Origin of the sequence: Dubosiella muris (assembly GCF_004793885.1) — a bacterium.
In the GTDB taxonomy this organism is placed as follows: Bacteria; Bacillota_I; Bacilli_A; order Erysipelotrichales; family Erysipelotrichaceae; genus Dubosiella; species Dubosiella muris.
Genome location: NZ_SRYG01000003.1, coordinates 57,672 through 115,342 on the forward strand (window position 1 = coordinate 57,672; position 57,671 = coordinate 115,342).

Here is a 57,671-nt window from a genome sequence, read left to right on the forward strand (position 1 = left end):
TCGATCCATTTCCTCTTGCGTGATTTGAATCGGTTCATGAACGAAGATCAGCCGGTTATCGGTTCGATGGCATTTTTCAATTTCAAGCGCGAGCTCTTCGAACATTTTTTCGCCAGGCCGCAGCCCGACTTCCTTGATTTCGATTTCCTCGTATGGCTTGTAGCCGGCCAGATGAATCATCTTTTCCGCCAGTTCCAGGATTTTCACCGGCTTGCCCATATCCAGTACAAAGATCTCGCTTTGATTGGCGTAGTAACCCGCTTGCAGAACAAGCTGCGCCGCCTCGGGAATCGTCATAAAATAGCGCTGAATGTTGTAGTCCGTCACCGTGACCGGACCTCCCTGCCGAATTTGCTCTTTAAAAATCGGAATCACGGAGCCGCTGGAGCCAAGCACGTTTCCAAAGCGAACCGCCGCCATTTTAATTGGCGAATCTTTGACATTTCTGGACTGCATGACGAGCTCTGTCATCCGTTTGGTCGCGCCCATCACATTGGTTGGGTTGACCGCCTTATCTGTGGAAATCATGATAAAGCGCTTGACATCGTAGGCGATGCAGGCGTCAATCACGTTTTTCGTGCCAAACACGTTGTTGCGAATCGCTTCCATTGGCCGGTCTTCCATTAGCGGCACGTGTTTATGGGCAGCGGCATGATAAACGACATCCGGTTTGTAATCCCGCATAAACTTAAACATCTCTTCCCGTTCCCGTATGGAAATAATGAGGGAAACGAGTTCCACATTTTGGGATATCTCGCCAGCTCTCGCTTTCCGCATGAATTCCTGTTTCAGCATATAAAGCGTGTTTTCATTGATATCAATCATAATCAGCCGTTTGGGCGCGAAGCGGATGATCTGGCGGCAAAGCTCCGATCCAATCGACCCGCCCGCTCCGGTGACACAAACGACTTGGTCGTTTAAATAGGCGCCAATTTCCTCCGTTTTCAAATCCACGGTATGCCGGTTGAGCAGATCCTCAATTTGGATCTCGTCGACATGAATTCCCTCGTGTTCGTTTTCGAGAGAAAAGCGCATGATTTTCGTGATACAAGAAGTATTGGCGCAAAGCTCGATGATCCGCTGTTTGTTTTGCTCATCGATTCGACTGATCGCGATAAACAGGCGGGTCACGCCGTTTTCCTTGGCGATGCGGTCGACTTCGTCAATCGTTCCCAGCACTTTTTTACCGCCGACCAGCGTCCCTTTGGGCTTGTAGTCATCCAAATATCCCACCACATTGTAAGGATATTGCGTACCGCGATAAATCTCGTTCACCATCATATAGCCGCCGTTTCCGGCGCCAATCACGAGCGCTTTTTCCGAGCGGTCCACATTCATCATATATTGGTGGAACTCCCGATAAAGCAGTCGAATCGCCAACTGGATAATGTACGCTAAAATCTCGGAAATAATAATCAGGGATGGATGGAACAAGTGCATAGTTTGGGTGAAAATAAGCATGATCACCATACAGACAAGCGAACTCAATCCAATTCGAATCACGTCTTGCGGCCCTGTATACGTCCAAAGCGTCTTCGGGGTGGAAAAAAGCATCCCAACGCCAAGATGGAGAACGAGCACGAAAATCATGCCGTAAATAATGAGATGCGTAATATGCAGCAGTCTTCCGTCCAGAAAGAAATTGTTGTCCATGAAGAACGTGAACACATAACTGCTAAAAACAATGACTAAATCCAGCAACATAATGATCGCGTTGCGGTATTTTTGGTAAAGTTTCGTTTGATAAATCGTATCCATACCTTTCATTATACACATTCAAAGCCGTTTTAAAAATCAAATTATAAGAAACGGCGGCTTATTGTCCTTCCTCGCCCGCCTCTCCGGCTTTGAACGCTTCTAAAAACTTTTGGGCCGCTTTGGAAAACGCCTGGTATTTTTTCCATACGAGAAACAAGGGGGCTTCCAGCTTTGGCTCAAAAGGAATAAAAACGAGGTCTTCGTGAGATTGCTGGAGTCCATCAATCGATAGCGCGTATCCCAGTTTTTGTTCTACCATAAAACCGGCATTGTAAAATAAATTGTACGTAGCCACGATATTCAAATCTTTTTTCTCTTTGCCCAGCCAGTCATGCAAAATTTGTTCCCGCATTCCTTGTCGGGAAGTGATAAGCGGCAATTCACAAACTTGTTCTTTGGTGATATACGGCAAAGAAGCCAACGGATCGTCTTTCCGGCAAATCAATCCCCAAATATTTTTATAGCGCAGCGGATACGTTTCCATTTTCGAAAAATCCAGCTTCCCGACAAACAAACCAAAATCGTACAACCCTTTCTCCACCGATTCCCGAATATCAAGTCCGTTCCCTGAATGAATATGAAAATGAATATCGGGATATTCGTCGTGTACCTTTTTCATTGTCGCAATTAATTCTTTCATCCCTGTCGTTTCTCCGCATCCAATGTGGATATCCCCTTTTAAATCATAATCTTGAACTTCTAAATCAACGAGCATTTTATCCGTCAAGTCCACGATTTCCTGGGCGCGTTTTCGAAAATACATTCCATCTTCGGTCAGCGTAATTTTGCGGTTTCCACGAATAAACAGCGTTTTTCCCAATTCCATTTCCAGCTCTTTCATTTGTTTGGATAAAGAAGGCTGGGAAATATGGATCAAATTGGCCGCTTTCGTTAAATTTTCCTCTTGCGCGATGGCTAAAAAATAGCGCATAACCCGAATGTCCATTCTTCTCTTTCTCCTTCTATTCTTTTTAGCTATATTCCATCATAAACAACAAGTATTCGCAATCCTGAAGTAACTTCCATATACTTGTTCATGGAGGGGTTGCAATATGCGGGAGCAATATATCAAGGATTGTCTAAAAGACGGTGGCTGTAGCGAGGAGGAGATCAATGCGTGTCTGTGCGACCGCAACAGGCAGCGCCGCATCGCTTCGATGCGGGCCAAACAGCTTGAAATCGTCCATCAGGAGCAGGCGAAACTGGCTTGTATTGATCATTTATGCCACGAACTGCGAAAGGAGAAACAACATGGAAATTATAAAAAATAAAAACTTTGACGAGGAGCGTTCGCTCTATCATATCATGAACGCGAAAATTGAAAACTGTACCTTTGCCGGGCCAGCCGACGGCGAGTCCGTTTTAAAAGAAGCAAGAAATATCGAAGTGGTCGACAGCCGCTTTTCTCTCCGTTATCCTTTATGGCATGTGGATGGCTTTGTATTGAGTCATTCCACACTGGATGAGAAGACCCGCGCGCCGATTTGGTACGCGAAAAACGGAAGTATCGTGGACTCTTCCATTCACAGCATCAAAGGGGTTCGGGAATGCGACCACATCACGATTCGAAACTGTGACATTGCGTCCAATGAATTTGGGTGGAAAAGCCATCATATCGAGATGAAAGATTCAACGATCGCAAGTGAGTATATCTTTTTGGACAGTACTGACGTTTCTTTGGAAAACGTGCAAATGAAAGGAAAATACTCTTTTCAATATATGGAAAACCTCACGATTGAAAACTGTATTCTGGATACGAAAGACGCCTTCTGGCATTCAAAAAACGTCACGGTGCGCAACAGCGTTGTGAAAGGCGAGTATTTGGCCTGGTTCTCCGATGGTCTGACGCTTGACCACTGCAAGATCATGGGAACCCAGCCTTTGTGCTATTGTAAAAATCTGACACTCATCGACTGTGAAATGATCGACACGGATCTTGCGTTTGAATATTCAGACGTTTTGGCGACTGTTGTTTCTTCTATTGATTCAATAAAGAACCCTCGTTCGGGAAAAATCGTCGCGAAATCAATCGGAGAGATCATTCGCGAAGGATCCATTATGAAAGATACGTGCGAAATCGTAACAGAGTGATTGTTCTCTAAAAAAAGCATCGCCGGCGCGAAAGCCAAAGCGATGCTTTTATTCTTTATAAGTCCGATTTGAAATAATATACCTTGGCCTATGTTTTGTTTCAAGATAGGTTTTTCCTACATATTCCCCGATCACACCCAAAGATATTAGTTGAATTCCTCCAAGCAAGCACGTCACAATGATAGAGCTTGTCCAGCCGGACACCACCGTACCGTGAATCAAAGAAATCAGCGCGTAAACAATCAATAAAAAGCTGATGATTGAAAATGCGATGCCTATTCCGGTAACAATTCGAATCGGCTTAATGCTTAAACTTGTGATTCCATCAAAGGCAAGCGCGAGCATCTTTTTTAAAGGATAATGACTTTCCCCCTTCAATCTCTCGTGCCTTTCATAATAAACGCTTGTACTGTTAAATCCAACCAACGGAAACATCCCTCTTAAAAAAAGATTCACTTCGTTAAAATTCGAAAATTCTTCCAGAACTTTTGCGGACACCAAGCGATAATCCGCATGATTGTACACCACTTCTCCTCCGAGTTTATTCATTAGCTTATAAAAACCTTCCGCTGTTGTTCGTTTAAAAAAAGTATCTGTGTCTCTTTTTGAACGCACCCCGTATACGATATCGGCTCCTTTGTGATAGGCTTCCACCATCTCGTCCATGGCGTTTAAATCGTCTTGCCCGTCACAATCAATCGAAATGGTGATATCGCATAAATCTTTTGCTTCCATCAGTCCGGCCAGCAACGCATTTTGATGGCCCCGATTCCGGCTTAATGAAATCCCCTCAATCTTTTCTTCCTGATTCGCAAATTCTTGAATCAAATTCCATGTTGAGTCCCGGCTTCCATCATTGACAAACAAAATACGGCTTTGTTCGCTTACCTTCCTCCTTGCGATCAGGTGATTTAATTTGTTTAAAAACATAGGCTTTGTGACAGGTAGCACTTCTTGTTCGTTATAACATGGAATCACGATGTATAAAACTGGCTTATCCATTTTCTTCTCCTTTATTAAAAACCCTCGTCTGGAGCGGAAGATCCTTTTTCCCATATAAATTGTAGTGAAGAACCCCTTCTCCACGATTATAATTTTGCGAAGCAATCAAACGATACTTTTCAAATGGAAGATCGGAGTCATACGAAATAAAAAAATCCACTTCTCCATTTTCTAAAATCTGCTTTTGTTCTTCAATCATTTCCGGAAGAGGAACATTGAATTTGCAATAAAACCGATTGGTCGGCGAAATATCCGCGTATAAATTGAAACCGCTATCCAGCATTTTATAATTCAACAAAGTTGGATTTTCAATTTGGTTCATAATTTTGGCAAATTGATATTGTGGATATTCCTCTGCTGGTTGATTGATATACGCCGTGTTGCGGCTTGTCAAAAACATAAATCCCACGCATCCACACAAAGTCAGACCTGTCAAAATAAACGGGTTCAAAGGCTCCGTCCATTTTCGAACGATAGAGTACCCATAAACAAGACCCGGAAACATAAACAGCCCTAAACAAGAATAATAATACGGATAATACCGTCCGCCGATGTAAGTAGAGAAAATTAATCCTAGAAAACAACACAAATATCCTAGAAATTCTCTGAGAGAAGTTTGAAAATACATCCAGACAAAGCTGAAAAATATAAGAAGGCTCAGCCAAAAATTTTGAGTCACATTCATTTTCAAAGCGCGGAGGACAGTCATGAAAAACATTTGATCCGCTGCTTTTGTCGTATATAGAAAAATATTGTCATAGAAATAAACTTCCCATAAATAGCGCAGGGCGTGGTTCCATACAAAGTAGACGAGCACCGGCAAAGAAATCATAAAAACGCCGAAAGCAATCCAGCCAATGGATCGCAAAATTTCCTTCCATTTCTTTCGTTTCACCATAAGCACGAATGGAACGATGTACCACCCTAAATAAAAGCCAAGCATTGTGTATTTTACCCATAAAATAAAACCAGATGTCATTCCAATCGCGAAATATTCTTGTTTCGAAGGCAGGCTGTTTTCTTTTAAACAATTTAGAAGAATGTACATGCCGTAAATCAAAAAAGGCGAGCACAATTCTTCCGCGTTGTCACCGTACCAAAAGCAATAGGAAGCGACATAAATCGCAAAGCCGATCGGGATTCCAATCAAGGATATCCAGTCATTTTTAACATACAATCGAATGATTTTCCTTCCAATCATGAGAAAAATCCAGTTTACGACAACTTCAATCCAAAATACCCCTACCATAGAGGTGGAAGAAATTAAAGAAGCGATCCCATGAAGAAGGAAGATATAGGGTCCTTTTTGCTCGAAAATGTCTTTGTATAAAACATTTCCCTGCATGACGCTTTTTCCCACGCTAAAAAAGATATTGGGATCGGAAGAATCGTTGATTGTGTACAGCCAGGAGCTTCTAGAACACAAAGCGGTAAACAGAAACGCAACCACCAATAAAAAAACAGAGAGAAATCCCTTTCGAAATGTAAAGACGCGGATATTTATTTTTTTTGCGCATTCGCTGATACAGACAAAAATGCTAAAAGAACTCAGCAGCAAAACGAAAAAAGCGAAATGATGGATCGAAGTCATTTTCTGGCCATAAAAAACTTCATAAAGGACTATTAAAACGCTTCCTGTCCATAGCGAATTCACAATCAGTTCTCTAGGATGCAAAGAAAGCCGGATTTTCCATCGCCTTCTGTAAACCGTATAGTAAATAAAGTAAAGAGCCATAAGAAAGTCCAAGAAAATCACGACCGGTTTGAATGGAAGAATCCATAGTAATAGACAAAACAGACTAAATGAGAAGATAAAATTGTATTTATAATCTATCTTATTTGACAGCATCAAAAAAACTCCCTTCCAACATATCGTCTTTATCATTAAAAATATTATATTCAAAAGAAAGGCATCGTTCAATTTTTGAAGCGATGCCTTGGGTTTATTCCACTGTTTCTTCCGGAACTGTCATATCCTCTTCTGGCGTTGACTCTGTCATATCATTTTCTGACGAGTCCTCTGTAAACGAGTCATAGGTTTCCGTTTGCTGATACGGGTCATAATACAAAGATGGATCCACATACTCGTCCGAATATCCGCTCTCGTATCCACTATCCGCTCCATTGCTTGTTCCACTTGTAAAATCGGATACCGGCGTTTCAATCGAGTCCGCCGATTCGCCTTTGAGTACCGCTTCGATTTTATCGTGCGCCAAAGTGACAGAATATGGATCCACGATGGTTACATACGCGGTTTGTCCAAGCTCTGGTGAAAGCAGCTGCGCGCCCTCGCCCGTCAGCTGATAGCTTTCAAATTTCCATTGCGGATTTTCCTGAATTTGATATTTGATCAACGTTGTGATTTCATCTTTTGACAACGTCGTATCGAACGCTCCCTGGAAAGCATCCAGCAAGCTGGAATAGTTGACAATGATTTCCGGCGAAGTGGCTTTCGCGAAAATCGCTTTCAACACGGTTTGCTGGTTGCGCACCCGCTGGTTGTCTCCATCCACATACGCGTAGCGCTCTCTGGCAAACGCCAGCGCTCTCTCGCCTTGCAAATGGTTCATCCCTTCATGAACGCCTTCTAGCGTATGGTTGGCGTAGAACGTTTCCACAGCCATTCCTTCGGGAATTTCCACATCAATCCCGCCAATCGCGTCGACGATTTCCATGACACTCGAGAAATTGGCGCGGAACGTATAGTTGATCGTAATTCCCAGCAAATTCTCCACTGTCTTTTTCGTCGTGTTGATTCCGTGCAATCCGGTATGCGTGATTTTGTCATTCGCTCCCGCGATGCAGGCATCTTGTTCGTCGCAAACAAATTCAACATAAGAATCCCGCGGAATACTCGTCAACAAGACGGTTTTCGTTTCCGGGTTGACCGAAACAACCATATTCACGTCTGAGCGCGAGAGTTCGCCTACATCGCCGTACGTATCGTTTCCAGAAATCAAAATATTAAACGAGTTTTTCGTAATTTCCGGTACCGCCATCGCCTCGTTGTCCACTTTTGTGTAATAAACAACCTCGTCGATGCTCCTTACTTCGTTGTTGAAGTTGGCATAAGGCTCGTATTCCAAAACATTGGTTCGATAGCTGTCATTCAAAATAATGGCTTGTACTTCCCCGTTGTAAAGAGCTTCTACCTCTTTTTCCACGCTGTCATAGTTCAAAATTTCAAAAGGAAGAAGCGACTCGGTGTCTACTCCAAATTGATCTTCCTGTAAATGAGTAATCATTTTTGTGGTTCCTAGCGAATCTATTGATGTTAATTTCCCGACCTTTTTTTGGTTCAGGTCTTGAACATTTTGAATTTCACTTTCATTTTTTACCAATAAAGCCACTGTGTTTTTTACTTCTTTTGGCTGCGTTGTTACAACAGCCAAAGTATTGTGGGTTTTATAAAGATAAAAATTACCAACCGAAAAAACAATTAGCATTGCGATATTTAAAACAGAAAGGACGATTCGTGCCCAATTTAAATGCTGATAGTAATTCCACAAAGCAAGCAAAATCAAGACAATCAATCCGATCACGACACAAATTGGAATCAACAAGTTGTTTGGAAGCACTTGAAGATTTTGAATTTGGTAAATAAAAAAACCAACAAGTCCAAGTACCATGATTGAAAAAATAATCACAAAAGCTCTATAATTCTTTAAACTTTTTTTTGATTTTATATCCATATAAAATTCCTTTCCTAGGATTAAAGATTCTTATAATTCCTCCTCATTTTTCTTTTTTTCCGCTTCAATCTCTTCCAATGATTTAAGAGTATAACTTTCCTTTATCAGAGATAAATTCGGATTATAAAATGGATCCCCGGCTTTAATAATATCTTTCCAACGATCTAACATAGTCATTACTTCTCCATTGAATCTTTTTATTTTTTCAGGGGTATCTTCCATCCCTCTTGATTTTGATTCATAATGATAAAACACAGCATGAGGATCGTATACGATTAAATAACCAGCCTTGCGTATTTTTAAGCAAAGATCAACATCATTAAATGCTACTTTTAACCCTTCATATAATCCGCCTACTTCCTCAAATACAGATTTTTTTATCATCATACACGCTGCAGTAACTGCACTTACATCCTGCATTGCGAAAATACGATTAAAATAACCTCCTTCTTCTTTTGGAACATTTAAAAAAGAATGACCTGCAATTCCTCCTAATCCGATAATGACTCCGGCATGCTGAATTGTATTGTCTTCATAATATAATCTTGCTCCTACCGCACCCACTTCCGGTCGCTGACAAACCCCAAGCATATCTTTAATGCTGTTAGGAGCAATCATTTCTGTGTCGTTATTCAGTAATAAAATATATTCGCCTTTTGCAAAAGTTACCCCAAAATTGTTGATTGCTGAATAATTAAATTCTTCTTTCCAAAAAATAACTTTTATATTTTCGTATTTTTTTTGAATCTCTTTATAATATTCAAAAGTTTGTGCTTCTATACTATTGTTTTCCACAATAATAAACTCTACATTACAATAAGTAGAATTTAATTGAATCGATTCAATTGCACGAGATAAATCTTCAATATGATCTTTATTAGGAATGATAATAGATATCAAAGGATTTCCTTGTACTTGATAATATACATCATACATTCCTAAATTTTTACTCATTTTTACTTCTGCATCAATGCTCAATCTTTTTAAATGATTTTCAATTGCTCTTTTTCCTGCTTCAAATGCATATAATTTACTTTCTGGGTTTGCCGCAGTTGATGCAGAATGCATTCTCCAATGATAAAGTATCATTGGAATGTGAGCGATTTGATCTGCATTTAATTGTTCTACAATACGCAATACAAAATCATAGTCCTGCGCTCCATCAAATTCTTTATTAAAATTGCCAATTTTATCAATTAATGATTTTTTTACTACCAAAAAATGGCAAATGTAGTTTACCGATCGAAGAAGATCTAGACTAAAATACGGTTTAAAATGTGGTTGAATTAAATTTCCAGATTCTGTTTCTAGCTTATCCTCATCTGAATATACCATTTCAATTTTTCTATTCTGCAAAGTTTTTACAATTTCATATAGTGCATTAGGAGTGAGTAAATCATCATGGTCAAAGAATCCAACATAATCTCCAGTTACCAACTCTAATGCTGAATTCATATTATTCGCAATTCCATAATTTTTATCAAGTTTTCTAAATTTAATTCGATTATCGTTATTGTTTTTTTCAAGCCATTCTTTTACTTCTCTTGTAGTACTCCCATCCGCAATACATAATTCCCAATTTGAATATGTCTGAGACAATACCGACTCAATCATTTCCTTTAAATATTTTTTTGGAGTATTGAATGTAGCAACAATTAAACTTATTTTTGGTAAATATTCAAATGATTGTTTTTTCTGACTTTCAAGTACCCTTTGATTAGGAGACATAAATTTAAACCAATCATCATATGTAAATATAGATTGATTTTGTGGTCCAATCTTTACTCGATGAATAAATTTACGAACTCCATTTTTATGCAAATACCGTAGAGCATTTTTCATTCTTTCTGGATTTACAGATTTCAAATAAGCTTTTGTCAATTTTTCAAAAGATAGAGTTGGTTCTGCAGGGATAATAAGTTCATTATCTTTTAAAATAAATCTTAAATAATACGGGTACTCCTCAGCCGATGAGAAAGTCAAACGAAATCCAATTTTTTCATTTTCTAAATTTAACCTATATATTTTAACTACATCTTTACGTATAATAAATTCAATTTTTGACTCAATTAGGTTTTTATTATAGTCTAACACTTCTATTTTTATATTTTCATTTTCTTTTTCCGAAAACACATAACCTGTAACAAAACAATAGTTATCTTTTTTCTCGAATTTATCTATTGAATAATGAAAAACTGTATTTTCTTCATGTTTTTTTAATTGAGAAGATTTTAAAGTAAGAATAGAATCTTTCTCCTGCCCATGTTGCGCAATCAAATCGAAGCTTCTTAAATCTAAATCTTTAGGGAGCTGGATTTTTATAAAAAAGCCATATTCATTTCTTTCAGAATCTAAGCCAAATTGCACACTTACATCAGGTCGGTCAACTTTCAAAATTTCGGCTGCCACTACTTTATCATTACACTTTCCATAAAGTGATACTTCTTCTCCTCCATTAAAATAGCACCATCCTGAGACATGAATACATTTTTCTATTGAATTATTATAAAATTTAAATGAATCTATATACCAATTAAAATTCTTTTTCTTCATGAAAACTCCTTTTACAACTGCTCTGCAAATCCTTTTTCCAGTCTTCTAAATATCCAGTATCCTAGAACAAGAAGTCCTAACGAAAGAACAAACACCAAGCCTAAATTTTCCCAATTTATTCCTCTATGATACATAAACACATCCCGATACGCATTAATAATAACTGTCATGGGATTCCATTCAATTAGTTTATACAATACCCCAGCAGAATTAAACTGTTTCAACTGATAAATAATTGGTGTTCCATACATTAACATATTCAAAATAAATTGAACAATATTTTCCACATCCTGTACATAGACATTGATGGCGCTAAGTATAAAGACAATTCCTAGTGCTAAAGTAGCTTCTACAATCGCAATAACAGGAACTAACACGATATGATAAGAAATTCCGACTCCTGAACCTAACAGAAAGACTAAAATAATTAGACAGGAAATAAAAAAATTGACTAATCCACTCGTAACCATGGAAATAGGCAATATCTCCCGTGGAAAATAAACTTTTTTAATAATTCCCGCATTTGTCTTAATACAAGTTGTCCCCTGGGAAACAACTGTCATAAAGAATGTCCAAGGGATTAATCCTGTTATTAGATAGATAAGATAATTTTCGCCATTCATCGCTCCTCTTCCCATCAAATATGGAAAGACAATCCAATACACCACCACTTGTAAAAGCGGATTAATAAAAGACCAAAGAATCCCTAAAAAAGACCCTTTATATTTACCACGAATATCTTTCTTAATATTTGTTTTTAGCAATTCGCGATAAGCATATAACTGTTTAAATAATTTCAACCTGATCCCCTCCTACTCAATAGTAAATTCGATTTCCTTTTCGTCTATGATTTTCTCATTTTTATCAGCTAATCGAATCTGAAGATGATGTACTCCATCCTGAATATCTTCAAAAGGAATCGTAAACTCCCATCCAATTTGATCTTTTTCCAAAAAACCGGCATATTCTTCCGCATAAGCATTATAAACATCTGGCCTAGGAGTCCGCCTTACATTTTTGACATGCTGCGCATCCAAATATATTTCGAGTTCTATATCATAGCCGTTGCTAATACTCCACCCCCGAAAAGCGAGTTCTCCACCCGTTCGATAAATAGTCGCAAAGCCTTTAGGAGTATCAATAAATATTACACCTTTTACTTTATGCGTTCCTTCTTTAATAGCTCTTAAAACCTTATCGTGATGATCCTTCTCCACCTGCTTCAAATACTCGTCAATCACATACGTCGGATCGCCATCCAGCTTAAACTCGCCCTTGTAAATCCAAATCGCGCGGTCGCACAATTTTTTCACAACATCCAGACTATGCGTAACAATCACGATTGTTTTATCGCTGTTTTTTAACTCCTCCAGCTTGTCAAAACATTTATCTTGAAAATGCTGATCACCAACCGCCAAAATCTCGTCAATCAACAAAATTTCCGCATCTACGTTGATCGCGACCGAAAAAGCGAGCCGCATATACATTCCTGACGAATACGTTCGAATCGGATTGTCGATGTTTTCACCCAATTCGGAAAATTCAATGATCTGGTCGATGCGCTGGTCAATTTCCTGATGCGTGAGTCCGAAAATCGACGCGTTGAAATAAATGTTTTCACGACCTGTAAAATCCGGATGGAAACCCGCTCCCAGTTCCAAAAGCGAGGTTAGTTTTCCATCGGTTTCGATTGTGCCTTGATTTGGATAAATAATTTTTGTCATCAACTTTAATAAAGTCGATTTGCCGCTTCCATTCGTTCCAATCAAAGCGACCGTCTCTCCTTTTTTTATATCCAGGCTAATATCTTTCAATACTTCTTTAATTTCATAATTTCCACTCTTCCAAAATATGAGCCGCTCCTTCAAAGTATTCGCCCGATCGTATTCAACTTTGAAGTGCTTCGACATCTTCCGCACTTCAATCGCGTTTTCCTGGTTCATACATCACCTCGTCATAATTTCTTTCATCTTTCTATTATAAAACAAAAGAGTGCCCTATGGACACTCCCAATTTATTCATCTTCCATTGCCCAGTTCGGATTGTAGTAGTCAGCCATGTTGTCCGCTTCCACATTGTCGTTGACCGGCTGCTCATAAGACGAATCTCCATACACGTCCTCCGGTTCCATTAAATCGTCAGACCGGTAAGGCGTATACGCGTCGGCATCCGGATCCGGCGCGTATGGATCGACATTCAAATCGTTCTCTTCGTCCGTGATTTCCTCTTCGTCGTCATTGGTCTGCATCGAACCGGCCGGCGCCGTTTCGCCCGTGTCCTCCACAGTATCGGCCGAGTCGCCTTTTAGCACCGCTTGCAGCTTCTCGCGGGCCACCTCTAAAGAATACTCGTCCGGAATCGTGACATACGCCGCCGTTCCCAGCTCCGCGCAATACTCCGTCGAACCCTCGCCCCGCAATGAGTAGCTTTCAAATTTCCAGTGCGGATTCATCGTCAGCTGGTAGCGCATCAAATCCTTGATTTGACTCGAAGGCATATCAGTCTCGAAAGCGCCGCCCACCGCATCCACAAACCTGCCGTAGTTCAGCAAAATCGTCGGGCTCGTAATCTTATCCAAAATCGCGCGCAACACGATTTGCTGGTTGCGCACCCGCTGGTTGTCCCCATCCAAATAGGCGTGGCGTTCTCTGGCAAAAGCAAGCGCCCGCTCTCCCTCCAAATGGTTCCTTCCTTCTTTTACGCCTTCCAGCGTTTCATTGGCGTAAAACGTTTTGACAGCCAATCCTTTTTCAACGTCGATATCAATTCCATTGAGCGCGTCAACCAAATTAACCAGTGAAGAAAAATTGACCCGAACCGTGTAATTGATATTGATTCCCAGCGCTTTTTCCAGCGTCGCTTCCGTCGTCTCGATTCCATGAAGCCCCGTATGCGTCAGCTTATCCATTTCGCCTTCCGCGCATCCCATCGCGCTTGGGCAAGCCATCTCCAAATAGTAATCCCGCGGAATACTCGTCATTAAAACGACACCGCTTTTCGGATTCACCGTCACGAGCATGTTCACGTCGCTGCGCGAGTTTTCTCCTAGCGAACCGTACGTGTCGTTTCCGCTAATCAGGACGGTAAACGGCTCTTTCGTCACATTGACCTGATCTTGCGAATCCGCTTTGATTTCCGGCTTCGGCGTATAGTAAACCTCTTGATAAATCGTTTTGGTTTCTGTCGTTACGAAGGTGTACGGCTCCACATCGTGCACGATTCCCAGAAAGCCATCGTTCATGATCATCGCGTCGATCTCTCCGTTGTACAGCGCCGCCGTCATATCGACCATTGAAGGATACTCGCTTTCATTGACCGTTACACCTGCCTTTTGAAGAGCGGTTTCAATCAACCGGGTTCCTTGCGCGTCCTGCGCCGGGCATATGCCCACCGTTTTTCCTTTCAATTCCTGAATATCCTGAATGGAAGAACCGGCCATGACGCGAATCGTCGCCGTGTTGGCTGTCTTATCCGCCAAATCGTCAATTTTCGCGAACATTTCATCCGTCTTGTAAATGTAGTAGTTTCCCGCGCCATACGCAATCGTGAAAATCAAAACCAGAACGGTGATGAAAAAGCGCATTCCCGTCTTCCAGGCCTTAAAATACGTCAGCAAAAACAACAGGAGCGCAATCACGACTACGACTCCAATCACAGGGAGCAAATACGATACCGGGAGAATATTCAATTTGTAAATCTGGAAAGAAAGCAGCAGCGAAAACACCACCAAAAAAGGCGCCAGTAGTTTCGCGAACAGCCCTTTCCGTAATTTTCGTTTCTTTTTCATAAGTACGGTTCCCTTCAGCTTCAAAATTTTATCATAAGTTTGGAAGTGTTCCCTTTATTTTTTATAATTTCACATATTGTTTTTTGAAAGCACAGAAAAAGAACGAGAGGCACCTCCCGTTCCTCAGATTTTCACTCACTTCATGGATCGCGTTTTCCATACCGCGCATTCATTCGGTCGATGGATTGATTGATATCTTCGGCCAAGACGGAAATCACATCGGTTTCTTCATCTGTAAACAAATTAAAATAGTATCGTTTCCATTTTTTCGTCTTCGTATCGAAGACGACCAGTGTATCGGGAATGGAGGAAAACACGCAGTTCTCAATCGCGAGCTCATTTTGGAACACGAGCCCGGTTCGTTGATTTCTCTGGATTTCCTTTTCCTTTCCGGAAACGATGCCGGATCCGATATTTCGCTCCTGAAAAAAGTCGCGCAGCGCCTTTGTTTCCAGCAGCTCCTCACCGAATAAAGCGATTTTCATTTGGTTTAGCGATTAAAGAAGAAATTCGGGATTTGATCGTCCTGATTCGTTTCCTCGACGGCTGTCGTCACCACCCCCGGATTGACCGGCGTTTGGATAGCAGGCTGTGTGAACAGCGCCTGCGAGGACTGAGCCAGTTGAACTTGCGGATTTTCGCTTCTTTTCTTTCTTGTTTTTTGTGTCTGCTCTTCAAAGCCGGTCGCAATCACCGTCACGATGACCGCGTCGCCCAGCTGCTCGTTAATGGCGATACCGAAAATGCAGTCCACATCGCCGCCAGCGGCATCCTGAATGACCGCCACCGCGTTTTGCGCGTCGTACAGCGAAACTTTGTCGCCGCCTGTAATGTTGATGATCGCGCTCTTCGCTCCGCTGATATTAGCTTCCAGCAAAGGCGACTGAATGGCTTTTTCCGCAGCGACAACCGCTTTGTCTTCGCCTTCAGCCATACCGATTCCAATCAGCGCGCGTCCCTGGTTTTGCATCACGCTGCGAACATCGGCAAAGTCAAGGTTGATTAACGCAGGAACCGCGATCAAATCGGAAATCGTCTGCACGCCTTGACGCAATACATTGTCCGCCGCCTGGAACGCTTCCTCGATTGGCTTTCTTCCAATTACTTCCAGAAGATTGTCGTTGGATACGATAATTAAAGAATCCACATACTTTTTCAGTTCGTCGATTCCTTCCGCCGCGTTGTTGGCCCGGCGGCGTCCCTCGAACGTGAACGGACGGGTAACGACGCCAACCGTCAACGCGCCTTCCTCTTTGGCCACTTTCGCCACGAGAGGAGCCGCGCCGGTTCCGGTTCCGCCGCCCATTCCGGCTGTGATGAACACCATGTCGGCGCCATTCACCGCGTCGCGCAGCTCGCTTTCCGATTCCTCTGCCGCCTTGCGTCCGTATTCAGGATTTCCTCCGGCACCCAAGCCTTTGGTCGTTTCTTTTCCCAAAACGATTTTATTGTCCGTCGGTGAGTTTTTCATCACCTGAACATCCGTATTGCAGATGTAAAATTCCACTCCTTTGACACCGTCCGCGACCATGCGGTTTACCGCATTGCTTCCGCCGCCGCCGACGCCAAATACTTTAATATTCGCTACTTGATTGAATTCTGGCATATTTTCCGGTTCCTCCTGTTTTAATCCTTATCCGCTAATATAACGCTTTTCATCTTCTTCGTGAAGCCCCCATCGCCATCTTTCGATTTCTGATTGATGGAGTCGATGCTCGCTTCCAGTTCGTTGTTGTTGACAGAGATCCTTTCGTCATTGCGGATCCTGTTCGTATCCTGCCACACAAAGGCGGCACCCAGATCGGCCACGAACGAGCCGTCTCTTGCGCCAATCGTTGAAGTTTCATAAACGATCGTTTCCGCGCAAAACGAATCCGCCAACTCTTTCAAAACAGCGATGTTGCTGCCTTTTCCCGTCATGACGAATCGCGTTTTCCCATTGCGCACAATCGGCTCGCAAGCGGTGTTGATTTCCGTGATATACTCTTTCAAGCGGGGAAGCGTCACTTTCGCCAATTCCTCGGCGCTGATCTCGACGCGGTCGTCTTCCTTTTGCTCGATATAGACGATGACGTCGCTGTTTTCCTCTTCCCGGCTTGAAAATATATTTTGCAGAAGCCGATAGCCAATCTCGTCGGAGAGATTGTACTTTTCCTTTAATGGTTCAATGATCCAGTTGAAGCCTTTGTCGATCTGGGCGACCGACATCAGCTTTTCATTCATAAACAAACCAAGTGAAGTGTGCTGCGCCTCGATCGAAAGCTGAACGATCGCCCGGTCCTCGCTTTGCTGCAAGGCTGCGGTTTCCTGTCCACTCGCGTAGACGTCAAGACACAAGTCGAGAATTTCCAGATTTGCCAGTTCAATGCACTTTGCAAATTCATAAATCGTCTGCTTGTCGCCATACAGCAAGTCGACGTTCATATAAAAATCGGTGCATTCTTCGCCTTTCGGCATCTTTTTCGATTCATTTCCATTTACGATATATGTAATTCGATTCGGATTCACATACTCGACATCGTCGCCCATCCTTTTCTGGATCGCCTTTTGATATCCCTGCTGAATATGAAACTGCCGGATCGTTTTGGTTCCGTCCTCAATCTGCACATGGACTTTTTGAGAATTTCTTTTCACATTGATTGATGGAATGATCAAAATAACCCGTTCGATACGATATCCAAGGGCCGCTTGCGCGCTCTTGGTCGCTTCGCGAACCGCTGTCACGACCATGGATTCATCGAGGATCTTTCCATTCTGAATGCCCGAACAAGCAACGCGCTCGACTCTCAGAACATTCGATCTCGATTCAAAGATCTCCATGACGACGAGCCGGACTTCCTGATCAGCAAGCTCAATCGCTGCATAAACTTTTTTACTCATTCGACATCTCCTTCATGCACTTCGCGTCTATTATAACCTATTCGCTTCCGTTTTTTAAGGCGATTTTTTCAATTCCTTTTATATCGTAACAAATTCTTTGAAAAATAGGTGCCCGCTTGCCTATTCAAGTGTCACCTGCACATCGGAATTCGTGTCGATCTGCGTGCCCGCCGGAATGTTTTGCGCCACCACTTTTCCATAACCCGATGTCTGGATCCCGATTCCGGTCAGCTGCCAAAACGCCGTGATGTCCTTGCGTGTCCATCCCGTCATATCCGGCATCGTGATCGTATTGCCATTCGTCAGCAGGAACACGCGGTCGTACGAGTACACCGTCTGCCCCTCTTTCGCGAACTGGTCGATGACCGTGTTTCCATCGCCAATCATGACGAGTTTCACGTTTTTGTCTTTCATCTTTTCGTTGGCGTACTCAATCGAGTGGTTGATGAGCGCCGGCATCGTATACGTCGCCCACGTGTCCCCTTCCTGCGGGGCCGAAGCCTGCGCCGTCCCGTTGACCGCGTTGGCGATCAGCGCCGCCTGCATAATCGTTTTAAACGGCTCGGCCGAATAGCCTAAATAATTGGTCGACTGCATGCCCCAGTACACCATGATTTTCGGGTCGTTTCCTGGCGCCGCCGCCATGACCGAAGACGTATAGTTGTTTTCGTCGTACTTGTGCGTTTCTTCATTGAAAATCTCGCCCGTTCCGGTTTTGGCGATTATGTCCACCCCGTCGATTTTAAAGCGGTCACCAGTCGCGCCATCCGCCATGACGCCCGCCATCAGCTCCCGGACCTTCGCCGCCGTTTCCGCGGAAATCGGTTCCGAAACCACTTCCGGCTCGAATTTTTCCACGATCTGGTTCGTGTGCGGATTCATGATTTCCTCCACGACGTAAGGCTTCATCATCTTTCCATCGTTGAAAATCGCCGAATAAGCCTGCACGAGCTGCAAAATCGTCAAAGCTGAAGCCTGTCCGAATCCGGTTGATAAATAATCGGAAGCCGACGTAATGTTCTTTACCCCGGTTGTTTCCGGCACGAACGGAATGTCGACATACTGGTAAAATCCAAATTTATCCAGGTAATTGCTGAACTGGTCGTAATTCACGTAATTGGCGAGCAGCTCGCAAATCGCGATGTTGGACGAGAACGCAAGACCTTGCTCGAACGTGATCACGCCAAAGTTTTCTCCCAGCGCGTCGTTGATAACCGGATACCCCGTATCGGTTCCGTTGGCGACCCGGATAATTTTCCCGGCTCCGTCCTGCGTAAACGTAAAGGATCCCGCCGTATACGATTTTCCTGCCGGATACACCCCGGTGTCGATGGCGGTCGCGTACACAAACGGCTTCATGACCGATCCGGGTTCAAGGTTCATCTCGGTCATATCGTTCATATAGTTGGAAATTTCCTTTGGATTGTTTTGGTCAAACGTTGGGTAGTTTCCCCAGGCCAGGATCTTTCCCGTTTCGACTTCCACAACGATGGCCCACGCCTTGGTGGCGTTGTTGGCTTTGATCGTTTCTTGAAGCTGCGCCTCGACGATCGACTGCAAATTGCTGTCAATCGTCAAAATAACGTCGTCGCCGTCAATCGCTTCCTTGTAGACGTTCAACGTGCCCGGAAGCAAGCTTCCGTCCACCATTTGCTGATACTGGATCTTTCCGTCTTCGCCAGACAAGTACTCGTCAAGCGTTTGTTCCAGTCCCATTTTCCCCGCGATTTTCTGCTCATCTTCATCAAACGCGGCAAACCCGACCAAACTGGACGCGATGGGAGAGGACGGATATTCCCGTTTGGTAGCTTCGACGAATCCAATGCCTGGAATATTCGCCTTCCGGATTTTTTCCATGACTTCCTTATCCAATCGTTTCGTGCCTGTTCCAAGCTCAGTTTGATTGAGCTCGTTTTGAATGGCTTTTTTCAAAATCGAACTCACTTGTTTTTCATCAATGTCCGGCAGCAGCTTTTTCAAGGCTTTGGCCGTTTTCGAAGGATTGGACACGTAATCCGGATCGCCGTTTTCATCGACGAGCGAATCGTCCAAATACGCCACGACCGTGTAGGCGGCGATTTCCTGGGCGATGATGTTTCCGTTTCGATCATAAATCTTTCCTCGCCCGGCTTCGACGGTCGTGTTGACAATCGAGCTTCGGATTTGAGAATTCAGAACATCCTGCTGGGACCAAATATGGCGATGCGTCGCCATTGTGTATATAATATTCGCGATCATGACGGTCGAGACGAGCAGCATCACGACCAGAAACGCGCGGATTTTTTGATTGGTTTGTTTGACGCTCATATCTTTCTTTCTCCTTCTCTATCGTCGCTGGCGCAGCCTTTCCGTTTGAAAGGCCTTCATTTCGTTTTCCAGTATAGCATACAAGCCCGCGATTTCGCTTCCTCCGATTGGAATTCCCGGACTCAAAATAAAAACCGCGCATGGCGGTCTTATTACTCATTGTCCCCAATGATATAAATGTTGTTCTGGTTATCCTGCACTTGATTTTCCAGCATACCCAGCATTTGTTTTTTGTCCTGCATTGTCCGAACCGTCGCCTGCAGTTCTTCGACTTCGTTTTGTTTTGCGATATTCTCAGCCGCGATTTGCTGCTCCGTGTTCGACAGCGTGATATTATAAGCGCTGACGCAGACCTTTGTGACAAAATAGAAAGCCAGCGACACAACGAAGACGATGATTGAAACTCGCTCGAATGTCCAGCGGATCCTTCTCTTTTTCCTATTCTTTTTTTTACTCGTCTTCATTGCGTTCGATTCCCCTTAGCTTTGCGCTATGAGAGCGCGGATTGATTGTAAGTTCTTCAACAGAAGCCGTGACCGGCTTGCGATTCAATAAACGATATTCTAATTTTTCTACCCCGATTTGTGGAATCCTTTTATCCACTTTTTTTGCGACGGCTACCGAACGAAAAGCGTTTTTCACGATTCGATCCTCCAGGGAGTGAAACGTGATCACAACCATTCTGCCGCGCGGTGCCAACCGTTTCAACCCCTCAATCAAAACGGTTTTTAATTGCGCGAGCTCGTGATTGACCTCGATTCGAATAGCCTGAAATACACGTTTGGCCGGATGCCCTTTTTTTCGAAGCACGGCGTTGGGAAGCGCTCGTTTGATCACTTCCACCAGTTGAAATGTCGTTTCAATCGGCGCCTTTTCCCGTTCCATGACGATCTGTTTCGCTATTTTATAGGAAAACGGCTCTTCGCCATAGGTTGAAAACACTTCGGTCAACGCCTCCAATGGGTATGTATTCACGACTTCGTAAGCGGTGAGCGGCGCTTCCTGATCCATTCGCATGTCCAGTCTGGCGTCTTCACGATAACTGAATCCTCGTTTTCCATCGTCGAATTGCGGCGACGAGACACCAAGATCCATTAAAATTCCATCTACTTGTTTTATATGGTACGCATCCAAAACCGATCCGAGTTTTTCAAACGGCGCGTGCACGCACGTGAAGTTCGTTCCGATTTTTTCCAGACGCGGCCGGCTTTCCTCGATTGCCTGCCTGTCCATGTCGAAGCAATACAAATGTCCTTCGGGACACCGTTTCAGGATCTCGCTGCTGTGACCGCCGCGCCCCAACGTGCAATCGACATAAATACCATTTTTTTTCACATCGAGCATCTCGATGGCTTCATTCAACAATACGCTTACATGTTCCATAAATTACAATTCCATAAAATCCGAAAGGCTCTCAGCGATTTCCTCGAAGCTTCCTTCCTCTTCTTCTTCCATGCGTTCCCATTTGTGCTTCGCCCAAATCTCGATGTGATTGGCGACGCCGACGATCATACATTCCTTTTCCAGCTCAGCAAGCGAAACCAAATTGGCCGGGATCAAGATCCGTCCCTGTCCATCCAGGTCGCATTCCGACGCTTTCGAAAGCATCAGGCGCTGATATTTCCGGGCATCTTTTTTTGTTGTGGGTAACATTGAAAGTTTTTCGTACACGATTTGCCATTGGTCCAGCGTGTACACATACAAGCAGCCATCCAGTCCACGGTTCACGACAACCCGCTCGCCAAGCTCCTCGCGAAACTTAGCTGGCATGATCAATCGCCCCTTACGATCGATGTTGTGCGCAAATTCTCCCATGAACACGTGCCATCACCCCACTCTCTGACACTTTTTACCACTTTGTACCACTATAATACATCAATAAGAATCTTTCATCAAACTATTTTGAAAAAACTTTACACGATGAAAGAAAATGTAATCTTGCCCCATAAAAAAAGCCAAAATCGAGTCATATGGCTTGAATTTCACAAGGGATTCTGTTTCGGTTTGCTTCGAAAAAAAACGCGAAAGCCGATAGAAAAACAACGCCTCGCGTATCAATTTCATGTATAATATTTTCGGACAGAAAGGAAACCAAATTCATGATGAATGCTCTACTTTTTTTATTGGGCCTATGTCCGATCCTGTGGCTGATCGTGGCATTGACCTTGCTGAAGTGGCCGACCTGGAAAGCGGCTTGCGGCTCGATGATTGTCGCGTTCGCGCTCGCCATGCTCGTCTGGAAACTGCCGCTTATGGAAACGTTGACCGCAGGACTTGAAGGAATTCTCATGGCCTTGTGGCCTATCGTCGTTGTCATCATCGCCGCCGTATTCACCTATAATTTAACGGTACGAACCGGCGCGATGGAAACCATCAAGCAAATGATGACTTCCGTCACCAGCGACAAGCGTCTTCTCGTTTTGCTCGTCGCGTGGTGCTTCGGCGGTTTTATGGAAGGAATGGCGGGGTTTGGAACCGCGATCGCGATTCCGGCCAGTATGCTCGTCGGACTTGGCTTCCCGGCTTTATTTTCCTGCCTGGTGTGCCTGCTTGCCAACGGGGTGCCGACACCATTTGGAAGTATCGGGATTCCAACCGTCACCTTGGCCAATCTGGTTGGGTTGGAAAACGCTCCGCTCTCGTTTACGGAAACGCTCCAGCTCACCCCATTCATGATTCTCGTTCCGTTTCTCATCGTTATCGTCACTGGAAAAGGACTTAAGGCGCTAAAAGGGATTTGGCCCATCGTTTTGATGTCGGGCTTGTCCTTTGTCCTTCCGCAAATGGCCGTCGCCTACTTTGTCGGCGCGGAACTTGCCGTCGTCGTAGGCTCCGTCTGCTCGATTGCCGTCACCGTTTTGCTTTCGATCAAGGTAAAACCGGCGCCGGAATACAAAATGGAGCTGGAAAAAGGAAAACCGCTGACTTTGAAGAAGGCGCTGCAAGCCTGGTCGCCGTTTATTTGCATTTTTGTGCTTTTGCTGGCGACAAGCAAACTGCTCCCGCCAATCAACAACTATTTGGAACAGTTTTCTTCGACCGTCTACGTGTATAGCGGCGAAAATCCAAACGCTTTAAAATTCACCTGGGTCAACACGGCGGGCGTCTGGATCTTCTTATCCGGCATCATTGGCGGTTTGATTCAAAAAGCGAACTGGAACACCTTCCGTTCCGTCTTTGTCGACACCCTCAAGCAAATGATGCCAACGATTCTAACAATGTGTTTTGTGCTCGCGTGCGCGAAAATCATGGGCTACGCGGGAATGATCACGTCCATTTCCGCCTTCGCGATCATGGTCACCGGATCGTTCTATCCGTTTTTCGCGCCATGGCTTGGCGCGCTGGGAACCTTCGTCACAGGTTCGGGAACGAGTTCGGGCGTGCTCTTTGGCGCGGTGCAAATGAACGCGTCCGAGGCGCTCCATCTGGATCCGTATTGGATCGTTTCGCTCAACTCGCTTGGTGTCGCGGCCGGCAAAATGCTTTCCCCGCAAAGCATCGCGATCGCGCTGGGCGCCGTGGATGGAAACGGACAGGACTCGAAACTTCTTTCTATGATCCTGCCGTATGGAGCCGCTTTCCTGCTGCTCATGTCCATGTTCGCTTATATCGGCACGATGTTTCTCGCTTAACTTTTCCCATCGCGCCCAAGGCTCGTTTCGACGGGCCTTTTTTCTTTTTGAAGCTGAAAAAAACCGCTTTCGCGGCTCTTTTCACAAATAAATATTATGAATGCGGTCAATCAGCTTTTGTAGCTTGCGGGTGCTGACGATTTCGTAATCCATGGAGTGCTCCTGCGGATATATGGAAAAATCGACCCGGCCAAGCTTTGTCGTTGGATCAAACCGGTACGACCGGCAGGAAGAATGGATTTGCCGCACCCCTGTGTAGCGTAAAAAAGGCTCAATGTTTTGATCGTTGATTCCCCCGCCCGGCAAAATCTCGATTTTTGTTCCGTAGCGTTTTTGAAGCTGGCGAATCAGCTCCATGCCTTGAATGGCGGTTTCTTCCATTCCCGAGGTGAGCAAGCGGTCCACGCCGCACTCGATCAACGTTTCGATGGATTGATAGGGATCAATGCTGACATCATACGCCCTATGGAAAACAGCGGTTTTTCCATAGGCGTGAATCAGGTCGACCATCTTTTTCACTTCCTCTTTTTGAATGGTTCCATTGGCTTCCAGCATGCCAAAAGCGATGCCGTCGGCGCCGGCTTCCAGCAGCGCCCTGGCCTCCTCAAACATGATTTCGAGTTCTGGTGTGTCGTAGCAAAATCCGCTTCCACGCGGACGCACCATGCAGATTACTTCTAGTTTTGTGTGGGTTTTTACTTTTCTGAGCGTGGCGGCCGTACATGTCAATCCCCCCAGCGCCATCGCGGAATTCAACTCCACGCGTTTGATTCCTGCCGCATCCGCTGTCAGACAATCTTCAAATCCCCCAGCACAAACTTCGATCAATGTGGATTTCATACTTTAATTATACCATCGTCAAAAGCAATCCGCCACGTAAATTTGAAAGCGCTTTCCTTGCTGAAAATTCAGTCTTTATTTTGTATAATGGGAAAAAGGAAAGGATGAAAATCATGAATGTGTATTTGGATATGTTTGTGACGTTCGCCAAAATCGGCGCGTTCACATTTGGCGGCGGCTACGCCATGCTGCCCATGCTACAAAGCGAAGTCGTCGAGAAAAAAAGATGGGCCACCGATGACGAGCTGTTGGATTATTTCGCGGTCGGGCAATGTACGCCTGGCGTCATCGCCGTCAACACGGCCAGCTTTATCGGCTACTATAAAAAAGGAATTCCGGGAGCGATCGTGGCGACGGCCGGCGTCATCGCGCCAAGCCTCGTCATCATTTTGCTCATCGCCTCTTTGCTGACAAATTTTGCGGAGTACCCGATCGTTCAGCACGCGTTATCGGGCATCCGGATCGCGGTTTGCGTTTTGATTTTCCAGGCCGTCATCAAAATGTTTCGTTCCGGCGTGAAAGACGGGTTTGGGATCCTCGTGTTTGGCGCGGCGCTCGTATGCTCTTATTTTTCCGTGCTGCCAACGATTGTGATCGTTTTGATGGCTGGCGTTTGCGGGGTGCTCATGCAGCTTTGGAATATGCGGAAGGCGGTGAAAAAATGAATTTTTCTTTGCTTTGGACATTGTTCATCGAGTTTTTCAAAACCGGTTTGTTCGCGTTGGGCGGCGGGCTTGCCACGATTCCGTTTTTATACGAAATGATGGATACGTATCATTGGTTCACGACAAACGATTTAATGAATATGATTGCCGTTTCCGAATCAACACCGGGCGCGATGGGCGTCAACATGGCGACGTATGTCGGCTATCAGGCGATGGGAAACAGCTTGATTGGCGGTATTGTCACGACGATTGGTCTGGTGACGCCGAGCGTGATCGTCATTTGCGTGGTGGCCAAATTTTTAAAGGCGTTTAAGGAAAGCCACTGGGTGCAGGATTTTTTTTATGGCTTGCGTCCTGCGGTGACCGCGATGATCGCGACGGCGGGTCTTGGCGTGTTCGTGGCGATGGTTTTCCCGAATCAAGATTTGTCTTTTGGGTCGCTTTCGATTTCATGGATCCACCTTGGGTTCTTCGCGCTCCTTTTTCTTGGTACGACGTTTTATAAAAAGATGCACCCCATTGTCATGATTGTTTTGTGCGCGTGCATCGGCATTCTCTTTTCCCTTTAAAAAAGAAGCCAGCTTGGCTTCTTTTGCTTTTATGTTCTCTCAGCGCGCGAGTTTTCCATTCCAGTCTTCGATACCACCGATATTTTCAACGTGATAGCCGCGCTCCTTCAAAATCGTCTGCGCCAGCTGCGCCCGGCGTCCGCTCAAACAATACAATTCGTATTGTCGATCGGGATCCAGCCGAACTTTTGAACACTCGTTCAGCGGAATGTTGATCGCGCCGGGAATGTGGCCGCTATCGTACTCTTCCGGCGTCCGTACGTCAATGATCGTGTCGTCTCTTAATTTTGCTTCTTCGACGAGATGGTCGATATCCATGTCGGTTCCTTCTTTCCTTACAGGGTCATGTTCTGTTTTTCAAACAATTCGTACGCCTCTTCTAGCGTAATATGGAATTTTGATAAGCGAGCCACTTGTTCGTTGGCTCCATGCTCGCTTTCGCCAGGAAGCTGATAATCGGTAAAAATCAAATCCTGGCTGTTGACTCCATAATATACAGCACATTCCGCTTCCGGTCCTAAACGATTCATATCGTTTTCCAGATCGCCTAAAATAGATTCTGACGGATAGTCAATCGTTGGTTCGGCGTTTAGCTGCCCTAGGACGATATTCCAAACTTCTTTCGTCGCTTCCCCGTCTTTCAGCAGCCGTTCCACTGTTTCTTTGGATAGTCCGGTTTGCTCACAAAGATCGGATTTTGTCATTCCGTTTTCTTTCAAGATTTGTTCAACCCACTTGCCTGTTCTTTGTTGTGCCATACACAATCCTCCCTAGCAAATCATAGCAAAAAATCCCCTCGACCCGCTATTTTGATGCTTGAATCCCTCTCAAAATCAGGTACAATTAAATAGAAGGAAAACAAGATTAGAAAGAAGGTATTTGAATATGGTTATTGTATTATCGACACCCCTTGTCAAGATGTTGAAGAAGACAGCTCTCTCCGTTCCAAACGTGTACGAGATCAAAACAGTGAAACAAAACTGCTTCCTCTACGTAAACAACGACGAGAGCCAGGCGGACAACATCGCGCTCATTAAAGGTGCCATCAAGAAAAAACACGGCGATGGATTCGTCTACAAAGTGTATGGCGTGTTCAACGGTAAAGTGGATCTCTCCCAAAACAAAACGGACGAGGAAAAAATGAAGGACGACTACTTCACAAAAGGTAAAAAAGACATTACCGACGAGGAAGTGGCGGAGTTCAAAGCGAAAAACAATTTGTAAAAAATGAGGGCGACGAACATCGCCCTTCATTTTATAAAATTTCTTTCAAATCATTTACGATTTCTATATCCGCGGGAAGCCAGTCTACCGTATCCAGTTCGTTTTTTAAAAGCCATCGAGCCCCCTCATGTTCCACAAGTACGATCTTTCCAGATTGGATCGTGCATAAAAAACAATCCATATGCAAAATAAATGCAGGATATTCATAATCGACTCGCTGAAAAAAGCGATCAATAGAAATCTCAATTTTTAATTCCTCTTGAATTTCTCGGATAAGGGCTTGTTCCTTTGTTTCGCCGGATTCAACCTTTCCTCCTGGAAATTCCCAACCACCTTCAAATTCTCCATACCCGCGTTGCGTCGCTAAGATTCGATTGTCTTTTACGATGATTGCCGCAACGACTTCGATTTCTTTTTTCATTTTCTTACCTCGTCAAATAATCGTATATATCTTGGCGTACCGGCGTTTCCAATTCGTACTCGATTTCCACCGCGTTTTCTTTACCTACTTGGATTTCTTCCGTTTGCCCAGTCGCAAAGATTTTCCCCAAATAATAAAACTCTTTGGATTGCTTGTCATCTTTATTTTTACGAACAAACAAATACATTTCAATACCTAGCTCTTTGGCTTGAAGCGCTTTCTGTACATCTTCACTTTCAAGTGTCCGTTTCGATTTTGAAATCGCCCGAAGAATCGTTGGAGAGAGGAAGCGATCCTCATATTTGATGGTATCCGCAATGGATTCATCTTTTTGATAGTTAATAAAAACAGGATATGTTTTTGTCTTAGAATCATATTTATAGCCACCAATGTTTAAAGCAACTTCGCCTTTTTCCCAGTCCAATAAACGACATACATCTTCATACGTATACTTCTCATACAGCACAAATGGAGAATGGTCCACATGACTTGAAAATTGATCTTTATATCGCTGAATGCCAAACTTTACGACTTCTTTTAAGCTGGATACAAAATACTCATTTTGTAAAAAATCAGAAAATCTTTCACTGATTTCATAGTCTCCATTTTTTTCTTGAATCAAAATACAATTTGCATACGTCGCCTTCCCGGTTCCAGACGCAAACTGATTCGTGAATAAATTGATCAAGTTTGTTTTTGTATACGGTCCAACCTGGATCGCGTATTCCTTTTCCAAACGTTCCTCCAGTTTTGAAAAGATTCGCTTTTCCTTGTTCAACAAGATTTCTATCAACAACAATTCATGGATCCGCTTTCCAGACGCAAATTTTTTAGAAACATATTCCAAATTTTTCAATTCTAGTTTGGATAGCCTGGGAAGATGCGTTTTTTCATACTTCATTAAAAAAGCTGGATAAGATCCACTATAATCAATGATTTTCAATGGATCAATGGATCCAAATTCATCAAATTCAATAAGCGTTGGTGTGCGTCCTAACTTCCATCGAAGCTGCTGATAACTTTCTTTCAATAATTTGAGCGTCTGCAAATTTGCTTGATCAATAGAACGAAAGATTTTTTCTCGCGCCACTTCATCAAAATGGATCGTCGAACAGCCTGGAATCATTCGTTCGCCTTCCATCACAAAGCGGCGCAGCGTATCTTTATTGTATGTGCGATCCGAAGAAAGAGCGACAGGTATCATATAGTTTGTCTGGTAATTGCCGATAAAGTCTAAAATAACGACAAATTCTTTTTCAAGATCTTTCCGCAATCCCCGGCCAATTTGTTGGACATAAATAATGGGACTTTGTGTTGGACGCAGCAAGATCACTTGGTTGACACTCGGAATGTCGATCCCCTCATTAAAAATTTCCACCGTGAAGATATAATCTAACCGGCCTTCGGATCCTGGCTGACTCAATCGCGCAATACATTTTTCTCGATATTCTTGCGAATCTCCCCCAGTCAAGCACACCGTATGAAACCCTCTTTTATTAAACTCATGGGAAAGTAATCGCGCTTCTTCAATACGGCTGACGAATACCAATCCTTTGACACGCTCGCCACTGTAACCATAAAATTTTGCCTGTTCAATGATGTGCGCTACGCGCTGGTTTAAATTGATTCTGCGAAATTCTTCAAAATCGTATTGCTCCTCTTCAACCGAAAGATCCTGAATGCCAAAATAATGAAAAGGACAAAGCAAATCAGCTTCTAATGCTTGGTTAAGACGAATTTCATAGGCTATGTTATGATCAAACAACGCATAAATATCAAAATTATCACTTCTTTCTGGCGTTGCACTCATACCTAACCAAAGTTTCGGTTGAAAATATGAAAATATTTTTTGATAACTCATGGCTCCAGCGCGATGCACTTCATCAATAATGATCGCATCAAACTGCTCAGGATCAAATTGGGTGCGATTCTCCTCTTTTGCCATCATTTGCATGGTTGTAAAAAGATAATCCGCATTTTCCTTTTCTTTCGATGTATAAAGGCCCATTGTCCTTTTGTTGCCAAACACGAGTCGAAAACTACGCTGGGCTTGTTTCGCAATCAACTCGCGATGCACAATAAAAAGAACTTTTTTATAGCCGAGTGCTCTCATCGCAAATGCGGAAGCATATGTTTTTCCAGTTCCTGTAGCAGAAATCAGCAATGCTCGCTTCTTTCCTTTATTTACTAAATGATGAAGATGAGAAATAAATTTTTTTTGCATCGCATTGGGATTCAATTCCTGCGTGATTTCAATGGCTTCTTGATCTGCCTTCCACACTTTTTGAATTGCTTTTGTTTCTTTATATCGTTTTTCGTAACCTACTTTGATTTCGGAATAGGGGCGCGTTCTCGGATCATTCCAAAGTGTGTCGAAAGTCTGGATCATCTGCACTGAAAGCTCGCCTTCCGGCTTAGAAACGACGCGGACATTCCATTCTTGATTGGTCGTCAGTGCCATCTGCGTCATATTCGAAGAGCCAATAATGATTCGTATCGTATCTTTATGAAAAAATAAATAGCCTTTTGTATGGAATCCTGGCTTTCCCGGTTCAACTTGAGCCATTTTTACTTGAATATTTTTAAATTGGCTAAGTTTTTCCAACGCCTTTGGTTCAGAAAACGTCAAATAGTCCGTCGTTAAAATCTTTCCTGGAATATTGTTTTGTTCAAGCATCTTTAACACTGGAAGCAAAGGAACGATGCCACTCATCGTAATAAACGCGATACTCCATAAAAAAGCGTCGCAGCCACGCAACTCCTCCTCAATGGAAGAAAGCACCTTTTTTCCTTCCAAATAATCGTTTTTTAAGAATTGTGGCCGATCTCTCGGGTCGGACGGGTTGGTCCTGTCTAAAAGCGCAGTTTCCACTCCTGCGTGAAGCCGGGATGTCAAATCTTCCATGATTTTCCCCTCTTTCTCTTAAGAGCAGCCTACCATACTTTATCGAATAGATCAAAAAAACGCGCATCGCTGCGCGCTATTCTCCAAGCCGGATCATTTCATCCAGGCTGTGTTTTGCTTTTTTGATCGTGTCCTCGTCCAAAACGATTTCCTCACCCGCTTTGCCAAGCAACGTGTTGTAAATATCCATCAATGTTGTCGCTTTCATATCCAAGCATATTAAATGGCAAATATATTGATTTTATTTCTGGAAATTCTTTTTTATCGCCCCTTCTATTTCTTCTCGCGAGCGGAAATCTAACGGGAATATACTATTCACTTCATATTTTAGTGGCGGTATTTGAATTCCCCCTACCGCATCATACTCATAAAAAGACAAATTAGTTATCTCTATTCCTTTTCCTACCTGATCTGCCGGCAAATCCTGATACAAAATGAAGCCTACAGGAAAAAAACTAATTTCAGAACAGAAAATTGGATTACCAGGGTTATCTATAGAAACATTTATACTCAAAGGGCATAATCTGGAATAATTTCCATCTCTAAAGTACATAAATAATCTATACTTTTTCCAATCAAAACTTCCATTCTCCCTCTCTAAAATATAATTCCGAATTTGCTCATCTTCTGTTAAATGTTCATTTAATACGCAAAACATAGTAATAATTTGCTTAAATACAGCTAAATAATGTACATTTTCAATAGTAAAGGAACCAACCTCCGGCCATTCATCTCTGTATTCACTTACAATTCCGCCAAGAGCTTTTACAAAATCTCCAAAGTATTTTGCGTACCATGATCCGGTCAAATTGTTACATTCTTTACATAAATAATAACCCCCCATCCCTCTCTGTTTTATCTTTCCTTTCATTTTATCGATTTCCCAGGGCATATAATTTACATTATTATCTTTATGCATTTCAAATAAATTCAAAGTTTTAACCGGATATCCATTATACGCATTCTTAGGTGGTATGTGCTCATAAGTTAATTTTCCCTCTTTCTGGCATAAACGACATTTTCCTGTTTTTTTCATTTGTTACCTCTTTGTCTTTATATTTTACTATATTCTGTCTCAAAATGACCTTTTATAATCATATTTTCACTAAACTTTTCGATATAAACAACCAAATAATACTGAATTTTTAGGGGTGCTCGTTTACATTTATCTCAGCAGGATATCATAGACACTCACCTCTTCGTTGCTATGATGTACTCTAATTTCCTGTTTTCCCTTTCAAACAGTTATTACAACCGCTTACGAGTTCTTTCTACCAAATAGATCAAAAAAACGCGCATCGCTGCGCGCTATTCTCCAAGCCGGATCATCTCGTCCAGGCTATGTTTCGCTTTTTTGATCGTGTCCTCGTCCAAAACGATTTCCTCACCCGCTTTACCAAGCAACGTGTTGTAAATGTCCATCAACGTCGTCGCTTTCATGTCCGTGCACATTAAGCGGTTGGACAAAGCGTAAAACTTTTTGTCCGGGCATTCAAACTGCAAATGCTCCACGATACTCGTTTCCGTTCCGATAATAAACGACTCGTTTTTAGAATTCCTGGCAAACGCCATGATGCCCGTCGTCGAGCCAACATAATCCGCTTGTTCTACGACTTCTTTTGGACACTCCGGATGCACCAGCAACAACGCGTCCGGATGAAGCGCTTTCGCTTTTTCCACATCCGCTTTCGTCATGGAAAAATGGTGAGGGCATCCGCCTTGAATGCATTTAAACGTCTTGTCGGGAATTTGGGCGGCGACAAACGAGCCCAGATTGGGATCCGGAATAAAAAGAATTTTGTCATTCTTTATTTTTCGGCACACTTCCACCGCGCAAGACGATGTGACACACGCGTCAGCGAGCGTTTTTAACTCCGCGGTCGTATTTACATACGCCACGACGCTGTAATCTGGATTTTCCGCTTTGATTTTTTCCAGCTCCGCGCTTGTCAGCTGCTCCGCCATCGGGCATCCAGCTGTCGGATTGGGCAAATACACATGTTTATCCGGGCAAAGGATCTTACACGTTTCCGCCATAAATCGAACGCCGCACATGAGGATGTTTTCATTCGAGTCGGTTTGCGCCTTTTGCGCCAAGCCAAATGAATCTCCCACATAATTCGCGATTTCTAAAACATCCTGCCCTTGATAGGCGTGGACTAAAATCGTCGTGCCCGTTTCCTTTTTCAATCGTTGGATTTCTTCTTTGATTTCCTGTACTGTCATGCTTCCTCCATCCCGCTTTCTTCTTTTTCCCATGGGCTTAACGGCGCCAGCAGGCCGGCCTCCATGAGTTTTTGCTCAATCAGTTTGAGTCGCTGTTCGTTGTCCGCCTCGACCAAATGATAGTGGTAGCCGCTTGTCACCTCGCCAAGATACTTGGATTTGCTGCCCTGGAACGCCTCCATAAAGTCCCGCGCGTCCTGCCGGCTGCGAATGTCGAGATCCACGCTGATTCGTCCATACACCCGATGCGAAATGCTAACGTTTTTTACCTTTCCGCCATGGTCGACGATCAAAAACAGCTCCTGCTCGGTTTGATCCGATTCATGATACATTTTAAATTCCTTTTGAAAGGCGTGTCCCTGATCCTTGATCATAACATAACCTTTCGGCGTCGAGGCGATGCCGGACGTATACGCGCGAATGACGGTCAGGTCCTGCACGATGGCTTGCCTCGATACGTTGAATCGGGACGCTAGCGACTTCGCGGGCACCGGCACCTCGCTTTTTTTCAAGATCTCAATGATCGCGTCCCGCCTTTCTTTCGTCTTCATCCTTCCGCCCCTTCGATTGGATGCAGATTTTTCAATGAAAGATCCAGGATGCCGGCGCTATACACGATGGCTCCGCTCGAAATGAAATCCACGCCCAAATCTTTTAAGGCGCCAATCCGCTCCCTGGTGACGTTGCCGGAAATTTCCGTCTGCGCCCGTCCCGCAATGCGTTCCACCGCTTTTTTCATCGTCGCGTGGTCCATATTGTCGAGCATAATGATATCGGCGCGGGCGTCGAGGGCTTCCTGGACTTGTTCGAGCGTCTCGCATTCGATTTCGATTTTTCGGACGAAGGGCGCGTAATTTCTAGCCATTTCAATGGCTTTCGTAATCGAGCCCGCCGCGGAAATATGATTGTCTTTCAGCAGGACGCCATCGGAAAGGTTGTAGCGATGATTTGTGCCGCCACCGACCTTCACCGCGTATTTTTCAAACAAACGATTGTTTGGCGTTGTTTTCCGCGTATCCAAAAGGGTGATCGCCGTGTCTTGAAGCTGCTCGACCACTTCGTGAGTGGCGGTCGCGACACCACTCATTCGTTGTAAATAATTGAGCGCGGTTCGCTCACCCGTCAAAATCGTGCGAATATCGCCGATGACCTTTCCTAAAAGCTGGCCATTGTGCACCTTTTGTCCTTCCTCGCAAAAAAAGATGACATCGCTTTGCTCGTCCAAAAGAGTGAAAACCCGTTTAAACACGTCGAGCCCGCAAATCATTCCATCCTGCTTGCAGATCAGTTCCGCCTCGCCAAGTCTTTTTTCCGGCATGATCGCGTTCGTACTCACATCCTCGCTCGTCACATCTTCTTGCAGGGCCGATAAAATATAAGGATCGGCATTGAGTTTCATTACTACGTCATTCATGGTTTTTTCTCTCCTTTTCAATTTCTCGCAAAACATGACGACGATACTGCGCCATCGTTTTCTCTACATCACGATACCCGCTCATGTCCACATCATAGTCTTTGGCTTGTGGGACTTCATGCTGGCTAAACGTGATGTCATCAGCCGCCCGGCGCGCGAAGACAAGCGATTCCAGCAAAGAGTTGCTGGCCAGACGATTGGCGCCATGCACCTTGTTGCAGCTCGTTTCCCCGCACGCGTAAAGCCTTGGCATGCTGGTCCGGCCGGCCAGGTCGATTTTGATGCCACCCATAAAATAGTGCTGCGCCGGAACGACCGGAACCGGTTCTTCGAACACGTTGTATCCTTCTTCCAAGCATTTGGAGCAAATGTGGGGGAAATGGCTTTGGAGCGTCTCTTTTCCGATTGGCCGCAAATCTTCATACACATACGCGGAGCCGTCTTTTTTCATTTGTTCCTGAATGGCTCTGGATACGATGTCCCGCGGCTGGAGCTCGTTGGTGAAACGCCGGCCGTGGATGTCATACAGCAGGGCGCCTTCCCCGCGCAGCGACTCCGAAAGCAAAAACCGTCTTCCCTTTTGTTTCGAATAAAGCGTCGTGGGATGGATTTGAATGTAGTCGATGTTTTCCAGCTCGATGCCGTGCTTTAGACAAATGCCCAACGCGTCGCCGGTCAAACTGGCGAAATTAGTTGAATTTTCATACAGCCCGCCGATGCCCCCGCAAGCGAACACGATATCGTCGCCAAAGATCGGAATGATCGTTTTCGCTTGATCTTGCGCGACGATTCCAACGGCTTTCTCGTTTTGGATAAGAAGATCGACCATCATCGTATGGTCAAAGAGTTCGATGTTGGGCCGGCGCAAAACCGCTTCGAGCAGTTTGGATGTAATTTCCCTTCCGGTTTCATCTTCATGAAAGAGAATGCGTGGCTTGGAGTGCGCGCCTTCCTTGGTGAAGCGCAAATTTCCATCCGCATCTTTTTCAAACTCGACGCCATACCCGATCAGATCTTTGATGATCGTGTTGCTGGAGCGAATCATCAAATCCACGCTTTTGGGGTCGTTTTCATAGTGGCCGGCTTTGAGGGTGTCCTCAAAATAGGACTCGTAGTCCTCTTCGCCGCGCAGCATGCAAATGCCTCCCTGCGCCAAGTAGGAATCGGATTGTTCCAACCCTTCTTTGCAGAGCATCCCTATTTTTTTCGATTGTGGAAGATGAAGCGCGCAATACAATCCGGCCGCGCCGCATCCTACAATGACTACATCGTACCGTTTCATTCTTTTTTCCTCTGTCGTTGTGAGACTTCCTTTTCCCGCCTATTATAGCACGGTGATAGCGATTGTCAATCATCGACAATTTAGGTGTCATGACACTTAGGAGGGCGTAAAAAAAGGGAGAGACTTACTCTCTCGATTCAACGACGACGTGGATTGTGTCACCTTCTCCCTTTTCCAGACGGGTCCGTATCGACTTTAAAAGTCCAATGATGTAGACAATGTCGCCTTTCTCGTCTTTGATTCCCATATTGACGAGGCTGCCATCGTAGGGAACGCCGTCAAAGGTCGCGTGCACTTTGACACGGCCTTTACCAAATTCCTCCCGAATATTCCACGGAAACGCGACGTAGGCGCCGCCGCGCTCGTTTTCATGGATAGTTGTATCGTATTCATATCGTTTCGTGTTCATGATTCCAGTTCCTTTCCAGCCACATGGCGACGCCATCTTCCTCGTTGGATGGCACGATGCCCGTGGCGATTTGTTTTAGGGGCGCGACGGCGTTTTGCACGGCGTAGCTTTCATCGGCTTTTTCAAATAAATCGAGATCGTTCATTCCATCGCCGAAGACGACAAGTCGATCGCACCCTAGTTTCTCTTTGAGCTTTGTTGCCGCGTTGGATTTGGACGCTGCTTGAGGCATGATTTCCAGCCACGGATCGTTGGTGTAAAGATCGGTTTGAAATACACAATGAAACCGGTCGCGGTAACGGGCGTACATGGGCTTGAGTTTTTCCTCCTGACCAATGCAGGTCAAATAGAAAATCTTGCCTTGCTTGAGTTGTTCAAGACTGGAGACGGCGCGTGAGCGAACATCCCCTTTCCGGGTGGCGAGAAACCGGTTCATTTCGGGCGTGCATCGTAGGGGAAGAAAGGAAAATTTTTCCTGTCCGTCGATGAGCGCGTAGACAATGGGCACGATGTCGTGCGCAATCAAATCTTCGAGAATCTCGGCGCCTTCCTTGCCAAAGGTGTTGGCCAGCAAAATTTTCCCGGTCGCGTTGTCGACGATGAACGCGCCGTTGTAGACGATGAGCGGGATGGGCGCATCGAGTCCGCGGTTGCTTTTTTGGCCGTATGCCATGACCTGGCGGTAGCGTAGGAAAAAAGCATGCCGTCCTGGACGCATTGGTTGATGATGGCGTTCGTGTGGTCGGATGTGCGCTCGTTTTGGCGCAGCAATGTGCCATCCAAATCGGAAACGTACAAAGTTTTCAATTTACTTTGCCTCCTCTTTTTTGAACGCCACCGTCTTATTTTTCATGGAAATCTTTTGGACTTGGAATCCATATGCCGGCAATTCCTTTTTGAAGGTTAGAAACGAATGGTCCAGGGGAAACCCGAGGATTTTCCCGATTTCATCAAATTCCAGTACAAAATCGGGTGTTTCACGTTCCTGGATCCAGTGCCACAATGGATCGTATTTGCTCATGTTGATTCCTTCTTTCTTTGTTCTACTTTTTCAACTTATACTGTCGATTTCTATATGTGCCGACAATTTCTATTTTTTCAAAGTCGACCAGTTCTTTTAATATCTTTCTCGTTCGGCTTATTTTCACATGCAATACATCGCAAAAGAATACGGCTGGATATTCTTTTCCTGGAACCATGGAGGCAAGAACGGCGTCATATTGGCCCAGTTTTTTCTCACTGGGTTTTACCGCCACTTTTTTACCACCACATTTTACCGCCACTTTTCGATCATACCTACTTTTTCCGATTTTCCTTCCCGGGTTTTAATGGTATAACGGTTGCCCAATTACACCATAACAATCATCTAAAGATTATAATGCTTCGTATCCCGAGTCACCTGACGTGAACTTTCGGTTTGAACTATCCGGAATTTCCGAATAGCTGGATTTTTCAATTTTTCTTTCGAAGAATTGATATTCATCCTCTACGATTAAGACTTTGAAGGGGGGAATTCTTTATGATTGGATTCTCCGTTTTCTAAACCGTACTCTAATCGCAATGATTATTCCAATAAATATTGGGTAGCGCTATCGCTCCCACGATCAGCGGCCGTTATTCAGAATTTTCAGATTACTGAATCCTCCTGTAATCCGCTATCTATAGAATATCTTGTTCAAATTATTCGTCTCCTTTTTTCATTTTATCAAAATCTTATAGTCTTTAAGTTGAAAATCTGTTTTTCGTTGCAAAAAACATCTCACATGGCTGCAAGATGTTGAATAAATGTTTATTTTTGTTTTGGAAGAATCCAGCACGTGTTCTCCTGCACCTTCTTCATTTCCGCTTCGCCTTTTAAAACCTTGATCAAGTTGAAGGCGAAATCAAACGCGCCGCCAACAGAAATTCCCGTCACGAGGTTTCCGTCAATTACCGAATGGACATTTTCATACGTCCCGCCAAAATCACCATTTAAACCCGGCACACAAGTATACTTTTTGCCTTGATAAAGTCCAAGCATTCCCGGAATGGAAGCGGACGCGCAAATCGCGCCAAGAACTTTTTGTGGATTTTGCGCAAACGCTTTCACCTGCTCTAAAACTTCTGGCGTATTTAAGAAGACTTGATACGCCGCACCGCCTGGCAAAACCAGCGTATCATTCGCCGAAAAATCGTATCCCTTTAAATTTTTTAAATTCGCGAAGACCATGCCATTCGCTCCAATCGCGGTGGATTTGTTTTGGGCGCTGACAAGATCCACATTCAAACCGGCTTCCCACATTAAATCAAATGGAACCGTCGCTTCGATTTCCTCTACACCATCGGCCATCATCATAACTACTTTATTATTCATATCGTTCACCTCTGGAATCATTGTAGTTTATAGTGAACGCTTTGGATATGCAGACGCTACTCGAATCTCAAAAAAAAATTAGAAGTGGAACCGAATTTAAATTTAGATTTATATTAAAACAGAATTTTTGGATTACTTTCTTTTCTTAAAGAGGTTTATTTTGTCATTATTCTAATTCTTTTTCTATTTCTTCAATAGAAGGCAAACTGCTCTGCCTATGACATCCGGTCAATGACTTTTGTATCCCAACATTCGATTTAAAGTTTGAAAAGCAGCACAACCGTCTCCACATGGAACGATACATCCTGATTGATGCCACAATATCGTAACATTTCTCCCGATTTTGAGTCGATTTTCGATAGTTTGCGGAAACATATCAATAATTCCATGTTGCTACTATAATATAGGAGCAGACGGAATCTCTACTGTCTCAACCTTTGATGGGTCATTTAGGAAATAGGTCATCATAGAAATGTTTCCGCTTTGAAGCCATCGTCTCAACTCGAAGTCAGCACATCATTTCTTTGCGTTTTCTTCCAGTTCCAGCATATACCTATCGAAATCAGACATGAACAGCCTGTCTTGAATGATACGATACTTTTCAAATTCTGTTTCAGCATGAAGCTTTGCGATTTCAGCTGACACCTTACCTGCATCCTGTAAAATGCCATAATCAGCTTTTTGTCCTATGTTTGAATATAGTGCGATTTCATTCCCTCTTCGTGCATGATGGAATACACATATTTTTTGAGAAGTATTGATTCCTTGATGGTTGAGCAAACCGGACCGAGACGACCTTTTGACCTTGATCTAAGGGTGAATGGATACTGCGATGTTTTGCAGCATAAAAAGTTTTGCAAGAAGTGTGTCATGAAGCACAAAACTCTTTGACACTCATGCCACTGTTGCTTTGCTCGTCGAAAATAACGCTCCATTCTTCATTGGAGCAATGATTAAGCATAAAATAAAGCCTCCTTGTAATCAATAAACAGTTAACTGAGCTATTCGTATTAATTATCAGAGAAAACTTTTTATTTTGGAATATGAGTAGAATTTGGTGCTTACCTTAGTATACAGGAATTATTCCGCTAACTTTATCTTGAAAGAAAAGAGCTGTTTCGATTTCTTTTCTAAATTGCATCCTTCTCTTTTCTAGTTTTTTCTCGTCATTTAGTGCTACTTTCAAAAATTTGATAGCGTAATCTCTTGTTTTTGGTAATGAATCTCCTCCCTCGATAATATCTGCAACAAAAACAATGCCATTTCCACCGTTTCCAATTTTTTTCTTAATGAGATATATCCCATATTTTCTTATTACCTTCGAACCTATTCTGGAAGAAATACTAGTACCAGCCATTTTCAGCATCCTTCCTTTCTCTTTCAGAATCTTTCTTATAGGTTTCATACAATCCATAAAAAATCTTTGCTGTTTTAGGATAAGATGATTCTAAATACTGAGCATTCTCTTTAAACTCCTTCGCCATCCTAAGTTCTTCTTTTCCTGCTGAAGGACTGAATACGCCACGACGATTATATACGGCTACCTGATACGCTCTGTTCATTTTTTCATCGCCATATTTCTCAATCATTTTTCTGACCGCTTCACATGGTTCATGACCGTCAGTACCGACCGGCGAAAAAGAAAACAAACGTCCAAGCGTTGTCTCAAACAAGCTTTCTTGATGATTCTCAAGCAATAATTGTCTATATTTTTCTATCCATTGTTCTAGCTGTTCTTCTGACACTTCTCCATTACTTTCTGTCGGACAAAATCGAGCCTTCTCATAGATTGTATACATATTGTGAATGTATGCCTGATCTTTTGAATGATTTTCCACTGTGCTATGATCCTTTTTAAATACCACTTCTACCAGTTGTGCAAATAATTCCGAAGACTGCTTGATTATATGACAAAAGCATTTCATATTCTTCCAATCCAAAAAATTCATAAATATAATCTCAAGATGAGCGATTCTGATACATTTTTGCGGATCATTGATATACGCCTCTTGAATTACACCTATAAGCTGTTTAACATGATAGCTTGTCAACTGATTTCCTTCTGAATGTGGCATACTCTCAATATCTTCAAAACACTCAAAGATCTGTTCCGCTGACAAAGGATTTCGATAGTGAATTAAATGAACTTGATCCAGATAAACAGCAAGAGTAGCATACTTTTTACATTCTGCTAATGCCCAAAACTTACTGTGGTCATCACAATAAAAGCATTTTTTCCAAAACTCTTTTTTTATCTCTTCAGAGGCGAATGTAACAAGCGGAATTTCTTTGGTTATTTGCCCTTCTATCTTATATACTTCCGCCAAAATTTCCGTCGAACAACTATTATTTGACAAATCCTCAATAATTGTATCACAGAGTTTAACATCACTGCTTCCTATATTTCTTAAATAATCAATTGCGATTGTGCCTGATACTTGAACTGCTAATAGTTTTTTAAACGTTGCAAAATCCCATTTACCATCATTCCAATATTTAGCTAAATAATATCCTAAAGTAGAAAATGATTCTTGGGCGCAAACCTTTGCCAATACGGTTAAATCATAGCCATATGATTGGAATTCTACTAATTTATCTCGAATCAACTCTTGTGTGGCTGATTCGTTATCATCGCTTTCCCCTCTTTGTTTATAAGGAATAGGATGAAGAAGTGGATAATCATGATTGTTTATGAATAAATAGCTATATTCATATTCTATAGTTTTAATATTAATTTTATCGAGAAGTTTTTCGTATTCAGCAATTATTTCTTCTGGCATTGACCAATCCGAAGATGAAAAATATCTATCTTTATAGATGAGATGTCTAATCTTATTTTTAATCCGCATTACTTCTTCATCAGACATTTGGCTGAGTTCATACAAAAGTTGCTCAAAAACATTCTTTCTTAATTCTTGAGGCAATTCGTCTGTTAAATCAATCATTTTCTTCCAACGATCTACCGAAAAATTCATGTGCTTTATAAGAAGCTCAAAATAGCCTAAATGTGCCTTTCTCATTTCGGCTATAGTAGCTGGCTGTGCTTTTTCATACTCCCGATATTTTGGTGGTGATAACTCACCAACCATACTTCTTCTACTATTATTGATTACCGAATACAAGTATTCCCATATATTGTTATAATCAATGTCAAAAGCAATTTCGGCCGCTGCTAATTTTTCCTTTGCAGTCCGAAGAGAAGAAAAATTCATCCATATACAAAATATTTTTGAGAAAATGTCTTTAGGAGAATTTGATTTGTATTCAAAATAGCAAGCATCTAATTTCAAAAGCCATCTAAACGCCCGCCAAAAATACTCTCTTTGACAAAGAAACTGTTCAATTCCCCATAGAACATCAATATACGCATTTCTTCCGAAAAAGAAATCACTTGATTGATTTTGAAACAGGCATAGAAGTCCTGTATCTTCATTCAATTCGTTTTCAAGCCTTTCCAATGTGGCTTCTGGAGATATTTCACAGAGTTCTCTCCAAAATTTAGAGATATAAATCCACTGTTTTTCTGTTTTTACACAATCTAATACTTTTGAGGTCCATCTGTTTAAAGTTAATTGCGTTTCTTCATCATTCTGATATGCGCTTTTGATGAGCAATGTTTTCAACATACCTTTTCGCATTGTTTCAGACCAGAATAACTTTTCGTCTTTAAACTGTGCTATCAATCTTTCATGGCTATCATAAGTAAAAAGATTCTCTGATTCATTAATCACTTCATATGCAGCCGTGACAAATGATTGCCAAATCTTTTCGTTAGTCAGAACATTAAGATAACTCCATATATTTTCCGCGCTTGCCAAATAGTATGAAATAGATCCATTACGCTTTATCATGTATAGGAGAGGATCTTCTCCTTTCGCATATGGAAGAACCTCTTCTAGGAATCTATCATATGAATTACCATACAAAGATTCAATGATTAATTTATCACCTTCGATTTCTTCCCAACTTCCAATGAGGAGACATGTCTTTTTCGCTCTATCACTAACACGTTTCATCCAAGAAGGTATTTTTAAATATTCCCCTCTAAACAGTTGTTTTTTCATCTGTGCATATAGGCCATGCGTATCTGCTAAAAGAGCATAGGCTTTATCATACTCCATTCCCGCTTCTTTTAAACATCTTGATAACGTGTCCCGCGTTCTTGGGCGTAACTCTAAAACTTTCTTGTTAAATACTGGAGTATTCTCATCTATCACAAAAATATTAGTGTTATTCTCAATCGCTACAATTTCTTCTGCATAGAACCAAGGAATGTACACATTCCCTTCATTTTCCAATACATGAAGTTTATTCCATGACTCTATATTTTTAACAATGTAAATAGGGCGTTTGTCATTAAATCTCCACAATTCATTAAGGACACAGTAAATAGTTTCTTCTCTGCTACGCCCCCTCACAAAGACTAATTCTTCATATCTCTGATCTTCAAATTCATCTTGAAAACGCTCATCATCAACTATAAAAAATTCTATTCCAATGGATGGATTTTGAGTTTTTCTTCTAAGTTCGATATCCATTTTTCCAGAAGATGCTATTGCTACTTGCTCACGATTGTAAATTGCGAGCTCATTCGACATCTTATCGATCCGATTTTGTAATTCCAGAAAACTTCTTTCCTGCTCTTCTTTCCATTCCTGTAGGAAATAATGTTCATATTTATCAGGAGCGATTGTTTTTAGCTGTTCAAGTACTGCATAAATTATTCTTATTGTGTAAGTTTCAGCAACTTCATAAGGAATTTCATAATTATTCATCAGTTTCATAAGAGAATTATACAGTTTATGTTTCAATTCATATCCTTCGTCAGATTTTAATTCCTTCGCTATCTGAGTTAAATTTTCTCTCGACAATACAAGTTCTAAATCCTCGAAAAACGAATTCTCTTCCTGTTCATTTTTAATAAAGAATTCCCCTGTACCAACAATTAATTTCTTCCATGCATGTGATTCTCTAAATTTTTTTACCGCACTCTCTCCAACTGAAGTCAGAACATTCTGCACCTCGGTAGAGCCAAGCGATACAATAGCATCTAGTAGTAGTTCAATCATATTCAAATCACTCCTTAACCGGCGCAAAAAAACTATGCCACCACTCTATAAATCATGTACACCTACTCATAAGAAGATCCAAAAGTAATTTCTATTTTTTTTCTTTATCTATTTACTTCTATTTTTCTTTTTCTATTTTCGGCAAATTATTTAAACTCACATTTTCCAATGTCTGCAACTGTTGTACCGCCAACTGTCGAAGTAATTCCATTCTTTCTTTCTGTTTCTTCCCCTGATTAATCAAAACAGCATTATAACTTTCCAAATTTGCAAGTACCAGTAATTGATTCAGAGTTGCCATATCTCTCATATTTCCCTTATCTCCAGAGAGTAATGATTTGTGCTATAGCTTTTTCCATCAGCGGCAGTTATCCGAAATTTTCGGATAACTGGATCTTCCTGCAATTCACTATCACTAAATATTTTTTTGACATGATAGTTTATAGTCCGAACATTCACATCATATAGTGCAGCCATCATCTTCTGTGTCAGCCATATATTCTCATTTTCATAACGCATTTCAAGGCTGTCCTGTTGGTCGCCAACAGAGGCAACATAGGTTAAATATTCCGCTGCACTAGAACGGATGGTTACTTCGTTTTTTTTCTTTTTCAAACAAGAGACCTCCTTTTTGTTACTTCTCTTCTAAAAAAAACTGAAAGAACTAGATCCTCTATAAAACACTGTATTTGCTGAACAGACGTAAAAAGAATTGTTTTAAATCATTCAACACCTCTTCTGGTACGCTAACTCACCAAGTGATTCTGTATAGATGTTGTCGTTAGAGCAATGCTCCATCAGCTTATAATCATGTTTTTCATCATTTAAGATGGCATTGATGCTCTAACGAAGAAGCAATAAGGCCCTGCCCGATGCTATTTCACCAATGTTTAAAATCATCTTGGTCAGAATACTCTTCAGTAAACCATTCATAATGGTCTGTAATACATAGTGTTTTCCCGGTTTTTTTCTAAGAAATCATTAAATGATTCTTCTAAAGTATAACAATTAAGCGCATCTATCTGTTTTAGAACAGCATCTTTCTTTGCAGCATTACCATCATCATAATAAAATTCCCAATCATATATTTCAAAAAATGCTTCTTTATGCTCTTCTTGGTTTTGATAAAGCTATATCCTAGTTTTCCAAATTTATTTCTTAGCAACGCGTAAATCATGTCAACAAACTGCAGTCTTACTTTAGCACATGAATCGCAAATAGAAGAATACTTAAAATTGATGGTATACAGATGTGGTTTCCAAAATACGGAATTTCTGTTTTCTCCATCACCAGTACTTCCGTTTTTACTTACATAAATTCCATTGAATTTTTTATCAGACTCTTTAAGTGTTTCTACTTGCGTTTCCCAAGCTTTCATATAAACACGTGGTACAAAATACTGCTTTTTAGTTGGCATACAAAACTCCGCCTTCTATAACATCTAATCCACTGCTTAAACCCTACGACCGTTTTTACAGTAGATATGTTTCAATATAAGAAATACGGACTCTCCTGAGCTACCTACTAATCTCAAAAAAGCCCGTAAACACGCTACTTTTCGCTATTTATTTCTCTTTCCTAGACATCAAAACTACCGTCTCCACATGCGGCGTCTGGGAAAACATATCCACCGGCTGCACCTTCACGATGCGATACGCCTTCAAATCCGCGATATCCTTCGCCAGCGTGCTCGGATTGCACGACACATACAAGATCGTTTCGATCTTCGACTCCCGGATTGCTTCCCGCATTTGCGCATTCAAACCCGAACGCGGCGGATCCACGATCAACGTATCCACCGGCATCGTCTGCCCGATCTTCTTCAATTCAACGCCCGCGTCGCCGCACACAAACCGTACATTTTCGATTCCGTTTTGCTTTGCGTTTTCCTGCGCGTTGACGACCGCGTCCGCAATCGACTCGATCCCGACGACTTCCTTCGCCTTGCCACTCACGAGCAGTGCCATCGCGCCAATGCCACAATACGCCTCCACGATCCCCTTCGATTTCGGCGTCCATTCCCTCACCACTTCATAAAGCCGTTGCGCCTGCTTCGTATTCAACTGAAAAAAAGAACGCGGCAACAAATGCAGCTTCAAGCCGCAAACCTGCACCTCGATTTTTTCCTCGCCAGCCAAATGGATCATCGTTTTACCGAAAACATCCACCTCGTTTTCATCCCGCGACTTCACGCTTTGCCACAAAGAAACGACCCCTTCGATGGCCATGATGCCTTGTACGACTTCCGGTTCGATTTCCTGCGCACCCGTCACCAAAACGACCTGGATCTTGCCATCAAACGATTTCATAACCAGCGTGCGATACCCCGCATCGTCCCGCTTCGAAAACGCTTTGGCATGATGTTCGTTCAGCACCTTCAAAATGTCGACACGCACCCGCTCCAGTTCCTTTTCATGAACGAGACACCGCTCCATCTTCACGACATGCGTCGAATCCTTCTCGTACAAGCCGATCCCCAGTTTTCCATCGTCATTGAAAAACCGCAGCTTGCACGCGTTCCGGTACGCCAGCACGTCCGGATTTTTCAAAACCGGTAAAATCGGTCCCGTATACCCCGCATATTTCTTCAGCGCCTCCTTCAGGCTCGCCTCTTTCATCCGCACCTGTCCCTTATAGTCGACATGCATCAACGGACAGCCGCCGCATTCCTTCCAAATGCCGCACATCGGCTTGCGACGCCGCGGCGAAGCCTCCAGCACCTTTTTTGTTTCCGCCAAAAGATACCGATCCCGGTCTTCCACGACTTCGGCATCCACCACTTCATCCGGAAGGGCACCCATCACAAATACCGGCTTCTTTTTATAGTACGCGATACCTTCCCCGTTGATTCCCCACTTTTTAATTTTTAATTTCATAGGCTCTTCTTTCTAAATGTCTTCATCAAAAACGAAAAGGTGACTTCCAGTTCCTTGAGCGCCCGCACGCGCTCCATCCCTTCCTTCGGGCTCTTGTACCGGTACGGCGTCATCTCGAACAAATCCCACACGTCGTCCACCCGTTTTTTATCACTCACCACACTCGCGTCCACGAGAACAAGGTTTCCCACATCCTCGCGCTCTTCCTTGTTTTCATACACCTTCTCGTACAGCTGTTCCTTCAGCTCGATCAAGTGCTTCTTCGCCGGACTGACCGTAATCAAAAAGCCACCCGGTTTGAGCACCCGCTCAATTTCCTTCCACGGCAGCGGTGTGAAAATACTTACGACGCCGTCCAGCGAGCCATTCGCAAACGGCAAGTCGTAAATCGTGTCCACGATATATTGCGTTGATTTGTCGTGAGCCGCCGCGTACACGATCGCCTCCTTCGACAAGTCGATGCCATATTTTTCCGGCGCAGCGAACGCCATCGTGTAATATCCCTGCCCGCAGCCGATATCGACAAGCGAATGCGGATGGAGCGATTCGATTTGCGCCGCCACCTGTTTTCTTAAAAAGTCGTAATACCCTTTTTCAAGAAAGTTTGTTCGCGCCTGCACCATCGCCTTGTTGTCACCCGTCTCCTTTTGCTTTCTCGACAAATTCACATAGCCTTGCTTCGCGATATCAAACCGGTGTCCGTTTTCACAACAAAAACTCTTTCCTTCTTTGTTTAGTTTTTTCCCACATACACTACAATTCATGTTCCCATTTTACACGTTTCCGTGCCATAAAAAAAGAATGAGAACCGAATCCCATTCCTATTCTTGATGAGCCGTGATAAATTGCTCCATAAATGTCTTAAAAGCCTGAGCCTGGCTGATTCCGGCACGTTCACAAGCCTGAATAAACTGTTCATTCAACTCTCTGGAAATCTTGATCGACTTGGTGATAATGCCTTTTTTCGCTCGATATTTCTCGGTGGCTTTCGTCTGTGCTTTTGCCATAACCTTCTCCTTCGGTATCAATTATACAAAAGAAGATTAAAAACGAAACACCTTCCGTGTCACTTTTCAAGAAAAAAAGTGTCCTCGCAGACACTTTTAAAACAAATCCTCGTCCTGTTCCTCTTCGTTGGAAACACCCGGATGGATCCAGTAGGACTTCACATCGTCCACGCACCAGTCCACCATTTTTTCCCAGTCAAACCGGGATTCATAGCGTTCGCACTTTTCAATCCGCGGTTTCGTCACCGGGTTTTTCGGCGTGAAGATCGTACAGCAATCCTCAAACGGCAAAATCGACGTCTCGTACGTGTTGATCTTTTTGGAAATGTCGATGATCTCGACTTTATCCATACAAACGACCGGACGAATCAGCGGCATCGTCGTCACCGCGTTGATCGCCTGCATTGACTCGAGCGTCTGCGAAGCCACCTGGCCAATCGACTCGCCCGTCGCAATCGCCTGGCAATGGCGTTTTTGGGCCAGCTTCGTCGCGATGCGCATCATCATGCGGCGCATCAGCGTAATCGCGTAGCTCTCGTCGGCGTTTTGGTAAATCGCCAGCTGCAAATCCGTAAACGGCACGACATGCACGAGAATCTCGCCCTGATACGGACTGATCAGCTCCGCCAGCGCCATCACTTTGTCCTGCGCGTTTTGTGACGTGTACGGCGGCGCCGCGAAGTGGACGCATTCAATATGCACGCCACGCTTCATCATCAAGTAGCTGGCCACCGGCGAGTCGATCCCGCCCGAAAGCAGCACCATTGCCTTGCCGCCTACGCCCACCGGATAGCCACCCGCGCCCGGAATCTTATCCGTCATGATGTACGCCGCGTCGCTATGGACCTCGACCACGATCTTGACATCCGGCGTTCGGACATCGACTTTCCAGTCGCTGTTTTTCAAAATGGCCGTCGCGACGATCCGGTTGATTTGATCGGAAATGACCGGAAAGTTTTTGTCGCTGCGGCGGGCCGCCACTTTAAACGTCTTTTTCTCGGACAAATCCAAAGATTCCATGCACGCCTGGACGATCGCGTCCATATCCGGCTCGGTCTTGACCGCCAGGGAAAACGACGAGATTCCAAACACTTTCGCCAAGGTTTCGCTGACCGCTTCCGGATTTTCGTCATGCAAATAAATATACATCCGGTCATGCTGCTTCTCAAACTCCAATCCAGGATAGGCTTTCAAAGCGAGCTTCACGTTTGCTAAAAGCTGTTTAATAAAACTGTTACGGTTTTTTCCCTTTAACGACAATTCGCCGTAACGAATCAAAATGTGGTCATAACGATAAGCCATAATTTTCCACGATCTCCTTCATTGCCTGCATAAACTGCTTCGCCTCCTCCAGCGTGTTGTCTTTTGAAAAAGACAGTCGAATCGCGTGGGAAGCGTCTTTTTTCGAATGATTCAAAGCCAAAATCACTTCGCTGGCTTGAGACGAGCGCGAATCGCACGTGCTCTTCGCCGAAACGCAAATTCCTTTTTCATCCAGCGCGTTCAATAAAACCTCGCTGGTGATTTGATCAAAGCTGACATTTAAAATGTACGGCAGCGCGTCTTCTGGCGACAAAACATGGCCGCCCGGAAACGACTCGACCCACGTCTTGAGCGTGTCTCGAATCGTCTTCACATGGTCGTACGTCTTTTCTTGTTCCTCCAGCGCCAAGCGGATCGTTTTCGCCAGCGCGATGTTGGCCGGCGCGTTTTCCGTGCCGCCCCGCAGTCCCTGCTCCTGCTGGCCGCCAAACACAAGCGGCTGCAGCTGGATCCGATTTTTCTTCATCAGCAGCGCCGATCCTTTGACCCCATGAATTTTATGCGCCGAAATCGTCGCCATGTCCAGCTTTTGAAACGGAATGTCGATTTTGCCAAAACTCTGCACGCAATCGCTATGGAAAACGCACGTCGGATGCGTATGGACGACATCCGCGATTGCTTCGATCGGATTGATCGAGCCAATTTCGTTGTTGACATGCATCAGCGAAACAAGCAGCGTGTCCTTGCGCAAATGGTCTTTGACCGCCTGCGCGCTCACGATTCCTCGCTCGTTGATTGGAAGCCGCTCGACATCAAAGCCAATCGACTCCAAAAAGTCCATCGCGTGCCGGGTGCTTGAATGCTCCACGTTGCTCGTTAAAATATGGTTGCCGCGCTGCCGGTTCGCCAAAGCGTAGCCGACGATGGCCAGCGAGTTGGATTCGCTGGCGCAGCTCGTAAACACGATTTCCGAATCGTCAACGCCCAGAGAACGGGCAATGTGCGCCCTCGCCTGTTCTAGCTGCCGCTTCGTTTTGCGTCCGGGTGAATGCATTGAGTCGGCATTCGCAAAACTTTCCTCGACAAGCTTCTTATAAACACGAGCAACCTCCGGGCGAACGGAGGTTGTCGATGCGTTATCAAAATAAATCATACGCTACACTTGATTCATGACCGCCGGATCTTTTTTCGCGATCAGCTTCTCATAAATGCCCGGATGCATATTCTCGATCGCCTGGATCGCGATCTTCAGCGCGTGGGTATACTCCCCGTTCTGGAAGCATACTTCCGCATGCGTCAGCTCGGAATCCATTGCCGGATACGTGGAGCGGAACCGATTGCCAAAAACAATCGCGTTTTCCACCATAATCGCCACGCCAACCAGATTGTTGGCGTTGTTGTAAAGCTTATACACAAAATCAATAGCGTCCTGCAAATCCGCGTTTAGCGTCTGCACATCCAATGGCGAATGATCCAAAACGACACGAACCCGCTGAATCAGCCGCTCGCCTTCCTTGAGGTCGTCCGCGAACTGCGTCGACATGCTCGGCAAATTGCGTGAAATCGTATTGAGGCGGACCTCATTCAAAATAAGCTGCAATTTGACAAGCTGCTTCTTGGCCCGCGACTCATCCGAGCTGGCGCCAACCAGCATTCGCTTCATGTCGTTGACTTGCAGGTGGAACGTGTCCACGTCTTGCGCGAATTCCCGATACACCTGCACGACCTCGACGCTTGGCGTCGCGTCGCGCGACAAGGCTTCCTCCACGATTTTGCGGCGATCCTGCAAATCGGCCAGCTGGGATTTAGCCAAAGTGAAGCGGTGCGTCCAGTCTTCCAGGCCGAACCGGTCTTTGATGTTGGCGTACAGCGTCACGATTTCATCGAGCGCTTCTTCCTCCTCGTCCACTTTTTCAAATGTGGCGAGCAAGTCTCCGTGAATCTCGTCGTACGCTTTTTTCTCCTTCATGACGTCGTCCTGCAATTCCAAAATCGCGTCGCCGATATCCGTCAGCATCGTGTCCGCTTTTTCCAGATTGCCGACATCGAGCGCGTTGGTCGCCTCGACCAGCGCCTTTTCGATGGTGTCCGTCTTTTCATCCGTGTTTAAATAACGAATGTCGATCTGGTTGTCTTTCAGCATCTGGATGTTGCTAAGAACCTCGTCCAGAGCCCGCGGCAAAATGTTTTTCGCCTTTTCGTACAAACCGGGATACGCCGCAATTTGCGAAGAAACGACATCCACGCGCGAAGCGATCTTGTCGACTTCCTCTTTCGCCTTGTTGAACTCGGACGCGAACATCCACTCCTCGAAGCTCGAGAACTCGTTTTCGATGTCCCCGATTTCGGAATCAATGTAGTTGCTTGCCGAGTAAAACGAAGCGCGGTTGTCCTGGTACACCTTCTTGACATTGCGGAACCGCTCTTTCAAAGAGTTGGATTTTTCCCGGACTTCCGTTTCGCGGGCCAAAATATGGTCCAGCGACTGGTTGACGATCCGGATCCGCTCTTTCGTGTCGTCCAGCATCGTTTCCAGCTCGTCCATGGAACGGGTCGCTTTGCGAATGCGATGCGCCGCGATAAAATCGTCGGCATCGGTGAACAATTCGTCACAAGAAGCAACACTTTTCTGGCAGATCTCGTATTTTGGCGTCAGATTTTTGATCCGTTCCATAATATCGTCATTGGCTTTCGCGAACGCGTTGGCCTTGTTGAATTTGTATGCGAGTGCGTTGTTCCGAATTTCATTGACCTCGATTTCCAGCTCAGCAAGCCGTTTCGCCGCTTTACGGCGCTTCATCATCCGCATAATGATCCAAATGAGGATCAGCAGCAGCACCGCGATTGCGACATAGATCATCAATTCCGTGGAAAGATGGGCGCTGATATAAGAATAGGCCGATCGAAAGAAATTCATGACAGTCTCCATGTTGTTACCTCCTTGCATACTGCTCATATTGTAACACAACGAACCTTTTCTACGCCATACCCAACCGTGGTCAACTTCGGCTTGTACAAAAGAAACGGAAAGCGAAATAAGAAACTTCGCTTGATTTCATCTGGAAGGTTTGCTATAGTGAGATAGCATGACTAAGCAGCATACAAAGTCGAAGGACCGGCGTTGCGGGCGCATAGCGATACGAGTAAGCTAAAAGCTGATAGTAGAAAGTATCTTCCGCAACACCCCTTTCGAAGATTTGTATCTTGTTGTTTTATGCAAACAATAGGAGGAAAAAACATGTCAAGAAACACAGGAAGCACTTGGAAAAAGTCCCGTCGTCTCGGTTTCTCCATCCTGGGAACAGGACAGGAACTGGCACGTCGTAATTACGCCCCAGGACAGCACGGAAAAAGCCGTCGTCCGAAACTGACGAACTACGGTATTCAGTTGCAGGAAAAACAAAGAATCCGCAACACGTACCAGTTGACAGAAAAACAATTCTTCAACACATACCAGAAGGCAAGCCGTAAAGCCGGCGCAACAGGCGAAAATTTCCTGATCATGCTTGAGTCCCGTCTTGACAACCTGGTATACCGCCTCGGTTTCGCGAATACGCGCCGTGGTGCCCGCCAGCTTGTTAACCACGGACAAATCATGGTTGACGGCAAAAAAGTCGACATCCCTAGCTACCAGGTAAAACCTGGTCAGGTCATCGAAGTTCGCGAACGCGCGAAAAACCAGAAGAGCATCGTGGAAGCGCTCGAAGCCGCTGTTGCCACAGTGGATTTCGTGGAAGTGGACAAAGACAAAAAAGTCGGAAAATACGTTCGTTACCCAGAACGTAGCGAACTGTTCACGAGCGAGCCAATCAACGAGCTGCTCGTTGTCGAGTTCTACAACCGGTAATGCATGGCCGAAAAGTCCGTTCACGCGGGCTTTTTTTGTGCTATATTGAAAGCATGTTTAGCTCGATTTACCTTGTCGGCAAAGAATGTCTGCACGCCCGCGAACTCCAATACGGCTTTCGCCTCGTCGCCATCAAGCCCAAAACCCCGATTCAGAAAACGGCCTCCACTTCTTTTTTATGGATGGCCGCGCTTTGGTTTGTCTTGTTCGCGCTCTGGATCAGCGGCCTTGTGCTCCCCTTCGTCTTTTTCGACGACGCCTTGCACCGCATCGGGATCCCCATCACGATGACGCTCTCCTACGCCGCGCTCGTCCTTTGCGTCAAGTACACGATTGGCCGGCCCTGGAAAGCGTACTTGCGCGCCAACGATCCTCTTCTGCCAGCAAAAAACCGAAAGCCGCGGACATGAATCCGATTGCTTTCGGTTTTTTTTGTTTTTCTATTTTATTCGACCGGATTCACAATCGCCATCAAGCCAAAGTGATCCGAAATAACCGGCTCGTTGATGCCGTTGAACACGGTCCGGCAAGAAGCCACCGCGACAGGCCGGCTGGAAAAGAGGTGGTCGATCCGCATTTTTTTCGGATGATCCCCTTCGCGCCAGCCGTCGATTTCCTGGACGACCGTCATTCCGTCGTCCTTCGCTTGCGCCTCTTCATACAAGTCGAAGAATCCCGACGCCCGGACAAGGTCATACCCCTCGCCGCGCACTTGCGCGTCCGCGTTGAAATCGCCTAGAACATATACCGGCTCATTTTGCGGCAGCGCCTTTGCGAGCTTTTTCCACTGGCCCGCGAACGGTTCCAGCGCGTCGTTCCACCAACCCATATGAACATTGACAAACCAGCCATCCTCGGTTTTCACTTCCAGAGAGCGGCGCGTCCTAAAATCGTCGTAGTCGTCTTGTTGCGAAAGCAACGTCGAGCGAACTTCCAAAATTTTCTTCTTCGTAAAGAACGCCAGCCCCTCGTCATAGCGCGAATACCCTGTTTTGACCGGCAGCCAAACCATCTCGTAGCGAAGGCCTTGCTGCTTCATCAGCTGATGCAGCATGTACGCGTGGTTGTCTTCCCGAAAGGGAACGCCCGGACGGGCGCTTGGCTCTTGCATATCGTCCGCCGCGAACGTTTGATTGACTTCCTGCAACGCGATCACATCCGGATCCAGGGCCGCGATCGCTTTCACGAACTCCACTTGCTTGACGCGCATCGCCTTCTCTTCGAGCGAATGCGTATTCAACGTGAGCAGTTTCATATTATCCCTCCAAAAGCAAATCGTTGATATCCGACTTCAGAACATCGGCTTTTGGTCCGTATACGGCCTGGATCCCGTTTCCTTTTTTCACAAGACCCATCGCGCCTTCTTTTTTCCACTCGCTTACATCCGCGACTTTTTCCGGATCCTTCACCGTGACCCGCAGACGCGTCATGCAGGCGTCCACCAGCTCGATGTTGTCAAAGCCGCCCAGCAACTCGATAATACGCACTGGCTGCGAAGCCGGATCGAGCGCCGTCGTCGATTTCGAAGCCGTCTGCTCGCCGCCTTCTTCCGCGCTCTGGTAGTTGCCGTTGCGTCCTGGCGTCGCGTAGTTGAATTTTTTGATCATCCAGTTCGAAACAAGATAACCGATTCCCAGGAACGCCACGCAGGCGATCAGGAAGTTGATGATGTCCGCGCCCAGACCGGCTTGCATCGACATCGGCACCCGTGTCAAAAACTCAAGATTTCCAAACGAGTGCAAACGCAGATCGACGACACCTGCCAGCGCGAACGCCAATCCTTGCAGCACCGCGTACACGATATACATCGGAATCGCGCAGAACATGAACATGAACTCCAGCGGTTCAGTCACGCCGGTCAGGAACACGGCGAGCACGATCGAAATGAACATCGAACGATATTGTTTTCTCTTGTCCGCGTCCACGTTGCGGTACATCGCCAGCGCGAAGCCCATCAGCAGACCTGTCGCGCCAATCATCTGTCCCACCTTGAAGCGGGCCGGCGTCACGTTGGCAAGCAAGTCGTTGTACGCCGCGAAATTGCCGGCATCTTTAAAGTTGATCAAATCCGTCACCCAGGCCAGCCATAGCGGATCCTGGCCGAAAACCTGTGTCCCCGCGGCCGCGCCGGTCATGATCGTGTACGTGCCGCCAAACGACGTGTAGTTCATCGGGATCGTGAGCATGTGGTGCAAGCCAAACGGCAATAGCAGACGCTCGAGCGTTCCGTAAATGAATGGAGCCAAAATCGGCGACGTCGTCGAAGAACCGGCGATCCACACGCCAAACGAGTTGATTCCCAGCTGCACAAACGGCCATACGACCGCCAGCACGAGGCTGACCACGATCGACCACGCGATCACGACAAGCGGAACGAACCGTTTTCCGTTAAAGAACGAGAGGGCTTCCGGAAGTTTACGGAAATTATAGTACTTGTTGTAAATGATGCCACCCATGAAACCGGCGATCATGCCGACAAACACACCCATGTTCAACGCCGGCGCGCCAAGCACCGACACGAAGTAGCCATCGACCGGCATCGGCTGTCCAAACAGCGTGTGCGTCATCGCTGCCGGATCGGCCAGCATCGCGTTGGTCACCCCGAAAATCTGTCCGGTGATGTTGTTGACAAGCACAAACGCGATCGCCGCCGCGAACGCGCCACCCGCGCGCTCCTTCGCCCACGATCCACCAATCGCGATCGCGAACAGCAGGTTCAAGTTGTTGATGACAGCCCAGCCGATGTTTTCCACGACGCTGCCAATCGTCGACAGCATCGCGATATCGCCCGCGCTCATGCCAATGAGCTTTCCAAGCGAGATCATCAAGCCGGCTGCCGGCATAACGGCGATCACAACCATGAGCACTTTTCCAAATTTTTGCAGGAAGTCGAAGTTGATTCCCATTTTCTTCTTTTCCGTCATGAGCTTCTTGCCGGCTTTCACTTTGCCTTTGGCAAACGACAGCGTCTTATCCTGCGCCCCTTTGCACACGATGACCGGCGTGATCGGATTGATGTTTTTCTTCTTCAGCAAATCCAAATCCACGACCGCTACCAGCTCGCCTTTTTTCACTTTTTGTCCGGCTTTCACTTTCACATCGAAGCCTTCCCCGTTCAAGCCAACCGTTTCCAGACCGACATGCACGAGGATTTCCTCGCCGTTTTTCCCTTTGAATCCAAAGGCGTGCTTTGTCGGCGCGACCATCGTGATCTCTCCATCCACCGGGCTGACGATTTCTCCGTTTTCCGGTACGATGGCGATGCCTTCTCCCATCATCTTTTGAGAGAAGATTGGATCCGGGACTTGCTCAAGCGCAACCGTCTGTCCGGATACCGGCGCGTAAATAATGAGTTTTTGTGCTTTCATTTTTTCTCCCTTTCTTGCAATTTTTATGCACTAATTTCACTTTCATTGTATATAAATTGCATAAAATTGCAAGATGTAATTCATAAAAATTTCAAAGAAATCCGAATGTAAGCGGATTCCGCAACAAAGATGCGTTCTTTTTGCATAGAAATTCGTTAAAATGCAAAAAATCAGGCATTTTCCGCTTTTCATTCATGCAAATTTCGGCTATTCTTAAAAGCAGAAAGAAAGGAAGGCTTTATATGGCAGTAACGATTAAAGAAGTGGCCGCGCTGGCTGGTGTGTCCCCGTCCACCGTCTCAAGAACATGCAACAACTCACCTCTGATTTCAAAAAAGACGCAGGAACGGGTACGCAAAGCGATGGAGGAGCTCGGCTACGAGCCTGTGGGTGGCGAAAATCCCGCCGAAAGCGGAAAATCCCTGGGAGCCATTGGCATTGTGTTGCCTTCCTATCAACAGGAAAACTTTGAAAACCCGTTTTATCTCGACGTCATCCGGGGCATTTCCAAAACATGCAACCATTTGCAGTACGCGACTTGCGTGCTCAGCGGAAAAAACGAAAGCGAGCTGCTGGAATCCATCGATCTGTTACGCAAGTCTTCCAGCAAGATCACGTTCATTTTGCTGTATTCCCAGGAAAACGATCCCATCGCCGAGTATTTGTACGACGAAGGCTTGCGCTATGTTATGATTGGCGCTCCTTTGCAGCACGACACCGAAACCATCAGCGTCGACAACGACAACTTCTCGGCCGCCTACGACGCGTGCAAGTACTTGATCGAGCACGGGCACAAGCAAATCGGCTACATCGGTCTGGATTCCAGCCTCGCCTTTTCCGCCCGCCGCAAACAAGGCTATCAAATGGCGCTCCTTGAGCACGACCTCGCGCTGACGGCCGGACACTGCATGGAGTTCGATCCCACCGACGAGCAAAAAGTGCAAGCCCTTCAAGATATGCTCACGCAAAAAAACCGGCCCACCGCTCTGCTTGTCGTCGACGATTTGCTGGCGCTAGCCATCAACCAGCTCTGCCGCCAATTCGGACTCCATGTGCCGGAAGACATTTCTATCGTCTCCTTCAACAATTCCGTTTTCGCGAAGCTGTCGATTCCCAGCCTCACCTCGGTCGACATCCACGCGCGCCAGCTTGGTATCGAAGCCGCGCTGCAAGCGATCAATCATTTGGAAACGCCCGATTTGACACCTTCCAAAGTCATCGTACCGTACTCGCTCGTGGAACGAGACAGTGTAAAAACGCTTTAATCCAAAGCCGGCGCCGGTTCTCCCGGCGTTTTTTTCTGTCCATATTGTCAGGAAAAACCCGACGGAATCTGCTACGATAAAGACATGAAATGGAAAATTTTGATTATCGAGGACGATTTTTTGCTTTCCGGGCAAATCGCCGCCTCGTTGCAGCAAACGTACGAAGTTCGCTGCCTCCATCGTTTTGATCACGTCTTATCCGAGGTGGGTACCTACGAACCCGATCTCGTCCTGCTGGATATCAACCTTCCCGTCCACGACGGGTTTTACTGGTGCGAGCGGATCCGCTCAGTTTCCCACCTTCCGATCGTATTCATTACCTCGCGGGCGGAAACGGCTGACACCGTCAAAGCCATCCGGCTTGGCGGCGACGACTACATCGTCAAACCGTTTCGCCTCGAGCTGCTGGAAGCCAAGATCCAGGCCGCCCTTCGCCGCAACGAGGAATACCAAAAGCCGAAAATCGTCGAGCTCGCGCCCGGACTGACGTACAACATGGATTTGCAAAGCTTGCGCCTGCATGGAACCGCCATCGAGCTGACGCCAACCGAAAAAAAGCTGTTCCACGCGCTCGTTCGCAAAAAAGGCGCGCTTGTCAGCCGCACGGAATTGATGCTCGCTTTATGGGATACCGACCAATTCATCGAGGAAGGGACGCTAACGACTTCCGTTTCCCGGCTGCGCCACAAACTCAGCGCCCTGACCGGGCATTCCGTCATCGTGACTTCAAAAGGGAAAGGATACTATATCGAATGATTTTCGCTTTGCTTCTTCTGATCGCCTTCAATTTGTATTCAATCTTCCTGCTGCCGCAAATTGACTGGTTCGACTTGTTTTATTTCGACCTTCTCGTCATCGTGGTATGGCTTGCCTGCGTGCTGTCTGCCCGGTTTCGCCGGCACCGGCGTGAACAGGAAATTAAAAAGCGGCTTGGCGACAAAGATCTTGCCGCGCCCGCTTTTTTTC

General features: G+C 44.8%; 58 protein-coding genes (2 of these 58 cut by a window edge). 11 read left to right on the top strand and 47 right to left on the bottom strand.

Annotation, left to right across the window (positions count from 1 at the left end; translation table 11 throughout):
* A protein-coding gene (locus E5336_RS01980) for a nucleoside-diphosphate sugar epimerase/dehydratase (protein ID WP_277820737.1) crosses the window boundary here: on the bottom strand, window positions 1-1,758 show its 5' portion. Its footprint begins 117 nt before the window's first position; the window shows 1,758 of its 1,875 coding nt (coding positions 1-1,758); the start codon lies at window positions 1,756-1,758; the stop codon falls past the left edge of the window.
* 58 nt (window positions 1,759-1,816) lie between these two features.
* Window positions 1,817-2,704, bottom strand: coding sequence for a LysR family transcriptional regulator (locus tag E5336_RS01985; protein WP_135979422.1), 888 nt, complete (start codon window positions 2,702-2,704; stop codon window positions 1,817-1,819).
* A gap of 106 nt (window positions 2,705-2,810) precedes the next feature.
* Here E5336_RS01985 and E5336_RS01990 point away from each other — a divergent pair, with 106 nt between their 5' ends.
* Together E5336_RS01990 and E5336_RS01995 are read left to right on the top strand one after the other, a co-directional pair.
* On the top strand, window positions 2,811-3,029 hold the full coding sequence (locus E5336_RS01990) for a hypothetical protein (RefSeq protein ID WP_135979423.1): 219 nt from the start codon (window positions 2,811-2,813) through the stop codon (window positions 3,027-3,029).
* Window positions 3,010-3,849: a DUF3737 family protein gene (locus tag E5336_RS01995; RefSeq protein ID WP_135979424.1), complete on the top strand. Its 840-nt coding sequence runs from the start codon at window positions 3,010-3,012 to the stop codon at window positions 3,847-3,849. The genes E5336_RS01990 and E5336_RS01995 overlap by 20 nt, the downstream gene beginning before the upstream one ends.
* Before the next feature lie 48 nt (window positions 3,850-3,897).
* Here E5336_RS01995 and E5336_RS02000 read toward each other — a convergent pair whose 3' ends face one another.
* The 14 genes from E5336_RS02000 to mraZ all read right to left on the bottom strand — a co-directional run bounded on the left by E5336_RS02000 (window position 3,898) and on the right by mraZ (window position 21,885).
* A complete protein-coding gene (locus E5336_RS02000; protein ID WP_135979425.1) occupies window positions 3,898-4,851 on the bottom strand; it encodes a glycosyltransferase family 2 protein in 954 nt (317 codons plus the stop codon).
* Window positions 4,844-6,505 (bottom strand): hypothetical protein, encoded by a 1,662-nt coding sequence (locus tag E5336_RS02005; protein WP_135979426.1) that lies wholly within the window; start codon window positions 6,503-6,505, stop codon window positions 4,844-4,846. Before E5336_RS02005 ends, E5336_RS02000 begins: the two co-directional genes overlap by 8 nt.
* 289 nt (window positions 6,506-6,794) lie before the next feature.
* Window positions 6,795-8,096: an LCP family protein gene (locus tag E5336_RS02010; protein ID WP_168353515.1), complete on the bottom strand. Its 1,302-nt coding sequence runs from the start codon at window positions 8,094-8,096 to the stop codon at window positions 6,795-6,797.
* A 477-nt stretch (window positions 8,097-8,573) separates the two neighbouring features.
* Entirely contained in the window at window positions 8,574-11,096 is a 2,523-nt protein-coding gene (locus E5336_RS02015; RefSeq protein ID WP_135979428.1) for a glycosyltransferase family 2 protein, read from the bottom strand.
* A gap of 11 nt (window positions 11,097-11,107) precedes the next feature.
* Window positions 11,108-11,896 (bottom strand): ABC transporter permease, encoded by a 789-nt coding sequence (locus tag E5336_RS02020; RefSeq protein WP_135979429.1) that lies wholly within the window; start codon window positions 11,894-11,896, stop codon window positions 11,108-11,110.
* Window positions 11,897-11,908: 12 nt separating this feature from the next.
* On the bottom strand, window positions 11,909-13,039 hold the full coding sequence (locus tag E5336_RS02025) for an ABC transporter ATP-binding protein (protein ID WP_135979430.1): 1,131 nt from the start codon (window positions 13,037-13,039) through the stop codon (window positions 11,909-11,911).
* Window positions 13,040-13,110: 71 nt separating this feature from the next.
* On the bottom strand, window positions 13,111-14,883 hold the full coding sequence (locus E5336_RS02030; RefSeq protein WP_135979431.1) for an LCP family protein: 1,773 nt from the start codon (window positions 14,881-14,883) through the stop codon (window positions 13,111-13,113).
* A 140-nt stretch (window positions 14,884-15,023) separates the two neighbouring features.
* The gene (locus tag E5336_RS02035) at window positions 15,024-15,368 is read right to left on the bottom strand and encodes a hypothetical protein (RefSeq protein WP_135979432.1); all 345 of its coding nucleotides are present in this window, start codon (window positions 15,366-15,368) and stop codon (window positions 15,024-15,026) included.
* Between the two features lie 5 nt (window positions 15,369-15,373).
* The gene (gene ftsZ / locus E5336_RS02040; protein ID WP_135979433.1) at window positions 15,374-16,489 is read right to left on the bottom strand and encodes a cell division protein FtsZ; all 1,116 of its coding nucleotides are present in this window, start codon (window positions 16,487-16,489) and stop codon (window positions 15,374-15,376) included.
* A gap of 20 nt (window positions 16,490-16,509) precedes the next feature.
* Window positions 16,510-17,763 carry a cell division protein FtsA gene (locus tag E5336_RS02045; RefSeq protein WP_135979434.1) on the bottom strand — a complete coding sequence of 418 codons (1,254 nt, stop codon included), beginning with the start codon at window positions 17,761-17,763 and terminating at the stop codon, window positions 16,510-16,512.
* 120 nt (window positions 17,764-17,883) lie between these two features.
* Entirely contained in the window at window positions 17,884-20,070 is a 2,187-nt protein-coding gene (locus tag E5336_RS02050) for a penicillin-binding protein (RefSeq protein ID WP_135979435.1), read from the bottom strand.
* Window positions 20,071-20,222: 152 nt separating this feature from the next.
* Window positions 20,223-20,534: a hypothetical protein gene (locus E5336_RS02055; protein ID WP_135979436.1), complete on the bottom strand. Its 312-nt coding sequence runs from the start codon at window positions 20,532-20,534 to the stop codon at window positions 20,223-20,225.
* The gene (gene rsmH / locus E5336_RS02060; protein WP_135979437.1) at window positions 20,521-21,453 is read right to left on the bottom strand and encodes a 16S rRNA (cytosine(1402)-N(4))-methyltransferase RsmH; all 933 of its coding nucleotides are present in this window, start codon (window positions 21,451-21,453) and stop codon (window positions 20,521-20,523) included. Before rsmH ends, E5336_RS02055 begins: the two co-directional genes overlap by 14 nt.
* Window positions 21,454-21,456: 3 nt before the next feature.
* Window positions 21,457-21,885 carry a division/cell wall cluster transcriptional repressor MraZ gene (gene mraZ / locus E5336_RS02065; RefSeq protein WP_479682356.1) on the bottom strand — a complete coding sequence of 143 codons (429 nt, stop codon included), beginning with the start codon at window positions 21,883-21,885 and terminating at the stop codon, window positions 21,457-21,459.
* A gap of 284 nt (window positions 21,886-22,169) precedes the next feature.
* On the opposite strand from mraZ, the gene E5336_RS02070 reads away from it, so the two are divergent.
* Window positions 22,170-23,702, top strand: coding sequence for an L-lactate permease (locus tag E5336_RS02070; RefSeq protein WP_277820738.1), 1,533 nt, complete (start codon window positions 22,170-22,172; stop codon window positions 23,700-23,702).
* Between the two features lie 81 nt (window positions 23,703-23,783).
* Here the strand turns inward: E5336_RS02070 and E5336_RS02075 are convergent, their stop codons facing one another.
* A complete protein-coding gene (locus E5336_RS02075; RefSeq protein ID WP_277820739.1) occupies window positions 23,784-24,542 on the bottom strand; it encodes a copper homeostasis protein CutC in 759 nt (252 codons plus the stop codon).
* Window positions 24,543-24,646: 104 nt separating this feature from the next.
* On the opposite strand from E5336_RS02075, the gene E5336_RS02080 reads away from it, so the two are divergent.
* Together E5336_RS02080 and E5336_RS02085 are read left to right on the top strand one after the other, a co-directional pair.
* Window positions 24,647-25,207: a chromate transporter gene (locus E5336_RS02080; RefSeq protein WP_422110296.1), complete on the top strand. Its 561-nt coding sequence runs from the start codon at window positions 24,647-24,649 to the stop codon at window positions 25,205-25,207.
* Window positions 25,204-25,776: a chromate transporter gene (locus E5336_RS02085; RefSeq protein WP_135979439.1), complete on the top strand. Its 573-nt coding sequence runs from the start codon at window positions 25,204-25,206 to the stop codon at window positions 25,774-25,776. The genes E5336_RS02080 and E5336_RS02085 overlap by 4 nt, the downstream gene beginning before the upstream one ends.
* A 39-nt stretch (window positions 25,777-25,815) precedes the next feature.
* Here the strand turns inward: E5336_RS02085 and E5336_RS02090 are convergent, their stop codons facing one another.
* Together E5336_RS02090 and E5336_RS02095 are read right to left on the bottom strand one after the other, a co-directional pair.
* Window positions 25,816-26,094 carry a rhodanese-like domain-containing protein gene (locus E5336_RS02090; protein WP_135979440.1) on the bottom strand — a complete coding sequence of 93 codons (279 nt, stop codon included), beginning with the start codon at window positions 26,092-26,094 and terminating at the stop codon, window positions 25,816-25,818.
* Between the two features lie 17 nt (window positions 26,095-26,111).
* The gene (locus E5336_RS02095) at window positions 26,112-26,534 is read right to left on the bottom strand and encodes a helix-turn-helix domain-containing protein (RefSeq protein ID WP_135979441.1); all 423 of its coding nucleotides are present in this window, start codon (window positions 26,532-26,534) and stop codon (window positions 26,112-26,114) included.
* 127 nt (window positions 26,535-26,661) lie between these two features.
* Between E5336_RS02095 and E5336_RS02100 the strand changes: the two genes are divergently transcribed.
* Window positions 26,662-27,000: a hypothetical protein gene (locus tag E5336_RS02100; protein WP_135979442.1), complete on the top strand. Its 339-nt coding sequence runs from the start codon at window positions 26,662-26,664 to the stop codon at window positions 26,998-27,000.
* A gap of 31 nt (window positions 27,001-27,031) precedes the next feature.
* Here the strand turns inward: E5336_RS02100 and E5336_RS02105 are convergent, their stop codons facing one another.
* The 26 genes from E5336_RS02105 to E5336_RS02230 form a co-directional block, all read right to left on the bottom strand.
* Entirely contained in the window at window positions 27,032-27,421 is a 390-nt protein-coding gene (locus E5336_RS02105; RefSeq protein WP_135979443.1) for a (deoxy)nucleoside triphosphate pyrophosphohydrolase, read from the bottom strand.
* 4 nt (window positions 27,422-27,425) lie between these two features.
* On the bottom strand, window positions 27,426-30,326 hold the full coding sequence (locus E5336_RS02110) for a DEAD/DEAH box helicase (protein WP_135979444.1): 2,901 nt from the start codon (window positions 30,324-30,326) through the stop codon (window positions 27,426-27,428).
* 76 nt (window positions 30,327-30,402) lie between these two features.
* Window positions 30,403-30,558 (bottom strand): quinolinate synthase NadA, encoded by a 156-nt coding sequence (nadA, locus tag E5336_RS02115; protein WP_479682358.1) that lies wholly within the window; start codon window positions 30,556-30,558, stop codon window positions 30,403-30,405.
* A 9-nt stretch (window positions 30,559-30,567) separates the two neighbouring features.
* Window positions 30,568-31,362, bottom strand: a complete 795-nt coding sequence (locus E5336_RS02120) for a hypothetical protein (protein WP_135979446.1) — start codon at window positions 31,360-31,362, stop codon at window positions 30,568-30,570.
* Between the two features lie 272 nt (window positions 31,363-31,634).
* The gene (nadA, locus tag E5336_RS02125; protein ID WP_135979447.1) at window positions 31,635-32,552 is read right to left on the bottom strand and encodes a quinolinate synthase NadA; all 918 of its coding nucleotides are present in this window, start codon (window positions 32,550-32,552) and stop codon (window positions 31,635-31,637) included.
* Window positions 32,549-33,103, bottom strand: coding sequence for a transcription repressor NadR (locus tag E5336_RS02130; RefSeq protein WP_135979448.1), 555 nt, complete (start codon window positions 33,101-33,103; stop codon window positions 32,549-32,551). The genes nadA (E5336_RS02125) and E5336_RS02130 overlap by 4 nt, the downstream gene beginning before the upstream one ends.
* Window positions 33,100-33,966, bottom strand: coding sequence for a carboxylating nicotinate-nucleotide diphosphorylase (gene nadC, locus E5336_RS02135; RefSeq protein WP_135979449.1), 867 nt, complete (start codon window positions 33,964-33,966; stop codon window positions 33,100-33,102). Before nadC ends, E5336_RS02130 begins: the two co-directional genes overlap by 4 nt.
* A complete protein-coding gene (locus E5336_RS02140; RefSeq protein ID WP_135979450.1) occupies window positions 33,959-35,248 on the bottom strand; it encodes an L-aspartate oxidase in 1,290 nt (429 codons plus the stop codon). The genes nadC and E5336_RS02140 overlap by 8 nt, the downstream gene beginning before the upstream one ends.
* 124 nt (window positions 35,249-35,372) lie before the next feature.
* A complete protein-coding gene (locus E5336_RS02145) occupies window positions 35,373-35,657 on the bottom strand; it encodes a DUF1905 domain-containing protein (RefSeq protein ID WP_135979451.1) in 285 nt (94 codons plus the stop codon).
* Window positions 35,638-36,288, bottom strand: coding sequence for an HAD hydrolase family protein (locus E5336_RS02150; protein WP_479682359.1), 651 nt, complete (start codon window positions 36,286-36,288; stop codon window positions 35,638-35,640). The genes E5336_RS02145 and E5336_RS02150 overlap by 20 nt, the downstream gene beginning before the upstream one ends.
* Window positions 36,180-36,464, bottom strand: coding sequence for an HAD family hydrolase (locus E5336_RS12750; RefSeq protein ID WP_479682357.1), 285 nt, complete (start codon window positions 36,462-36,464; stop codon window positions 36,180-36,182). Before E5336_RS12750 ends, E5336_RS02150 begins: the two co-directional genes overlap by 109 nt.
* Before the next feature lies 1 nt (window position 36,465).
* Window positions 36,466-36,678 (bottom strand): hypothetical protein, encoded by a 213-nt coding sequence (locus E5336_RS02155; RefSeq protein ID WP_135979452.1) that lies wholly within the window; start codon window positions 36,676-36,678, stop codon window positions 36,466-36,468.
* Between the two features lie 22 nt (window positions 36,679-36,700).
* Window positions 36,701-36,940, bottom strand: coding sequence for a hypothetical protein (locus E5336_RS02160; protein ID WP_135979453.1), 240 nt, complete (start codon window positions 36,938-36,940; stop codon window positions 36,701-36,703).
* Between the two features lie 506 nt (window positions 36,941-37,446).
* Complete coding sequence (locus E5336_RS02165; protein WP_168353516.1) at window positions 37,447-38,010, bottom strand: DJ-1/PfpI family protein; 564 nt, start codon at window positions 38,008-38,010, stop codon at window positions 37,447-37,449.
* Between the two features lie 516 nt (window positions 38,011-38,526).
* Window positions 38,527-38,790 carry a hypothetical protein gene (locus E5336_RS12535; RefSeq protein WP_277820741.1) on the bottom strand — a complete coding sequence of 88 codons (264 nt, stop codon included), beginning with the start codon at window positions 38,788-38,790 and terminating at the stop codon, window positions 38,527-38,529.
* A gap of 286 nt (window positions 38,791-39,076) precedes the next feature.
* A complete protein-coding gene (locus tag E5336_RS02175) occupies window positions 39,077-39,367 on the bottom strand; it encodes a serine/threonine-protein kinase (RefSeq protein WP_168353517.1) in 291 nt (96 codons plus the stop codon).
* The gene (locus E5336_RS02180; RefSeq protein ID WP_135979456.1) at window positions 39,354-43,079 is read right to left on the bottom strand and encodes a hypothetical protein; all 3,726 of its coding nucleotides are present in this window, start codon (window positions 43,077-43,079) and stop codon (window positions 39,354-39,356) included. The genes E5336_RS02175 and E5336_RS02180 overlap by 14 nt, the downstream gene beginning before the upstream one ends.
* 118 nt (window positions 43,080-43,197) lie before the next feature.
* Window positions 43,198-43,389, bottom strand: a complete 192-nt coding sequence (locus E5336_RS02185; protein WP_277820742.1) for a hypothetical protein — start codon at window positions 43,387-43,389, stop codon at window positions 43,198-43,200.
* Window positions 43,386-43,694: a virulence RhuM family protein gene (locus tag E5336_RS02190; protein WP_277820743.1), complete on the bottom strand. Its 309-nt coding sequence runs from the start codon at window positions 43,692-43,694 to the stop codon at window positions 43,386-43,388. Before E5336_RS02190 ends, E5336_RS02185 begins: the two co-directional genes overlap by 4 nt.
* A gap of 412 nt (window positions 43,695-44,106) precedes the next feature.
* Window positions 44,107-44,496: a DUF4238 domain-containing protein gene (locus E5336_RS02200; RefSeq protein ID WP_135979457.1), complete on the bottom strand. Its 390-nt coding sequence runs from the start codon at window positions 44,494-44,496 to the stop codon at window positions 44,107-44,109.
* Between the two features lie 148 nt (window positions 44,497-44,644).
* Window positions 44,645-45,955 (bottom strand): 23S rRNA (uracil(1939)-C(5))-methyltransferase RlmD, encoded by a 1,311-nt coding sequence (rlmD, locus tag E5336_RS02205; protein ID WP_135979458.1) that lies wholly within the window; start codon window positions 45,953-45,955, stop codon window positions 44,645-44,647.
* Window positions 45,952-46,719: a methyltransferase domain-containing protein gene (locus E5336_RS02210; RefSeq protein ID WP_135979459.1), complete on the bottom strand. Its 768-nt coding sequence runs from the start codon at window positions 46,717-46,719 to the stop codon at window positions 45,952-45,954. The genes rlmD and E5336_RS02210 overlap by 4 nt, the downstream gene beginning before the upstream one ends.
* 57 nt (window positions 46,720-46,776) lie before the next feature.
* Entirely contained in the window at window positions 46,777-46,962 is a 186-nt protein-coding gene (locus E5336_RS02215) for a chemotaxis protein (protein ID WP_135979460.1), read from the bottom strand.
* A 96-nt stretch (window positions 46,963-47,058) separates the two neighbouring features.
* On the bottom strand, window positions 47,059-48,264 hold the full coding sequence (thiI, locus tag E5336_RS02220) for a tRNA uracil 4-sulfurtransferase ThiI (protein ID WP_135979461.1): 1,206 nt from the start codon (window positions 48,262-48,264) through the stop codon (window positions 47,059-47,061).
* The gene (locus E5336_RS02225) at window positions 48,248-49,378 is read right to left on the bottom strand and encodes a cysteine desulfurase family protein (protein WP_135979462.1); all 1,131 of its coding nucleotides are present in this window, start codon (window positions 49,376-49,378) and stop codon (window positions 48,248-48,250) included. Before E5336_RS02225 ends, thiI begins: the two co-directional genes overlap by 17 nt.
* A gap of 3 nt (window positions 49,379-49,381) precedes the next feature.
* The gene (locus E5336_RS02230) at window positions 49,382-51,154 is read right to left on the bottom strand and encodes a septation ring formation regulator EzrA (protein ID WP_135979463.1); all 1,773 of its coding nucleotides are present in this window, start codon (window positions 51,152-51,154) and stop codon (window positions 49,382-49,384) included.
* Window positions 51,155-51,463: 309 nt separating this feature from the next.
* On the opposite strand from E5336_RS02230, the gene rpsD reads away from it, so the two are divergent.
* Window positions 51,464-52,072: a 30S ribosomal protein S4 gene (gene rpsD, locus E5336_RS02235; RefSeq protein WP_135979464.1), complete on the top strand. Its 609-nt coding sequence runs from the start codon at window positions 51,464-51,466 to the stop codon at window positions 52,070-52,072.
* Window positions 52,073-52,125: 53 nt separating this feature from the next.
* Window positions 52,126-52,482, top strand: a complete 357-nt coding sequence (locus E5336_RS02240) for a hypothetical protein (RefSeq protein WP_135979465.1) — start codon at window positions 52,126-52,128, stop codon at window positions 52,480-52,482.
* 35 nt (window positions 52,483-52,517) lie between these two features.
* On the opposite strand, the gene E5336_RS02245 is transcribed toward E5336_RS02240, so the two are convergent.
* A complete protein-coding gene (locus tag E5336_RS02245; RefSeq protein WP_135979466.1) occupies window positions 52,518-53,327 on the bottom strand; it encodes an endonuclease/exonuclease/phosphatase family protein in 810 nt (269 codons plus the stop codon).
* A gap of 1 nt (window position 53,328) precedes the next feature.
* A complete protein-coding gene (locus tag E5336_RS02250; protein ID WP_135979467.1) occupies window positions 53,329-55,440 on the bottom strand; it encodes a PTS transporter subunit IIBC in 2,112 nt (703 codons plus the stop codon).
* A gap of 242 nt (window positions 55,441-55,682) precedes the next feature.
* Between E5336_RS02250 and E5336_RS02255 the strand changes: the two genes are divergently transcribed.
* From E5336_RS02255 to E5336_RS02265, 3 genes are all read left to right on the top strand, one after another.
* Entirely contained in the window at window positions 55,683-56,705 is a 1,023-nt protein-coding gene (locus tag E5336_RS02255; protein ID WP_135979468.1) for a LacI family DNA-binding transcriptional regulator, read from the top strand.
* A gap of 84 nt (window positions 56,706-56,789) precedes the next feature.
* Window positions 56,790-57,461, top strand: coding sequence for a response regulator transcription factor (locus E5336_RS02260; RefSeq protein WP_135979469.1), 672 nt, complete (start codon window positions 56,790-56,792; stop codon window positions 57,459-57,461).
* Window positions 57,458-57,671 carry the 5' end (the start) of a sensor histidine kinase gene (locus E5336_RS02265; protein WP_135979470.1) on the top strand. Its footprint extends 734 nt past the window's final position, so only the first 214 of its 948 coding nucleotides appear in the window; the start codon lies at window positions 57,458-57,460; the stop codon falls past the right edge of the window. Before E5336_RS02260 ends, E5336_RS02265 begins: the two co-directional genes overlap by 4 nt.

What these genes read in the sequence shown, in the direction of transcription:
- E5336_RS01985 (WP_135979422.1), bottom strand. Translation starts at nt 2,704, where the DNA reads ATGGACATTCGGGTTATGCGCTATTTTTTAGCCATCGCGCAAGAGGAA.
- E5336_RS01990 (WP_135979423.1), top strand. Translation starts at nt 2,811, where the DNA reads ATGCGGGAGCAATATATCAAGGATTGTCTAAAAGACGGTGGCTGTAGC.
- E5336_RS01995 (WP_135979424.1), top strand. Translation starts at nt 3,010, where the DNA reads ATGGAAATTATAAAAAATAAAAACTTTGACGAGGAGCGTTCGCTCTAT.
- E5336_RS02000 (WP_135979425.1), bottom strand. Translation starts at nt 4,851, where the DNA reads ATGGATAAGCCAGTTTTATACATCGTGATTCCATGTTATAACGAACAA.
- E5336_RS02010 (WP_168353515.1), bottom strand. Translation starts at nt 8,096, where the DNA reads ATGATTACTCATTTACAGGAAGATCAATTTGGAGTAGACACCGAGTCG.
- E5336_RS02015 (WP_135979428.1), bottom strand. Translation starts at nt 11,096, where the DNA reads ATGAAGAAAAAGAATTTTAATTGGTATATAGATTCATTTAAATTTTAT.
- E5336_RS02025 (WP_135979430.1), bottom strand. Translation starts at nt 13,039, where the DNA reads ATGAACCAGGAAAACGCGATTGAAGTGCGGAAGATGTCGAAGCACTTC.
- E5336_RS02030 (WP_135979431.1), bottom strand. Translation starts at nt 14,883, where the DNA reads ATGAAAAAGAAACGAAAATTACGGAAAGGGCTGTTCGCGAAACTACTG.
- E5336_RS02035 (WP_135979432.1), bottom strand. Translation starts at nt 15,368, where the DNA reads ATGAAAATCGCTTTATTCGGTGAGGAGCTGCTGGAAACAAAGGCGCTG.
- ftsZ (WP_135979433.1), bottom strand. Translation starts at nt 16,489, where the DNA reads ATGCCAGAATTCAATCAAGTAGCGAATATTAAAGTATTTGGCGTCGGC.
- E5336_RS02045 (WP_135979434.1), bottom strand. Translation starts at nt 17,763, where the DNA reads ATGAGTAAAAAAGTTTATGCAGCGATTGAGCTTGCTGATCAGGAAGTC.
- E5336_RS02050 (WP_135979435.1), bottom strand. Translation starts at nt 20,070, where the DNA reads ATGAGCGTCAAACAAACCAATCAAAAAATCCGCGCGTTTCTGGTCGTG.
- E5336_RS02055 (WP_135979436.1), bottom strand. Translation starts at nt 20,534, where the DNA reads ATGAAGACGAGTAAAAAAAAGAATAGGAAAAAGAGAAGGATCCGCTGG.
- rsmH (WP_135979437.1), bottom strand. Translation starts at nt 21,453, where the DNA reads ATGGAACATGTAAGCGTATTGTTGAATGAAGCCATCGAGATGCTCGAT.
- mraZ (WP_479682356.1), bottom strand. Translation starts at nt 21,885, where the DNA reads ATGGGAGAATTTGCGCACAACATCGATCGTAAGGGGCGATTGATCATG.
- E5336_RS02070 (WP_277820738.1), top strand. Translation starts at nt 22,170, where the DNA reads ATGATGAATGCTCTACTTTTTTTATTGGGCCTATGTCCGATCCTGTGG.
- E5336_RS02075 (WP_277820739.1), bottom strand. Translation starts at nt 24,542, where the DNA reads ATGAAATCCACATTGATCGAAGTTTGTGCTGGGGGATTTGAAGATTGT.
- E5336_RS02080 (WP_422110296.1), top strand. Translation starts at nt 24,647, where the DNA reads ATGAAAATCATGAATGTGTATTTGGATATGTTTGTGACGTTCGCCAAA.
- E5336_RS02085 (WP_135979439.1), top strand. Translation starts at nt 25,204, where the DNA reads ATGAATTTTTCTTTGCTTTGGACATTGTTCATCGAGTTTTTCAAAACC.
- E5336_RS02090 (WP_135979440.1), bottom strand. Translation starts at nt 26,094, where the DNA reads ATGGATATCGACCATCTCGTCGAAGAAGCAAAATTAAGAGACGACACG.
- E5336_RS02095 (WP_135979441.1), bottom strand. Translation starts at nt 26,534, where the DNA reads ATGGCACAACAAAGAACAGGCAAGTGGGTTGAACAAATCTTGAAAGAA.
- E5336_RS02100 (WP_135979442.1), top strand. Translation starts at nt 26,662, where the DNA reads ATGGTTATTGTATTATCGACACCCCTTGTCAAGATGTTGAAGAAGACA.
- E5336_RS02105 (WP_135979443.1), bottom strand. Translation starts at nt 27,421, where the DNA reads ATGAAAAAAGAAATCGAAGTCGTTGCGGCAATCATCGTAAAAGACAAT.
- E5336_RS02110 (WP_135979444.1), bottom strand. Translation starts at nt 30,326, where the DNA reads ATGGAAGATTTGACATCCCGGCTTCACGCAGGAGTGGAAACTGCGCTT.
- E5336_RS02120 (WP_135979446.1), bottom strand. Translation starts at nt 31,362, where the DNA reads ATGAAAAAAACAGGAAAATGTCGTTTATGCCAGAAAGAGGGAAAATTA.
- nadA (WP_135979447.1), bottom strand. Translation starts at nt 32,552, where the DNA reads ATGACAGTACAGGAAATCAAAGAAGAAATCCAACGATTGAAAAAGGAA.
- E5336_RS02130 (WP_135979448.1), bottom strand. Translation starts at nt 33,103, where the DNA reads ATGAAGACGAAAGAAAGGCGGGACGCGATCATTGAGATCTTGAAAAAA.
- nadC (WP_135979449.1), bottom strand. Translation starts at nt 33,966, where the DNA reads ATGAATGACGTAGTAATGAAACTCAATGCCGATCCTTATATTTTATCG.
- E5336_RS02140 (WP_135979450.1), bottom strand. Translation starts at nt 35,248, where the DNA reads ATGAAACGGTACGATGTAGTCATTGTAGGATGCGGCGCGGCCGGATTG.
- E5336_RS02145 (WP_135979451.1), bottom strand. Translation starts at nt 35,657, where the DNA reads ATGAACACGAAACGATATGAATACGATACAACTATCCATGAAAACGAG.
- E5336_RS02155 (WP_135979452.1), bottom strand. Translation starts at nt 36,678, where the DNA reads ATGAGCAAATACGATCCATTGTGGCACTGGATCCAGGAACGTGAAACA.
- E5336_RS02165 (WP_168353516.1), bottom strand. Translation starts at nt 38,010, where the DNA reads ATGAATAATAAAGTAGTTATGATGATGGCCGATGGTGTAGAGGAAATC.
- E5336_RS02175 (WP_168353517.1), bottom strand. Translation starts at nt 39,367, where the DNA reads ATGGCTGGTACTAGTATTTCTTCCAGAATAGGTTCGAAGGTAATAAGA.
- E5336_RS02180 (WP_135979456.1), bottom strand. Translation starts at nt 43,079, where the DNA reads ATGATTGAACTACTACTAGATGCTATTGTATCGCTTGGCTCTACCGAG.
- E5336_RS02185 (WP_277820742.1), bottom strand. Translation starts at nt 43,389, where the DNA reads ATGAGAGATATGGCAACTCTGAATCAATTACTGGTACTTGCAAATTTG.
- E5336_RS02200 (WP_135979457.1), bottom strand. Translation starts at nt 44,496, where the DNA reads ATGCCAACTAAAAAGCAGTATTTTGTACCACGTGTTTATATGAAAGCT.
- rlmD (WP_135979458.1), bottom strand. Translation starts at nt 45,955, where the DNA reads ATGAAATTAAAAATTAAAAAGTGGGGAATCAACGGGGAAGGTATCGCG.
- E5336_RS02210 (WP_135979459.1), bottom strand. Translation starts at nt 46,719, where the DNA reads ATGAATTGTAGTGTATGTGGGAAAAAACTAAACAAAGAAGGAAAGAGT.
- E5336_RS02215 (WP_135979460.1), bottom strand. Translation starts at nt 46,962, where the DNA reads ATGGCAAAAGCACAGACGAAAGCCACCGAGAAATATCGAGCGAAAAAA.
- thiI (WP_135979461.1), bottom strand. Translation starts at nt 48,264, where the DNA reads ATGGCTTATCGTTATGACCACATTTTGATTCGTTACGGCGAATTGTCG.
- E5336_RS02225 (WP_135979462.1), bottom strand. Translation starts at nt 49,378, where the DNA reads ATGATTTATTTTGATAACGCATCGACAACCTCCGTTCGCCCGGAGGTT.
- E5336_RS02230 (WP_135979463.1), bottom strand. Translation starts at nt 51,154, where the DNA reads ATGGAGACTGTCATGAATTTCTTTCGATCGGCCTATTCTTATATCAGC.
- rpsD (WP_135979464.1), top strand. Translation starts at nt 51,464, where the DNA reads ATGTCAAGAAACACAGGAAGCACTTGGAAAAAGTCCCGTCGTCTCGGT.
- E5336_RS02240 (WP_135979465.1), top strand. Translation starts at nt 52,126, where the DNA reads ATGTTTAGCTCGATTTACCTTGTCGGCAAAGAATGTCTGCACGCCCGC.
- E5336_RS02245 (WP_135979466.1), bottom strand. Translation starts at nt 53,327, where the DNA reads ATGAAACTGCTCACGTTGAATACGCATTCGCTCGAAGAGAAGGCGATG.
- E5336_RS02250 (WP_135979467.1), bottom strand. Translation starts at nt 55,440, where the DNA reads ATGAAAGCACAAAAACTCATTATTTACGCGCCGGTATCCGGACAGACG.
- E5336_RS02255 (WP_135979468.1), top strand. Translation starts at nt 55,683, where the DNA reads ATGGCAGTAACGATTAAAGAAGTGGCCGCGCTGGCTGGTGTGTCCCCG.
- E5336_RS02260 (WP_135979469.1), top strand. Translation starts at nt 56,790, where the DNA reads ATGAAATGGAAAATTTTGATTATCGAGGACGATTTTTTGCTTTCCGGG.